This window comes from Rhizobium sp. NZLR1b (genome assembly GCF_019685155.1).
Lineage (GTDB): Bacteria > Pseudomonadota > Alphaproteobacteria > Rhizobiales > Rhizobiaceae > Rhizobium.
Map to the genome: position 1 here is coordinate 1 of NZ_JABDWC010000003.1, position 57,339 is coordinate 57,339.

Sequence of the window (57,339 nt, forward strand, 5' to 3'; positions counted from 1 at the left end):
GAACACAAACCAGCAATCGCCAATCCGCTTGAGTTTCTTTAGAACGAAAGACTTCGTCGCCAGCAGCGCCGCCGCCCTCGTTCAGTGAGTGGGCTTATAGAACTAACCCTCCCAAACAGTCAACAGCCATGCCGAAAGTTTTTTGACAATTTTGTAACAGGCTGAAAATGAAGGGCTTTTAGCGACAGTCGCAAAAATAGACGAAATCCGCCGCCCCAATGGGTGGTTTTTGAGATTCGTTTTCGCCAAATCCTGAAGAACGGCTTCGGCGAGGGAGACAAGGTTGATATGGGAAGCCTGATGTTGAATTCCAGGTGCTTGCCTATAACGCGCCTCAGTCGCTAATTTGGCGGCGATAGACTATCCGGCGGAGTGAAGAATGCTTGTCCTCGATGAAGAACAGACGCGCGCGGCCCTGCCCTGGCCGGAACTGATCGAGGCGATTGCCCGCATGTTCCAGAGCGAATGCGTGATGCCGGTGCGCCACCACCATGAGATGGAGGTGCCGGGTGAAGAGAGCGCTACACTGCTTCTGATGCCGGCCTGGCTTCCCGGACATTATGTCGGGGTGAAGACCGTCTCGGTCTTTCCTGGCAACATGCGGCGCGGCCTGCCGGCGATCTTCGGAACCTATCTTCTTTCCTCCGGCGCTACCGGCGAGATGCTGTCTGCGATCGACGGTGGCGAACTGACTGCGCGGCGGACGGCGGCAGCATCGGCGCTGGCGGCCCGTTATCTCGCCCGTGCCGATGCGGAGGAGATGCTCGTCTGCGGGACCGGTCGACTGTCGCTCAACCTGATACTTGCTCACGGCACGACCCGGCCGATCAAGAAGTACCGCGTCTGGGGTCGCAACCGGCATGCCGCGGAAACGATCGCCGCCGAAGGGCGGGCGCTGGGGCTGGATGTCGAGGCGGTTGCAGATGTTGAAGCCGCGGCGCGAACCGCCGATATCATTTCCTGCGCCACGCTTTCCAGCGAGCCGTTGATATCGGGCGAATGGTTGAAGCCCGGCGCCCATCTCGATCTCGTCGGTGCCTTCAAGCCAAATATGCGCGAAAGCGACGACGAGGCCATCCGCCGTGCTTCGGTCTATGTCGATACCCGCGCCGGCGCCGTCAGCGAGGCAGGCGATATCGTCCAGCCGCTGAAAAGCGGCGTGCTTAGGGAAAGCGACATCAGAGCAGAGCTTGCGGAACTGGTCAGCGGTGCCCATGGCGGGCGAAGCCATGGTGAGGAAATCACGTTGTTCAAATCGGTCGGCGCCGCTTTGGAAGATCTCGCCGGAGCGATTCTTGCCTATGAGACAGTGACGGGCCGAAAGTGACGATCAGTGCATCATTGCCGGAACTTCCGGTTTCACATGTTCTGCCGGCCGTCGGCGCGGCGTTGGCCAATGAGGGACGCGCCGTCCTTTCCGCGCCGCCCGGCGCCGGCAAGACGACGCTGGTGCCGCTTTACCTGCTTGACCAGGCCTGGCGCGGCGACGGCAAGATCATCCTGCTGGAGCCCCGGCGGCTGGCGGCGCGGGCGGCGGCAAGCCGGATGGCGTCATTGCTCGGCGAGCAGGTTGGCAGCACGGTCGGCTACCGCATGCGCCTCGACAACAGGATATCGGCAGCGACACGGATCGAGGTCGTGACCGAGGGGGTTTTTGCCCGGATGATCCTCGACGATCCGGAATTGGCCGGTGTCTCTGTCGTCATCTTCGACGAATTCCACGAGCGTTCGCTGGATGCCGATTTCGGACTGGCGCTGGCGCTCGACGTCCAATCGGCCCTGCGCGAGGATTTGCGTATCTTGGTGATGTCGGCGACCCTTGACGTCGAACGTGTGGCGGCCCTGCTCGACCATCCGCCTGTCATCGAAAGCCTGGGGCGCAGCTTTCCGATCGATATCCGCTACCAGGATCGGCCGGGCGGCGAGCGCATCGAGGATGCGGTCACGCGGGCGATACTCGATGCCCATGCCGATCAGACCGGCTCGATCCTCGCTTTCCTGCCCGGCCAGGCGGAAATCACCCGAACGGTGGAACGGCTGCAGGGACGATTCGGAGCCGAGACACTGATTGCGCCGCTCTATGGCAATCTCAGCCAGAAGGAGCAGGATGCGGCAATCCGACCGGCATCCACGGGAACACGCAAGATCGTGCTTGCGACGTCGATCGCCGAAACCTCCATCACCATCGATGGCGTCAGGATCGTGATCGACAGCGGGCTGCAGCGTCTGCCAGTGTTCGAAGCACCGACCGGGATCACCCGGTTGGAGACGGTGCGCGTGTCGCGGGCTTCCGCCGATCAGCGGGCGGGCCGCGCCGGCCGAACGGAACCGGGTATCGCCGTCAGGCTGTGGCACCAGGGACAGACCGCGGCCCTGCCGGCCTTCACGCCGCCGCAGATCCTTTCCAGCGACCTTTCCGGACTGGTGCTCGATCTCGCCCATTGGGGCGTTCAGGATCCGGCGTCGCTTGCCTTTGTCGACCAGCCGCCGGAGACGACGCTCAGGGAAGCGCGGGTGCTGCTTGGCCAGCTCGGCGCGCTCGACAAGGGTGGGGCGCTGACAGTACGCGGCAAGGTGATGCGTGATCTCGCTTTGCCGCCGCGGCTTGCCGCCATGGTCATTTCTGCAGGCGAATCAGGGCACGCCCGCGATGCGGCAATGATCGCCGTGCTTCTCACCGAACAGGGGCTCGGCGGAACGAACATCGATATCGAGGAGCGGCTGCGACGCTTCAAGGCCGAGCGTGGCGAAAGAGTGGAGGCCTCGCGGCGGCTGGCGGCGCGGCTGGCGAGCGGCCTCGACACCGTTACCGCAACGGCGCCGGCACTTGCGGGCCAGCTCTTGCTGCATGCGTTCCCGGATCGGATCGCGCTTCAGCGCGGCGGGCGCGGCCGATTCGTGATGGCGAACGGGCGCGGCGCGGAGCTGCCGGAAACCGAGAGGCTGGCCGGCAGCCAGATGCTGGTTATCGCCGATCTCGCCGGGCGGGCGGCGCGGGCGCGAGTATTGGCGGCAGCCGAGGTAACGCGCGGCGATATCGACGCCGAGCTGCCCGGCGAAATCAAAACCGGCGATCAGATCTTTTTCGACCGGCAAAGCCGGCAGATACGAGCGCGGCGGGCAACCCGGCTCGGTGCGATCGTCTTCGAAGAGACGCCCTTGCCGCGGCCTTCCGGGGCCGCGGTCACCCAGGCACTGGTGGAGGGCGTGCGCGAGCTGGGGCTCGATCATCTCGCCTTCTCGAAGGAGGCCGTGCAACTTCGCGAGCGGATCGGATTCCTTCACAGGACGATCGGCGAGCCCTGGCCCGACGTCAGCGACGATGCCCTGCTTTCGCGGCTGGATGATTGGTTCGGCCCCTTTCAGACAGAGGCCCGCGGCCTTTCCGAGATTTCCGCCGCCGGGCTGTCGAACGGGCTGCTGTCGTTGGTGCCGCACGAGGTGCAACGCGACCTTAACCGACTTGCGCCGACGCATTTCGAAGCGCCGACCGGCCAAAGACATCCGATCCAATATGAGGGCGAGGAGCCGGTGTTGACGATCCGCGTGCAGGAGCTGTTCGGGCTGAAGCAGCACCCGGCCATTGCCGGCGGCCGTCTGCCGCTGCTGCTAGAACTGACCTCGCCGGCGCATCGGCCGATCCAGACGACCCGCGACCTGCCGGGCTTCTGGGCCGGCACGTGGAGAGACGTGCGTGCCGATATGCGCGGACGTTATCCCCGGCATCCCTGGCCAGAGCGGCCGGAAGACGCGTTGCCGACGACACGGGCAAAACCGCGTGGTACATGAGGGCCATCCAAGGAGCCCCCGGCATGATCGACACGCCTGGCATGATTGACAAGACACAAAGCCTTACACTGGAGGACCGGTACAGCAGCCGCAGGCTGCGCCTGCAGACGCTGGTGCGGCTGCGCTGGCTTGCCGTTTGCGGCCAGGCGCTGACGGTGTTCATCGTGGCCTTCTGGTTGAAATTTTCCTTACCGCTGATTGCCAGCTCTTCGCTGATCGCTGCCCTTGCCTGGGTGAATTTCTACCTGACGATCCGCTATCCGCCGACCCACCGGCTGGGACCGCCGGCCGCCTTTGCGCTGCTCGGCTTCGATCTTCTGCAGCTCTGCGCGCTGCTCTTCATCACCGGCGGCCTTGCCAACCCTTTCGCAGCCCTCGTCTGCGTGCCCGTCATCATTTCGTTTGCCTCGCAGCCGATCCGTTACAGCACGGCGCTGATCGGCTTCGCGATGGTGTGCATCACGATGCTTGCCTTTTCGCCTTTTCCGCTGCCCTGGTTCGACGGTGTCGAGATCAACGTCCATAACGTCATGCAGTTCGGGGTCTGGTGCTCGATCGCCTCGACGATGGCCTTCGCCGCCTTCTATGCCTACCGTGTCTCGCTGGAAGCGAGCCAGCTTGCCGATGCGCTGGCTGCAACCGAACTGGTGCTGCAGCGGGAAAAACACCTTTCACAGCTCGATGGATTGGCGGCCGCCGCTGCCCACGAGCTCGGCACGCCGCTTGCGACGATCAGCGTCGTCGCCAAGGAAATGGAGCGGGAGCTCAAGGACGACGATCGTTTCCGCGAGGACGTGATGCTGCTGCGCAGCCAGAGCGAACGCTGCCGTGACATCCTGCGGCGGCTGACGACGCTTTCCTCCGAAGGCGAAGCGCATATGCGCCGCCTGCCGCTTTCCTCGATGATCGAGGAGGTCGTCGCGCCACACCGGGAATTCGGCATCATCTTGGAGCTGATCGAAAAGAGCCCGCGCAAGGACGAACCGGTGACCGACCGCAATGCCGGCATCATGTACGGGCTCGGCAACCTGATCGAAAACGCCGTCGATTATGCGCGGGAGAAAGTGATCGTCACCGTCGAGCATGATCACGACAAAGTGCTGATCGTCATCGAGGATGACGGCAACGGCTACGCTCCCGATATTCTGACGCGGATCGGCGAGCCTTACATGACCAAGCGGCAGAAAGAGGATACGGCGGGCGGGCTCGGCCTTGGGCTTTTCATCGCCAAGACGCTGCTGGAGCGCTCGGGGGCATCGCTGATTTTCGAGAATCGCGACCCGGAAAGTGCGGGCGCGCGTATCCGAATCGAATGGCCGCGCATGCTGATCGACGCAAATTCGACAAAATGACTTTGTCGGCATAAGTAGGATATAAACGGTTGACGCAGATCGGGCGTTCAAGCGCCAGGACCAAGACGATGACAGAACAAAATCACGAAAATTTCGCCGCGGCAGATGAAGACCATATCGGTCCTGACGCTAGCCTGCTGATCGTCGACGACGACGGGCCGTTCCTGCGCCGGCTGGCCCGGGCGATGGAGACGCGCGGTTTTCAGGTGGAGACGGCCGAATCAGTGGCGGAGGGCGTTGCGAAATCGAGAGGCAGGCCGCCGAAATATGCGGTGGTCGACCTTCGGCTCGGCGACGGCAATGGGCTCGACGTCATCGAAGCTATCCGCCAGCGGCGCGACGACACCAGGATCATCGTGCTGACCGGCTATGGCAATATCGCAACCGCGGTCACCGCCGTAAAACTCGGCGCCGTCGATTACCTGGCAAAGCCAGCGGATGCCGACGACGTCTTTTCAGCGTTGACGCAGCGGCCGGGCGAAAAGGCCGACCTTCCCGAGAACCCGATGTCGGCCGACCGGGTGCGCTGGGAGCACATCCAGCGGGTCTATGAAATGTGCGAGCGCAACGTGTCGGAAACCGCGCGCCGACTCAACATGCACCGGCGCACACTGCAGCGTATCCTTGCCAAACGGGCGCCGAAATAGACGAGACATCCGTCAAACATCATCGACGGTATACGGCTTTCCGTTGGCCCATTCGGCCATCATCAGCCTCTGCGCGGCGGCACGTGAGAAATTGAGCGTGACGGATTTTCGCGTGGCCGGGGCCAAACGATGTTCCGGCGCCTCGCGAATCATATGAGCGCCATAACCGTCCGACAGGAAAAGCCCGCACTCCTCGGGAAAGATGTCGAGCGGCACACCTTCGTGAGTCGCGAAGAACAACCGGTCGCAATGCAGCCTGTATTCCGGCCATTTGCGATCCACCCTGAAATCCTCGATCGACGTCTTGATTTCTATAATCCAGACCTCGCCCTTTTCCGAAACAGTGATCAAATCGGCACGGCGGCCGCTGGCGAGCGGCAGTTCGGGCAGCACGGCATGGCGCATTTCATGCAGCAAAATCTGCGTTCCGCGCCGCACCATCATGGCTCTGTCCGATTGCCGGCCATCGATTAACGGATTGTTATTGTAAACGCTCAAAATCGTCATGGATAACCCTAGCAGGGGCTGGCGTGTTGTTGCAAAAAAACCATGCGCTTCTAATTTGCGCCGCAGATGGATTTGTCGCGCAGCAGTAGCCTTGCAAAGCGCAAGTTAATCGAAAATAAACCATAATCAACGATGGTCGAAAGACTGTTCTCCTTGCCCCAAAACTTCAAGAGTCATCTATGCGCATCCGCAATGCATTCCCGGTATTTGGCCTGCTGACGACGCTGGCACTGGCCGGTTGCTCCTCGACATCAGACAGCGCATCCGTCGACGACAAGGGCGCAGGCCCGACGGTACAGACAGCCCAGATCTTCAATGACGCCTATGGCGTGACGAAGGATTCCGGATACTCTCTGCCGGCGATCCCGATCGACCGGGTCAAGCCGCAGTTCCGCCGCCAGGTCGTCAGCTACCAGACCACCGAGCGCCCCGGTACGATCATCGTCAACACTCGCGAGCGCTTCCTCTATTACATCCTGGCCAACGGCAAGGCGATGCGCTACGGCATCGGCGTCGGCAAGCAGGGCTTCGCATGGGCCGGCACCGCCTACGTCGCCTGGAAGCAGGAATGGCCGACCTGGCACCCGCCGAAGGAAATGGCCGTTCGCCGTCCTGACGTCGCCAAGTATGTCGAAGACGGCATGGGCCCGGGTCTCAGCAATCCGCTCGGCGCACGCGCCATGTATCTCTTCAACGATGACGGCAAGGACACGCTGTTCCGCCTGCACGGCACACCGGAATGGGCTTCGATCGGCACTGCCGCTTCCTCGGGCTGCATTCGCCTGATGAACCAGGACGTCATTGACCTCTATAGCCGCGTCCGTCCCGGCAAGGGCACGTCCAAGGTCGTCGTTATCCAGTAAGCTAGATACTGAATTCGGTATAAAAAAGGCCGCCGGGCTGTCGTTCCGGCGGCCTTTTCATATTCTCACCTATGCTCTCACCCTTCTTGCTTCGCCTTGAGTTCAAGGCGGCGGCGGTGAAGCACCGGCTCGGTATAGCCGTTCGGCTGCTCCCTGCCCTTCAGGACGAGATCGAGGGCGGCCTGAAAGGCGATCGAGCCGTCGAAATTGCCGGCCATCGGCCGATAAGCGGGGTCTTGCTCGTTCTGCCGGTCGACGACAGCGGCCATGCGCTGCATCGTTTCGGCGATCTGAGCCTCGGTGACGACCTTGTGGTGCAGCCAGTTCGCCATGTGCTGGGCCGAGATGCGCAATGTCGCACGATCCTCCATCAGGCCGACATTGTTGATGTCTGGCACCTTCGAGCAACCAACGCCCTGATCGACCCAGCGCACGACGTAGCCGAGGATGCCCTGGGCATTGTTGTCGAGTTCGCGCTGGATTTCCTCCGGCGTCCAGTTCGGCCGCACCGCAACCGGCACGGAGAGAATGTCGGAGAGCTTGGCGCGCGCACGGTCCTTCAGCCCCTGCTGAACCCTGGCGACATTCACCCGGTGATAATGGGTGGCATGCAGGGTGGCGGCCGTCGGCGACGGGACCCAGGCGGTGTTGGCGCCGGCCTTCGGATGGGCGATCTTCTGCTCCAGCATCGCCGCCATCAGATCCGGCATCGCCCACATGCCCTTGCCGATCTGCGCATGGCCGGCAAGACCGCATTCGAGCCCGATGTCGACGTTCCAGTTTTCATAGGCGGCGATCCAGGCCGCCTGGCGCATGTCGCCCTTGCGAATCATCGGGCCGGCTTCCATCGAGGTGTGGATCTCGTCGCCGGTGCGATCGAGGAAGCCGGTATTGATGAAGACGACGCGCTCGCGGGCAGCACGGATGCATTCCTTGAGATTGATCGTCGTGCGGCGCTCCTCATCCATGATGCCCATCTTGATGGTGTAGCGCGGCAGGCCAAGCGCGTCTTCGACCCGCGAGAAGATCTCGTCGGCGAAGGCCACCTCTTCCGGCCCATGCATTTTCGGCTTGACCACATACATCGAGCCGGTGCGGGAATTCTTCCTGCGGCCGGCCGGGCCGATGTCGTAAAGCGAGATCAGCCCGGTGATGACGGCATCCATGATGCCTTCCGGTACTTCGAGGCCGTCGCGGTCGAGGATCGCCGGATTGGTCATCAGGTGGCCGACATTGCGCACCAGCATCAGCGAGCGGCGATGCACCTCGAACGAAGCGCCGTCCGGGCCGGTATATTGCACATCCGGATTGAGCTTGCGGATGAAGCTCGTTCCGCCCTTTACCACCTCTTCCTGGAGATCGCCCCTCATCAGGCCGAGCCAGTTGCTGTAGACGACGACCTTGTCCTCGGCGTCGACGGCAGCGATCGAATCCTCGCAGTCCATAATTGTCGTAATCGCCGATTCCAGCCAGACATCGGAGATATGAGCCGGATCGGTCTTGCCGATCGCCGTCGTCACATCGATGACGATCTCGATATGGATGCCGTTGTTCTTCAGGAGAATATGCGTCGGTGCGGCGGCATCGCCGCGATAGCCGGCAAAATGCCCGTCATCCCTCAGCATTGCCTGCTCGCCATCGATCGATCTGATCGCGAGCGCTCCGTCCTTGACGGCGAAACTGCCGACATCCTTCCAGCTGCTATCCTGCAGCGGCACAGACATATCGAGAAAATCTCGCACCCAGGCGATGACCTTCTCGCCGCGCTTCGGATTGTAATCCTTGCCCTTTTCAGCGCCGTCGGTCTCGGGAATGGCGTCCGTGCCATAGAGCGCATCATAGAGCGAGCCCCAGCGGGCATTGGCGGCGTTGAGCGCATAACGGGCGTTCATGACGGGAACGACCAGCTGCGGGCCTGCAATCGAGGCGATCTCAGGATCGACGTTATCGGTCGACACGTGGAAGTCCGATCCCTCAGGCAAGAGATAGCCGATTTCGCGGAGGAAGGACTGGTATTCGTCCATATCCGCAGGCGAGCCATGCCGGCGATACCAGTCGTCGATCTTAACCTGCAGGTCGTCGCGTTTTGCCAGCAGCGCACGATTCCTAGGGGCGAGATCATGGACGATCGCCGAAAAATCGGCAAAGAACTTCTCCGCGTCGACCGCTAGCCCTGGCAGCACCTCCTTGACGAGGAAATCATGAAGGACGGCTTCGACGGCAAGACCGTTCTTATCAATGCGGTTCATGCGGCATTCTCCTTGGCACGACTTTGAATGCTGCCACTTTGCCCGGCTTTCATTCACAGTCAATTCGGCAATAATTCGAAAGATTTATGCTTTTGTGGAAATTATGCGCGGCGTTACGCACATCGGAAGCCCATTCTGCGGCTGCGTCGTTAATTTCTGCACCGGCCAGGGATTGGTCTGAGCGGTGGAATCGAAGCGATAGCGATGCATCAGAACAGCAAGGGCAATCACCGCCTCCTGAAGCGCAAAGGTTGCGCCGATACAGACACGCGGACCGGCGCCGAAAGGCAGGAACTGGAAGCGGCCGATGGAGCCGCGATTTTCCGGCAGGAAGCGTTCCGGCATATAGGCGCGCGGCCTGTCCCAATAGAGTTCGTGGCGGTGCAACGTCCAGGGCATGATCAGCAACGTGACATCGGCATCGATCTCGACCCGCTCGCCCTTAGGGCTTGTCCAGGAATCAGCCGCTATGGCGGCGCGATTGATGGATGGTGCCGGCGGATAGAGGCGTAAAGCCTCCTCGAAGGCGGCGCGCGTCAGCGGCATTAGATCCAGCCATTCCACCGGTTCGGCGCCAGTGGCGAGCACTGCGTCGATTTCTACTTCCATCGCCTCACGGATGTGCGGGCTGTTCGATACGCAATACAGCGTCCAGGCCAATGCCCGCGCTGTGGTCTCATGCCCCGCGCCGATAAACGTCAGAATATTGTCTTCGATTTCTTCTTTCGTCAGCCCGTCAGGGCCGGCCTGCTCCAAGAGCAGGGTCAGGAAATCTTCGGGCGCGGTGGCGCGATTGGCCTTCATCTTTGCCAGTCGCGTATCCATCGTGTTGCGCACAATGGCGCGGAATTTCTCCAGCACTTTCTGACCGCCGATGCGTGTCACACGTGGAACCCAGGACGGGGCGCGCATCAGATCCATCGGATCGACGCGGCCCATGCGATTCAGGAGATCATTGACATCATCGGCGAAATTGCCGCTTGAGGTGACGATTTCACCGGAGAATAACGTGTCAGCGAGAATCGCGAAGGTCAGCTCGGTCATGTCGGTGCTGATATCGAAAATCGCTCCCGCCTCGCCTGCGCTCTCATATTTGCCGGCATAGTCTTCAGACTGGCGCAACATCTGCCCGGCGAAGCCTTGGGCATGGCGGGGCGTGAAAACCGGCGCCACCGCCTTGCGTGATCTTTTCCAGACGGGACCTTCGGCGGTCAGAAGACCGTCGCGTAGGATCGGACGCAGGACGAGCTGGCGCACATCCGACATGCGGTAATTATTGGCATTGTCGACCAGCACATGCTTGATCAGGCCGGGATCATTGACGATCAGCGTCCTCTGGCCAAAGAAATTGGTGTGGATCCAGGGCAGCGTGTAAGACGGCTCGCCCCAGAGTTCGAGCGGGTTGCGCAGGATGACGCGGATGATTTCCAGCCGGCTCGGCGGTACGGTGCGCGGCAGCGGTGCCGGCGGAACGAAGGGGTCCGGACGCATGTCCATCGGAAAAGCCTTTCGGGGAAAATCTACGCTTCCCGTCAGGCGTGAAGCTAGAGCAGGCCCTTGAGTTCGTCCAGCTTGTCGTTGATCAGCCAGCCGTAATAATTCTCCTCCGGCCAGACGGTCGCGCCGGCGGAGCGGTTTTTCGCGGCAAGGGCTGCGGCGCGCTGGCGCGAGTTGCCGACATTATAAAGCGTCGCGGTCAGGCCGGGATTGCCCGAGATGTCCATGCCGGCGATCTCCTTGTAATCGTCGATCGACCGGCGGATCGAGGCGGCGACAAAGGCGAGCGAGATATCGGGATCCATGATGGACTTGTAGACGGCGCCGGCATTCTTCTCGTTCAGCTTCGGATAACCGGAGACACGGGCCACGAGATCGGAGAGCATCAGCGCCGTCAACGGATTGACCTGGCCGAGGCCGAAGGTCTGACCGGCGTAGAAGGGCTGGAAGAAGACCGCGCTGAAGCGGTTGTCGGGAAAGCTCTTGCCACCCACGGTCTTGCCGCGAAAATCACTTTCCCAGACATCTTCGCGGCAGGACCACAGCGTGTAGGAATCGCTCTTGCCTTTGCACTCGGCAAATTGCGGCCGCACCACGAAGTCGTCGATGTTTTCGCCGTCATAAGCGAAGCGGAAGCTTTCTCCAGCGTAAGAAGCAGCCTTGACATAATAGGACTGCAGCCGGTCGTAGGCGTCGACATTATAAGTGTGTTCGCCAACGATCGCGCCGACGACATGGATGGGATTGATGCCGTAAGCGCTGGAGACCTTGCGGATCTTGCCCATCAGCTCGCGATCGGTGGCCAGGAGCTCGTGGACCTTTTCATACTTCAGATCGAAGCTGCTCTTGGTTCCCTTGGTGCGCCTGACGGACGCGCCCGGAATATCCGGCTGCTCGGCATGGCGGTTGCCGGCCGGCACCGTCTGCATTGCGAAGGCGGGCGCCGAATTCACCAGGGCAACGGCAATCAAAAGGCTTGTCAAAAGGCGTCGCACGATCCGCTATCCCGTCCGGTTCCATCGTCCTGTTTGCGATGCGGCTGACTGGACCAGAATCTTGGCCGAATAAAGCCGCAGCGGAAAACAAACGGGCCTTCACTAAAAAGTAAAAGGCCCGCTGTCGAGAGTGGAGTTCGTCACAATCCGGCATTCACATCGGGAAAGACATGGACCGGTGCGCCGATATCACAGAATGAAGCGCGAGAGATCGGTATTCTGCGCGAGATCGCCGACATGTTCGCGCACATAGGCGGCATCGATCGTCACGGCCGTTCCGCCCCGGTCCGGCGCGTTGTAGGAGATCTCGTCCAGCACCCGCTCCATCACCGTCTGCAGACGGCGGGCGCCGATGTTTTCGACGGAGGAGTTCAGATGCACGGCGACATCGGCAAGCGCATCGATCGCGTCATCAGTGAATTCGAGGCTCAGGCTTTCGGTTTCCATCAGCGCACGATACTGGCGGATGAGGCTTGCTTCCGTCTCGGTCAAGATTCGGCGGAAATCCTCCTTGTTCAAAGGACGCAATTCGACACGGATCGGCAAGCGACCCTGCAGTTCCGGCAAAAGATCCGAGGGTTTGGAGACATGGAAGGCGCCGGAGGCGATGAAGAGGATATGATCCGTCTTCACCGGCCCATATTTGGTCGAGACCGTCGTGCCTTCGACGAGCGGCAAGAGGTCGCGCTGAACGCCTTCGCGCGAAACGCCGGCGCCCATGCCGCCGTCACGGGCGGCGATCTTGTCGATTTCGTCGAGGAAGACGATACCGTCATTCTCGGTGGAGCGAACGGCCTCGCGCTGGATCACCTCATTGTCGATCAGCTTGTCGGATTCGTCGCGGATCAGGTCGCTGTAGGAGGCCTTGACCGTGGTGCGGACCTTCTTGGTGCGTCCGCCCATGGCTTTGCCGAACATTTCCGACAGGTTGAGCACGCCGATATTGGCGCCCGGCATGCCGGGTATTTCGAAGCCACCCATGCCGGAACCGGCATCGGCCACCTCGATATCGATTTCCTTGTCGTCGAGTTCGCCATCCCTCAGCTTCTTGCGGAAGTTTTCGCGGGTGGCGGGCGAGGCGGTGGTGCCGACCAGCGCATCGAGAACACGCTCCTCGGCGCTGACGTGGGCCTTGGCCTGGACCTCGGTCCGCTTCTTCTCGCGCACCAGGCCGATACCGACCTCGACAAGATCGCGGATGATCTGCTCGACATCGCGGCCGACATAACCGACTTCGGTGAATTTGGTGGCTTCCACCTTGATGAAGGGCGCGCCGGCGAGTTTTGCCAGGCGGCGGGAGATCTCGGTCTTGCCGACACCGGTCGGGCCGATCATCAGGATGTTCTTCGGCATGACTTCGTCGCGAAGGCTGGGGTCCAACTGCTGGCGACGCCAGCGGTTGCGAAGCGCAATCGCGACGGCGCGTTTGGCGTCATGCTGGCCGATAATGTAGCGGTCGAGTTCGGAAACGATCTCGCGGGGGGAAAAAGTCGTCATTGCGTGTCATTCTCCTGGCGGTCCGGGGCCATCAGCACCCGGCCGTAATTCGTCTTTGCTCGCCGCCGCAGCGGCCGCAAGGCCCGAGGTTCAGCCTTCGACATCCAGCGATTCGACCACGATGTTGTGGTTGGTGTAGACGCAGATGTCGGCGGCGATTTCGAGAGCGCGGCGCGCGATCTCTTCGGCCGATTTGTCGGTATCCATCAGCGCGCGGGCGGCGGCTAAGGCAAAATTGCCGCCCGAGCCGATCGCCATCGTGCCATGCTCGGGCTCGAGCACGTCGCCATTGCCGGTGATCGCCAGCGTGATCGACTTGTCGGCGACGAGCATCATGGCTTCGAGATTACGCAGGTATTTGTCGGTGCGCCAGTCTTTGGCAAGCTCGACGGCGGCACGCATCAGCTGACCGGGATATTGCTCCAGCTTCTTTTCAAGCCTTTCGAGCAGGGTAAAGGCATCGGCAGTGGCGCCGGCGAAACCGGCGACGACTTCACCCTTGCCGATGCGGCGCACCTTGCGGGCATTGCCCTTCATGACGGTCTGGCCGAGGCTCACCTGGCCGTCGCCGGCCATCACCACCTTGCCGCCTTTTCGAACTGTAATGATCGTTGTCATCAAACACCTGTCTGCCCACGACGCGGGCGTTTACGCGAGACCACACATTGGCCCTGTTGAGCCCTATGTAAGAGGGCCGGCGCCGTTTGCAAATGGGCCGGCTTTTCTCTTGCCCGGCTTCTGGATATTTGCCGATGCGCCTGATAAGGAACGGCCTTATTCCGATGGAGGGCCATATGGCCGAGACCGCAGCAAGCCGTACGGGCAGCGTTTCCCGCAAGACCAACGAAACCTCGATTTCCGTCTCCGTCAATCTCGACGGCACCGGCAAATCGAAGATTTCGACCGGCGTCGGCTTCTTCGACCATATGCTCGACCAGCTGTCGCGGCATTCCCTCATCGATATGGAGATCGAGGCCAAGGGCGACCTGCATATCGACGACCACCACACGGTCGAGGATACCGGCATCGCCATCGGCCAGGCGATCTCCAAGGCGCTCGGCGACAGGCGCGGCATCACGCGCTACGCTTCGATCGATCTCGCCATGGACGAGACGATGACCAAGGCCGCGGTCGATCTTTCCGGCCGGCCGTTCCTCGTCTGGAACGTTGCGTTCAGCGCGCCGAAGATCGGCACGTTCGACACCGAACTCGTTCGCGAATTCTTCCAGGCGCTTGCCCAGAATGCCGGCATCACCTTGCATATTCTCAATCATTATGGCGCCAACAACCACCATATTGCCGAGACATGCTTCAAGGCCGTTGCCCGCGCATTGCGCACGGCGACAGAGATCGATCCGAGACAGGCGGGCCGTGTTCCCTCGACCAAGGGCACGCTCGTCTGAGCCCTTCAAGGGAGCGGCGACAATGACATCAAGCTATATTTTCCTGACACCACCCGGCAGCACGAGCGCCGCGGTCAACGAGACGCGAACCATCCGCGACGGCTTCACGCTGCTCGGCTTTCTCTTTCCCTGGCTGTGGCTGCTGGCCCATCGGCTTTGGCTGCCTGCGGCCGCGGCCTTTCTGCTGCAGGGCCTCGGTGGTGCGCTGATGGAAGAGCCGGGTCTCGGGCTGGCGGGAGCGGCCATCATGCTAGGTGTGAATGTGCTGGTCGGGCTCGAGGGCCAGAATTTGCGTATCCGCACCCTCGCCGCCAAAGGCTGGAACGAAGACGCACTCATAGCAGCCGATACGATCGGCATTGCCGAGCAGGTCTATTTTTCGGACAGGGAGGCCACCGCGAATAGCGATGACGCAGTGACACCGGACTGGGACAACAAGACCCGGCCAAACCGCCCGCCCGGTCATGCCACATCGCTTGGTCTTTTTGGTTTTGATGGAGGACGCTGACGATGCGCGTCGCGATTATCGACTACGGCTCCGGTAACCTTCGCTCGGCGACCAAGGCTTTCGAGCGGGCCGCCCGCGAGGCAGGCATCGATGCGCATATCGATCTCACCGACAGGGCAGAGGATGTTGCCGCGGCCGATCGTATCGTGCTTCCCGGTGTCGGCGCTTATGCCGATTGCCGGCGCGGCCTCGATGCGGTGCCTGGAATGGCCGAGGTGTTGATCGAGGCTGTCGAGAAGAGGGCACGGCCGTTCCTCGGCATCTGCGTCGGCATGCAGCTGATGTCCTCGCGCGGCCTCGAGAAGACCGTGACGGATGGTTTTAACTGGATTGCCGGCGACGTCGTCGGGATGACGCCTGATGATCCTCAACTGAAGATCCCGCAGATCGGCTGGAACACGCTCGACCTGAAGCGCGACCATCCCCTCTTTGATGGTATCGCGACCGGCCCGGAGGGGCTGCATGCCTATTTCGTGCACTCCTACCAGCTTGCCGCCGAAAACGACGACGACGTCATCGCGACCGTTGACTATGGTGGTGCAATGACCGCCGTCGTCGGGCGCGACAACATGGTGGGCGCCCAGTTTCACCCTGAAAAGAGCCAGAAGCTCGGGCTGGCGCTGATCACGAATTTCCTGCGCTGGAATCCGTGATACCTCCGCCTTATTTCCCCTTTAAGGAAACGGCGGGACAGGAGTGCGCTCGATGCCGGTGTCGCGGAAATCAGGCAAGGTAATCTACACGTTGCGGCCTTCCAGAGAGGGCCTGCCTGCCTTTTCTGATATCAAGCTTCCGGGCGGCACGATCATTCGCCGTGTCGATGAGGCCCTCCACAGGAAGGCGCTTTCCAATGCGACCAAGGCGCTGAAAGAAAGGCTGGACCAATGACCCACGAATTCCTTGCCGGCAACGAAAATTCGCAGCTGCGCGCCAATGGGATCAACGCCGGCGACATCGCAGAAGCCGTGCTGGAATTCTATATCGAAGGCGAGGACGATCTGATTGGCCTGCTAGCCTACGCCCTCTACGAGCGACAGAAGCGTGATTTCGTTGTCAGCCATCGCAAGCGCAACGCCGGCCGTTCGCCCAATGAAGCCGAGCTTGCCGCCGTCACCAGCAATTATCTCTCGACCGACTTGCGCAATACGCTGCGCGACCGGGCCTCGCAGATCCTTTCGAGCTATGCCGAAACCTATGTGGAGGCGATGGAACCGGAGATCCGGCTGGCCGCCGTCAACAATGATGCGCTGCGAAAGATGCGTGACATCGAAAAATCGATGAAGCGGCGCCTCGGCTTCTGGCGCCAGGTCCGTGCCGGCTTTGTCGTCGCCCTGCTGCTGCTTCTGCTTTTCGGCGCGGCCACCTTTGCCGCTGTCTTTTTCCACTCGGATATCGTAGATGCGTGGAATGCGCTGATGATACCGACCACTCTACGGACGTAAGACGACATGATCCTTTTTCCCGCGATCGACCTGAAGGGCGGCCAATGCGTCCGCCTGAAGCTCGGCGACATGCAGCAGGCGACGGTCTACAACACCGATCCGGCCGCCCAGGCGAGATCCTTCGAAGACCAGGGGTTCGAATGGTTGCACGTGGTCGATCTCGACGGCGCCTTTGCGGGGCATTCGGCCAATGGCGACGCCGTGGAGGCGATCCTGAAGGCGACGAAAAATCCGGTGCAGCTCGGCGGCGGCATCCGCACCCTCGATCATATCGAAGCGTGGCTGTCGCGCGGGCTGCGGCGCGTCATTCTCGGCACCGTCGCGGTCAGAAATCCTGATCTGGTCATCGAGGCCTGCCGGAAATTCCCGGGCCATGTCGCCGTCGGCATCGATGCCAAGGGCGGCAAGGTCGCCGTCGAGGGCTGGGCGGAGGCTTCCGAACTCGGGATCATCGAGCTCGCGAGGAAATTCGAGGGCGCCGGCGTCGCCGCGATCATCTACACAGATATCGACCGAGACGGCATCCTTGCCGGCATCAACTGGACCTCGACGCTGGAACTTGCCGACGCCGTCTCCATTCCCGTCATCGCCTCCGGCGGCCTTGCCTCTCTCGATGATGTCAGACGCATGTTGCAGCCCGATGCGCACAAGCTCGAGGGGGCGATTTCCGGCCGGGCGCTTTATGACGGCCGTATCGATCCCAAGGAAGCCCTGGCGCTGATCCGGGTGAACAGGGCAAAGGAGACCGCGTAAATGACCCTTAAAGCCCGTGTCATTCCCTGCCTCGACGTCAAGGACGGCCGCGTCGTCAAGGGCGTCAACTTTCTCAATCTCGTTGATGCCGGCGATCCGGTCGAAGCGGCGAAGGCCTATGATGCGGCCGGCGCCGATGAACTTTGCTTTCTCGACATCACTGCGTCCTCGGACAATCGCGAGACGATCTTCGATGTCGTGTCGCGCACAGCCGACCAATGCTTCATGCCGCTGACAGTCGGCGGCGGGGTGCGCACCATCGCTGATATCCGCAAGCTCTTGCTGTGCGGCGCCGACAAGGTCTCGATCAATTCGGCAGCGGTCAGCAATCCCGACTTCGTCGCTGAAGCGGCCGACAAGTTCGGCGACCAATGCATCGTCGTTTCGATCGACGCCAAGCGCAGGCGCACACGGGCGGTCGGCGGCGACAATCTCAGCGCCTGGGAGATCTATACGCATGGCGGCCGCAACGCGACCGGCCTCGACGCCGTCGAATTCGCCCAGAAGATGGTAGAGCGCGGCGCCGGCGAGTTGTTGGTCACCTCGATGGACCGCGACGGCACCAAGGTCGGCTACGATCTGGAACTGACGCGGGCGATCGCCGATGCGGTGCGTGTGCCGGTCATCGCGTCGGGCGGCGTCGGCGACCTCGACGATCTCGTCGCCGGGGTGAAGGAAGGCCATGCCAACGCGGTGCTCGCCGCCTCGATCTTCCACTTCGGTACCTATACCGTCGGCGAGGCGAAACACTATATGTCGAAGTGCGGCATCGACATGCGTCTGGACTGAACCTTGAAAGCGGACCTATGAGCGGATTTTCTCTTTCCGATCTCGAAAGCATCGTCGCAGAACGGTCGAAAGCCTCGCCAGAGCAATCCTGGACAGCGAAGCTCGTGGCCGCCGGTCAGCCGAAAGCGGCAAAGAAGCTCGGCGAGGAGGCGATCGAAGCCGTGATGGCGGCGGTGACCGGCGACCGCGATAATCTGACCTATGAAGCCGCCGATGTGCTCTATCACCTATTGGTCGTATTGAAGATTGCTGAAATACCGTTAGAGAATGTCATGGCCGAACTCGAGCGCCGAACCGCGCAGTCCGGCCTCAAGGAAAAGGCCGGCCGGCAGAGTTCATGAGTATCGCGACTGAGATCATCGGGGTGCCGGAAACGTTGGATCATTTCCAGTCGGACTCCTATTCGCCCTACCACTTCTTCTCTTCCGAACAATGGGCGAAATTCCGCGCCGATACGCCGCTGACGCTGACCAGCGACGAGGTCAAACGGCTGCGTTCGATGGGCGATCCGATCGATCTCGACGAGGTCCGGCGGATCTATCTGTCGCTGTCGCGACTGCTGTCGGCGCATGTCGAATCTTCGCAGATGCTGTTCGAACAGCGCAACCGCTTCCTCAGCCTGTCCGATGTGACAAAGACGCCCTTTGTCATCGGCATCGCCGGCTCGGTCGCCGTGGGAAAATCGACCACGGCCCGTATCCTCAAGGAGCTCCTGGGGCGCTGGCCTTCCAGCCCCAAAGTCGATCTCGTTACTACCGACGGCTTCCTCCATCCGAACGCCGTGCTGCAGCGGAAAAAGCTGATGCAGCGCAAGGGTTTTCCGGAGAGTTACGACACGGCGGCGATCCTGCGCTTTCTCTCGGCGATCAAGGCCGGACAGCCGGATGTGAAGGCGCCTAGCTATTCGCACCTTGTCTACGACGTGCTGCCGGACGAATACAAAATTGTCGACCGGCCCGACATCCTGATCTTCGAGGGCATCAACGTGTTGCAATCGCGCGACCTGCCGGCCGGTGGCAAGATCGTGCCGATGGTCTCCGACTTCTTCGACTTCTCGATCTATATCGATGCCGCGGAAGACCAGATCCACAACTGGTACGTCGCACGTTTCATGCGGCTGCGCGAGACCGCCTTCCGCGATCCGAACTCCTATTTCCATCGCTACGCCTCGATCAGCGACGCGGAAGCGCTCGAAATCGCCGGGGATCTGTGGGCGAATATCAACCTGAAAAACCTGCGGCAGAACATCCTGCCGACGCGGCCGCGTGCCGATCTCATCCTGAAAAAGGGCAAGGATCATCTGATCGAGCAGGTCGCGCTGCGGAAACTATAGCAGGCGATCCTATGCTGATTGTCAGTTCGGGGGATTGACGCGGCGTAACGTCAGATTGATGCGCCCGCCATTCTTCAAGAGCGTCGAGGTCGCCAGATGAATGCGGTCGACGCCGTGGAAACAAAGTCTCCCCTCGCCGCCCAGAACGACCAGATCGCCGCTCGAAAGCTTGAAGGATAGCGTAGGATCATTGCGGTTGAGGCCGCCGACGCGGAAGAGGCAGCTGTTGCCGAGCGAGATCGAGACAACCGGCGCCTGCAGATCCCTCTCGTCCTTATCCTGATGCAGGCCCATGCGCGCGTCGTCGGCGTAAAAATTCACCAGACAGGCTTCGGGCGGTTTGTCGTAGCCGGCAACATCATTCCAGATATCAAGCAATTCCCGCGGCATGTCAGGCCAGCGCCTGCCGGTTGCCGGATGCGTCGGCTGATAGCGATAGCCGCGCTCCTTGTCGGTCACCCAGCCGAGCGGCCCGCAATTGGTCATGCGCACCGACATCGGCTTGCCGGTGCCGGGCATGACGGGCACATAAAGCGGCGCCTCAGTGACAATAGTGCGGATTACCTCGACCAATGCCTCCTGACGCGCCCGGTCGAGGTAGCCGGGGAGATGGCGAATGCCGCTCAAGAGCTCCGGCATGTCATTCGCCTCCGCTGCCGCCAGGGCGGCCACGCATTTTCTTGACTTCAGAACGGCCGGATTTTTCCTTCAGGCGGCGCTCGACCGAACCCTTGGTCGGCCTGGTCTTCTTGCGTGGCGGCGGCGGCGGCTTGGCGGCCTCCAGTAACAATTCCTTCAGCCGATCGCGCGCATCCTCGCGGTTGCGGTCCTGGCTGCGAAACCGGCTCGCCTCGATCATCAGCACGCCTTCCTTCGAAAGGCGGCGGCCGGCAAGCTTGACCGCATTGGTTTTGACACGATCATTGAGGGACGGCGAATTCGGGATATTGAAAAACAGCTGGACCGCGGTCGAGACCTTGTTGACATTTTGCCCGCCGGGACCGCCCGCCAGAACGAACTGTTCCGTCAGCTCCCATCCGGCGATGGTGATTCTGTCGTCGATATAAAGTGCGTCGCTGGCCATGCGGCGTTCTATCTCACATCGGCGGCGAATTGAAAATATCGGCTGCAATCAAAGAAAACCCGGCGATCCTGCGATACCGGGTTTCACGTGAGTCAGAGAATTTTGTTGTTCTTATTCGGCGGCGACCTTTACGCCGGGGGCCGCATCGCGGACGCCGCCGTCGACGTGACCCTCGAACTTGGCGAAGTTGGCGATGAACATCGAGACCAGCTTTTCGGCCTGCACGTCATAGGCCGATTTGTCGGTCCAGGTCGAGCGCGGATCGAGAATGCTGCCGTCGACGCCGTTGACGGAGACCGGCACAGCGAAGCCGAAGTTGGTATCCGCACGGAACTCCACCCGGCCGAGTTCGCCGGTGAGAGCCGCAGCGAGAAGGGCACGCGTCGCCTTGATCGGCATGCGCTTGCCAGTGCCGTAAGCGCCGCCGGTCCAGCCGGTATTGACCAGCCAGCACTGGACGCCATGGCGGCCGATCAGATCCTTGAGCAGATTGCCATATTCGGCCGGATGCCGCGGCATGAACGGGGCGCCAAAGCAGGTGGAGAAGGTCGCTTCCGGCTCAACCACACCCTTTTCGGTGCCAGCCACCTTGGCGGTATAGCCGGAGAGGAAGTGATACATCGCCTGATCAGGCGTCAAGCGAGCGATCGGCGGCATGACGCCGAAGGCATCGGCGGTCAGCATGATGATCGTCTTCGGATGCCCGGCCCGGCCGGTTTCCGAAGCGTTCGGGATGAAATCCATCGGATAGGCGCAACGGGTGTTCTCGGTCAGCGAGCCGTCATTGAAATCCGGCTCGCGGCCTTCGTTCAGAACGACGTTTTCGAGCACGGTGCCGAAGCGCTGCGTCGTCGCATAGATTTCCGGCTCGGCCTCGGCCGACAGACGGATGGTTTTGGCGTAGCAGCCGCCTTCGAAGTTGAAGATGCCGTTTTCACTCCAGCCGTGTTCGTCATCGCCGATCAATGTGCGGGCCGGATCGGCCGAAAGCGTCGTCTTGCCAGTGCCGGAAAGGCCGAAGAACACCGCGGCGTCACCGTTCGGACCGACATTGGCCGAGCAGTGCATCGGCATCACGCCCTTGGCCGGCAGCAGGTAGTTGAGCACGGTGAAGACCGATTTCTTCATTTCGCCGGCATAGGAGGTACCGCCGATCAGAACGAGACCGTTGGTCAGGTCGCAGGCAATCACCGTTTCCGAACGGCAGCCGTGGCGGGCCGGATCGGCCTTGAAGCTCGGCAGATCGATGATCGTCAGTTTCGGCGCGAAGCTGGGCAGCGCTGCGGCATCGGGGCGGATCAGCAGATTGCGGATGAACAGCGAATGCCAGGCAAACTCGGTGACGACCCTTGTCGGCAGAGCATGGCCTTCCTCGGCGCCGCCGACGAGATCCTGGACGAACAGGTCCCTACCCGCGGCGTGCGCCAGCATATCCTCGCGCAGCAGGGCGAAATGTTCCGGCGAGATCGGCTTATTGTTGTCCCACCAGATTTCGCTGTCGGTATTGCTGTCGCGAACGACGAACTTGTCGCGCGGCGAACGGCCGGTGTGCTGGCCGGTGATAGCCCGCAGCGCACCCTGAGCAGTCAGTTCGGCTTCGCCCCGGCGGATCGCTTCTTCATAGAGCGCGGCGGCAGAAAAGTTGTAGCGAACGCTGGCTGCGCCGCCCAATCCAACCGTTGCCAGCTCTGTTGCCGGGTTATGAACTCCGAACATTTCCATGGCTAATTCCCTTCGCTCAGGCTCGGTGCCGTTTAACTAAGCGCGAAAATACGGGCAGGATTTTTAAAACACAAGACGCTAAATTTGATAAAATGTAGTAATATCAGATATTTAATCGATTTAAATTTATTGCTTCTATTTTAAATCGTTTTAAAGACCGCGTTGAAACATTTTGCCGCACTACTCCAGATTGCTGGAGAATTTCACGACAATCTTTCCCTTTATCTTTGCCACAATTTGTTCCACCTTTATCCTCCATAAGCGCATCCGGTCACTGAGACCGCCTGGGGAGAGCAAATCCGGGAGATTGCGCACTGATGACGGAGACCAACACCATGCCGACAATCGCGCTCGTTGATGACGACCGCAACATCCTCACCTCGGTGTCGATCGCGCTGGAGGCCGAAGGATACAAGGTCGAGACTTATACGGATGGAGCTTCGGCGCTCGACGGCCTTCTGGCGCGGCCACCGCAGCTGGCGATCTTCGACATCAAGATGCCGCGCATGGACGGCATGGAATTGCTGCGCCGTCTGCGGCAGAAGTCGGATATTCCCGTCATCTTCCTCACCTCCAAGGATGAGGAGATCGATGAACTCTTCGGCCTGAAGATGGGCGCCGACGATTTCATCACCAAGCCTTTTTCGCAGCGCCTGCTGGTCGAGCGCGTCCGCGCCGTGTTGCGCCGCGCCTCAAGCCGTGAAGCCGCAGCCGCCGGCACCAGCCCCGCCGGCGCGCCGAAGAACGGCGCTGTGCAGCAGGCCCGATCGCTGGAGCGCGGGCAACTGGTCATGGACCAGGAACGCCATACCTGCACCTGGAAGGGTGAGGCCGTGACCCTGACGGTGACCGAATTTCTGATCCTGCATTCGCTGGCGCAGCGCCCCGGCGTCGTCAAAAGCCGCGACGCGCTGATGGACGCCGCCTATGACGAACAGGTCTATGTCGACGACCGGACCATCGACAGCCACATCAAGCGGCTGCGCAAGAAATTCAAGATGGTCGACAACGACTTTGATATGATTGAAACGCTCTACGGAGTGGGATACCGCTTCCGCGAAGCGGCCTGAGCCCACGCGGCGCAGGGCGACTGCATAATTCCCTAGACAGAGTTATGCAGCAGTTCAAAGTGTTACAGCCTCCTTTGCGCGTCTGAAAAGACGCGCGGCGCTGTCGGAATTGTTGAGGGCTGCGGGCCGATTTATCCGGCCCCGCCCTTCGAAAGGGCCTGTCGTTGGCACAGTTGGTGCAGGAAAGGGATCTCGACGATGCGGAGGGCGTGAGCGCCCCTCGCGTCAAGGGCCGCCGTTGGTCGCATCCCTTCACGCTGATACGCCGTATCTTCGGCAATGCCGTGTTTTCGAGCCTGACGCGGCGCATCCTGTTCTTCAATCTCGTCGCGCTGGTAGTGCTTGTCTGCGGTATCCTCTACCTCAACCAATTTCGCGAGGGACTGATCGATGCCCGCGCCGAGAGCCTGTTGACGCAGGGCGAAATCATCGCCGGCGCTATTTCGGCTTCCGCATCGGTCGATACCAACTCGATCACCATCGATCCGCAAAAGCTGCTGGAGCTGCAGGCCGGACAGAGCATCACCCCGGTGCCGAACGACGAGGACCTCGAATTCCCGATCGATCCCGAGAAGGTCGCGCCGGTTCTGCGCCGGCTGATCTCTCCGACGCGCACACGCGCCCGCATCTTCGATGCCGATGCCAATCTGCTGCTCGATTCGCGCCATCTTTATTCGCGCGGCCAGGTGCTGCGTTTTGACCTGCCGCCGGTCGAAGAGGAGAAGCAGACCTGGAGCGAGTGGTTCGCGACCCTGTTCAACAAGGCGCTGCAGCCCGGCAACCTGCCGCTCTACAAGGAAGCGCCGGGCGGTGACGGCTCGATCTATCCAGAGGTGATGAATGCACTCACCGGCGTGCGCGGCGCCGTCGTGCGCACGACCGAAAAAGGCGAGCTCATCGTTTCCGTCGCCGTGCCGATCCAGCGTTTCCGCGCCGTGCTCGGGGTGCTGTTGCTGTCGACACAGGCTGGCGATATCGACAATATCGTGCATGCCGAGCGGCTTGCCATCATGCGCGTCTTCGGTGTCGCGACGCTCGTCAACGTTCTGCTTTCGCTGGTGCTCTCGTCGACGATCGCCAATCCGCTGCGCCGCCTTTCGGCCGCCGCCATCCGGGTGCGGCGCGGCGCCAAGGCGCGCGAGGAAATTCCTGACTTTTCTGCCCGTCAGGATGAAATCGGCAATCTTTCCATTGCATTGCGCCAGATGACGACAGCGCTCTACGACCGCATCGATGCGATCGAGAGTTTCGCGGCCGATGTCAGCCACGAGCTCAAGAATCCGCTGACTTCGCTACGCAGCGCCGTCGAAACGCTGCCGCTTGCCAAATCCGACGATTCCAAGAAGCGGTTGATGGACGTCATCCAGCACGATGTCCGCCGCCTCGACCGGCTGATCAGCGATATCTCCGACGCCTCCCGCCTCGATGCCGAACTCGCTCGTGTCGATGCCGGTTCCGTCGACATGGAAATGCTGTTGCGCGACCTCATCGAGGTTTCGCGCCAGGTCAGGAGCACCAAGAAGCAGGTGGAGATCGAATATGCGATCGAACGCAAGCCGAACGTCAAGACGCGCTTCGTCGTCAACGGCCACGATCTGCGCATCGGCCAGATCATCGCCAACCTGATCGAGAACGCCCGCTCCTTCGTACCGGAAAAGGGTGGAAAGATTACCGTGCGGCTGGTGCGGACACGGTCGCGCTGCGTCACCACGATCGAAGACAACGGACCCGGCATCCAGGCCGAAAATATCGACCGCATCTTCGAGCGCTTCTATACGGATCGACCGGAATCGGAAGGTTTCGGCCAGAATTCGGGGCTCGGCCTGTCGATCAGCCGCCAGATCGCCGAAGCCCATGGCGGCTCGCTGAGAGCAGAGAACATCACCGATGCCGAAGGCGGACAGGTGCTCGGGGCCCGCTTTATCCTCGCTCTGCCTGTCGGCGCCGCCGCATGACGACGGCTCCGAACATCCATGCGACGGCGATCATCGTCGGCAGAACGGGGCTGCTGTTCAGCGGACCTTCCGGCTGGGGAAAATCAATGCTGGCCTTCACCTGCATGACCGAGGCACGCCGGCTCGGGCTGTTCACGGCGCTGGTCGCCGACGACCAGGTTCTTTTGTCTGAAGAGGCCGGCACGGTGATCGCGGCATGTCCGCCGTCGATCGCCGGGCTGATCGAACTTCGCGGCACCGGCATCGTCCGGCAAGATCATATTCCACGGGCGCCGATGCACTACGCCGTGCTTCCGGGCAGCGCCACTGGTGAGGAGCGCGTGCCCCCCGAAGGCGAAATCGTCAGCCTCGCAGCCGGTCTTTCGCTTCCCGCATTGCGGTTGCTCACTGGCGTTTCGTCACCCCTTGCAATCCTGATGGCGAAAGCACCCGATATCGGGCATTGAAGCCTTCCGGATTGATCAATCTGCCTTATATATTCGCATTTTTATCTTGCACTTCGGCTTTTCATGGCCAAGATGTGCCCCCACCGGTGGACGTAATTGCTGCATTGCGATATTGGGGCCACCGTTGGCGTTTATGGGAGCAGTAATATCATGATCGGACTTGTGCTTGTCACTCATGGCAAGCTGGCTGAAGAGTTTCGTCATGCTGTCGAGCACGTCGTCGGTCCTCAGAAATTCATCGAGACGGTCTGTATTGGCCCCGAAGACGACATGGATCAAAGACGGCAGGACATTCTCGAAGCTGTTTCCGGTGCCGATGATGGCCATGGCGTCGTCATTCTGACCGACATGTTCGGCGGCACGCCGTCCAATCTTGCCATATCCGTCATGAGCAGCGGCCATACCGAGGTCATTGCCGGCGTCAACCTGCCGATGCTGATAAAGCTCGCCGGCGTGCGTGGCGAGAACAACATGGAGAAGGCGCTGGTGGAGGCTTCCGAAGCCGGGCGGAAATATATCAATGTCGCGAGCCGCGTGCTTAGCGGAAAATAACGGCCCTCCATGACATCGCTATCCCGAGAACTCCTGATTATCAACAAGCGCGGTCTCCACGCCCGCGCCTCGGCCAAATTCGTGCAAATGGTCGAGACCTTCGATGCCGCCATCACCGTTTCCAAGGACGGAATGACGGTCGGCGGCACCTCTATCATGGGCCTGATGATGCTTGCGGCCAGCCCCGGCTCGAGCGTCGTCGTCTCGGCAAGCGGCAGCCAGGCCGAGCAAGCGCTGGAGGCCCTGGACCAACTGATCCAGAACCGGTTCGGCGAAGAGATGTGATCGCCAACAGCGATCATATAAACATATAAAGACTTCTTTATATCCTTATTGCCTTCCCATTCGAAGCCTGCTAAACGGCGGATATGCCGTGCGCTAAAGTGCGATGCATCGAACTTGCTTCATGCGGACGCGCTTAGCTCTCTGTCCTTGTGCATGTCGTTATCCCGGAGCCACTGCACACGTCCGGGCGATATACATGAACACGCGGCCCATCCGTCGCGCGGCCATCTTCGCGCCTGCGCCAATTTTTGAGACGTTTTTCAGCCTGGAGACCCCTATGAGCACTGAAAAAGATTATGTCGTCGCCGATCTCGGGCTTGCGGATTTCGGCCGCAAGGAAATTACGATCGCCGAAACCGAAATGCCGGGGCTGATGTCCTGCCGCACCGAATTCGGCCAGGCAAAGCCGCTGAAGGGCGCGCGCATCACCGGCTCGCTGCACATGACCATCCAGACGGCCGTGCTCATCGAGACGCTGGTGGCGCTCGGTGCCGAAGTCCGCTGGGCCTCGTGCAACATCTTCTCGACGCAGGATCATGCCGCTGCCGCGATCGCCGCCGCCGGCGTGCCTGTCTTCGCCATCAAGGGCGAGTCACTTGAGGATTACTGGGTCTATACCGACAAGATCTTCCAGTGGGCCGATGGCGGCCTTTCCAACATGATCCTCGATGACGGCGGCGATGCAACCATGTACATCCTGCTCGGCGCCCGCGCCGAAGCCGGTGAAGATGTGCTGTCGCATCCGCATTCCGAGGAAGAGGAAATCCTCTTCGCACAGATCAAGAAGCGCCTTGCCGCCTCTCCGGGTTGGTTCACCAAGCAGCGCGACGCGATCAAGGGCGTCACCGAGGAAACGACGACAGGCGTCAACCGCCTCTATCAGCTCAGCCAGAAGGGCCTGCTGCCCTTCCCGGCGATCAACGTCAACGACTCGGTCACCAAGTCGAAGTTCGACAACAAGTACGGCTGCAAGGAATCGCTGGTCGACGGCATCCGCCGCGGCACCGACGTGATGATGGCCGGCAAGGTTGCCGTCGTCTGCGGCTACGGCGACGTCGGCAAGGGTTCTGCCGCTTCGCTTTCCGGCGCCGGCGCCCGCGTCAAGGTGACCGAAGCCGATCCGATCTGCGCATTGCAGGCTGCGATGGACGGTTATGAAGTCGTGCTGCTCGAGGACGTCGTTTCCTCTGCCGATCTCTTCATCACCACCACGGGCAACAAGGACGTCATCCGCATCGACCACATGCGTCAGATGAAGGACATGGCGATCGTCGGCAATATCGGCCACTTCGACAACGAAATCGAAGTCGCCGCGCTGCGCAATCTCAAGTGGACCAACGTCAAGCCGCAGGTCGACCTGATCGAATTCCCCAAGGGCAACCGCATCATCCTTCTTTCCGAAGGCCGTCTGCTCAACCTTGGCAACGCCACCGGCCACCCGTCCTTCGTGATGTCGGCTTCCTTCACCAACCAGACACTGGCGCAGATCGAGCTCTTCACCAAGCCCGACCAGTATTCCAACCAGGTCTATATCCTGCCGAAGCATCTCGATGAGAAGGTCGCACGCCTGCATCTCGACAAGCTCGGCGTGAAGCTGACTGAGCTTTCCGAGGAGCAAGCTGCCTATATCGGCGTCTCGCCCAAGGGTCCGTTCAAGGCCGACCACTACAGATATTGATCTTATCGTTAATATCCACAAGATGTAGAAGCCGCGGCATTGACAACTGCCGCGGCTTATTTTTTGGGCGCTCCCTTCCCGCCGATTCCCATCCGAAGTATTGTTTTAAGACTTGATTCGTGGCGCCGGACCCTGTCCGACCGCTCCGAAAATGGGATGTCTTGTCGTAATGCGGCACATTGAAGGACGGAGACATACCGCGGATGTCGGAAATGAAAAGCAGCCTGCCCGGTCAGGCGGATGACGGCGTTCGCGCCGGCCGCCGCCCGCTGATGGCGGGCCAAGAGCACAAATCTGCAACGGCACACGAGGCCGCCAAGCAAGAGCATGGATCATTGGCGCGCTTTCTGAAAGCTTGCGCGGCCGGCACGGCGCTTGCGGCGCTGGCGCGGCCGGTTCTGGCACAGACAGAGCAACAGGCGGCAGCCTCGGCTCACCTCTTCACATCCTCGCAGGTCGTCGGCGTTTCCGTGGTCATCGGCGTCATATCGGCAGCACTGCTTTCGACGCTGTGGCTGGTGCGCCAGCGCGGCAATCTGGAAAGTGAGAGCCGGGAAATCCGCTCGGCGCTTTCCGATGCCCAGCAGCGCATTTCGCAATACCAGGCTTTGATCGCCGACAAGAACCGGCGGATCGTCATCTGGGACGGCAATGCGCGCCCCGAACTGCTCGGCCAGCTTCCGCCCGAAACCGGCGCACCGCAGGACGGCGAGTTCCTGGCCTTCGGCCTCTGGCTGAAGTCCCGCTCGGCCTCCGAGCTGGAAAAGGCGATCGACCGGCTGCGCGACGGAGCACAGAGTTTCGACATGGTGGTCGAAACCATCCGCGACGAAATCCTCGAGGCGCAGGGCCGGGTTTCCGGCGGGCGCGCCTTCGTCCGTTTCGTGGCGCTTAACAATCTGCGCGCCGAGCTGGCAGAGCTCAGGATCGAGCGCGACCGGCTGATGACGTCGATCTCGGCCTTCCAGACCATGCTTGACGCGATCGACATGCCGGCCTGGCAACGCGACCCGGCGGGTCTGCTGACCTGGGTCAACCAGGCTTATGGCGAGGCGGTCGAAGCGCGATCGCCGCAGCAGGCGATCAATGAAGGCCGCGAAATGCTGACGACCGTGGCGCGCGAACGTATTCGCGCGGCGACGACGCCGGAATCACCCTTCCACGACACGATCTCGACGGTCGTGCGCGGCAACCGCACATTCTTCGACGTCGTCGACGTCAGGCTGCCCAGCGGCTCGGCCGGTATTGCGATCGACGTGTCCGACATAGAGGCGGTGCGTGCCGAGCTGGAACGGACGCTCAAGAGCCACGCCGAAACCCTCGACCATCTCGCCACGCCCGTTGCCATCTTCGACGGCGACCGCCGCCTGCAATTCTATAACCAAGCTTTCGTCGCGCTCTGGGAGCTGGATATCGCCTTCCTCGAAGGCCGGCCGGACAATAGCGAGCTGCTCGAGCGGCTGCGGGCTGCCAAGAAGCTGCCGGACCAGCTCAACTGGAAAAGCTGGAAGGAAGCAGCCCTTTCCGTCTATCGCGCGCTCGACACGCAATCCGATCTCTGGCACCTGCCGAACGGGCAGACATTGCGCGTCTTCGCAACCGCCCATCCGCAGGGTGGGGCCACCTGGGTGTTCGAAAACCTGACCGAGCAGGTCGATCTCGAAACGCGCTACAACACACTGGTCAAGGTGCAGGGCGAAACGATCGACCATCTTTCCGAAGGTGTGGCGGTGTTCGGCCCGGATGGACGCATCCGCCTGTCGAACCCGGCCTTCCGCGCACTCTGGGGAATCACCGAAACCGAAGCCAAGCCCGGCACGCATATCCGCGGACTGGGCGAGGCCTGCGCGCCGTCCTATGACCGGCCGGACGGCTGGAAGGCGTTCGCGGAACTGATCACCAGCTTCGACGACGAACGCCGCTCGGGCCAGGGGACGCTGGAACTCTTCTCCGGCCTCGTGCTCGACTTTGCCGTCATCCCGCTGCCGAACGCGCAGACCATGCTGACCTTCGTCAATATGACGGACAGCGTGCGTGCCGAGCGGGCGCTAACCGAGAAGAACGAAGCGCTGCGCAAGGCCGACGAGCTGAAGAACGACTTCGTCCAGCATGTGTCTTACGAGCTGCGCTCGCCGCTGACCAATATCATCGGCTTCACCGATCTACTGCGGACGCAGGGCGTCGGGCCGCTGAACGAACGGCAGGCCGAATATATCGACCACATCTCGACCTCGTCCTCCGTTCTGCTGACGCTCGTCAACGATATCCTCGACCTTACGACCGTCGATGCCGGCATCATGCGCCTCAACTATGCGGATATCGATCTCAACGATCTGCTCGACGACGTCTCGATGCAGATCGCCGATCGCCTGCACGAAAGCGGCGTCGCGCTCGAAATCACCGCGCCGGCCTATCTCGGCTCGATCGTCGCCGATCCGCAGCGGCTGAAGCAGATCCTTCTGAAGCTGCTTTCCAACGCAGCGAATTTTTCGCCGGAAGGCACCTCGATCGCGCTGGAGTGCCATCGCGAAGGCACGGATTTCGTCTTCTCCGTCAGCGATCGCGGCCCCGGCATCTCGCCTGACATGATCGCTACCGTCTTCGACCGGTTTGCGACCGGTGCGAAAAGCGGCAAACGCGGCGGCGCCGGCCTCGGCCTTTCGATCGTCGACAGCTTCGTCACTCTGCATCATGGCGACGTGACGATCGACAGCGAGCCGGGCAAGGGCACCACCGTCGTCTGCCGTATCCCCTCGATCAATGTCCCGCATACCGCGGCTGCCGAATGACGACCAGCGATACGATCTCGCTTTTTCTGAAAGACGAGGCGGCTACATCTCGACTGGGTGAAGACCTGGCGTTGGCCTTGAAAGCCGGCGATTGCCTCGCCCTTTCCGGCGATCTCGGCGCGGGGAAATCCTCGCTGGCACGGGCGATCCTGCGCGCCATGGCCGATGACGAGGGGCTCGAGGTCCCGAGCCCGACCTTCACCCTGGTGCAATCCTACGATCTGCGCCTCCCGGTTTCGCACTTCGATCTCTACCGGCTCGGCAATCCCGCCGAATTGACCGAACTCGGCTTCGATGAAGCCCTGGAGAACGGGATCTGCCTCGTCGAATGGCCTGAGATGGCTGAGGGCGAACTACCGGCCGAGCACATCACGCTGAGGCTCGCACATGAAGGCAGCGGCCGCCGAGCAACAATCAAAGCCGCCGGCGCACACGCCTTCCGCATCCATCGTGTCCTGGCGATCCGCGATTTCCTCGACAAAGCCGGCTATCCCGAAGTCAAACGCCGCTTCCTGACCGGCGATGCGTCGTTGCGCGCCTATGAAGCGATCTATCCGAACGCTGCTCAACGAAAAATACTGATGGATTGGCGCCCGCATCCCGAGGGACCGCCCGTCTATGACGGCAAGCCGTATCCCAAGGTCGCGCATCTCGCACAGAATGCCTATCCTTTCGTCGCGATCGCCAATGTGTTGCGCGAGCGGGGATTTGCGACGCCGGAGATCTATCAGGTCGACTATGAACAGGGCATCCTGCTGATCGAGGATCTCGGCACCGAGGGCGTGCTCGATGACGACGGACGGCCGGTCACCGAACGTTACCGGCAAAGCGTCGCCTGCCTTGCCCATCTTCATTCCATGCAGATTCCGCAGGATATCCCGGTTTCCGCGATACATACGCATCACATTCCGGACTTCGATCGCACGGCAATGAAGATGGAAGTGCAGCTTGTGCTCGATTGGCATATTGCCTGGAAGCGCGGTACAGCACCCACGGATGCCGAACGTGCGGACTATCTGGCGATCTGGGACTCGCTGATCGACGAGCTCGCGGCGGCCGAGAAGAACCTGTTGCTGCGCGACTTCCATTCGCCTAATATCATCTGGCGCGAAGAGGAAAGCGGTATTGGCAAGGTGGGCCTTATCGATTTCCAGGACGCGATGATCGGCCCCACCGCCTATGATCTCGCCTCGATCGTTCAGGATGCGCGAGTGACAATCGAACCGGATCTCTTCCGGCAGCTGATGGACGATTATCTCGCCCTTCGCCGAGGCCAGGGCGGCTTCGACGAAGCCGGATTCATGAAGGCCTGGTCCATCATGTCGGCGCAACGTAATTGCAAGCTTGCCGGTCTCTGGGTGCGGCTGCTGCAGCGTGACGGCAAGCCCGGCTATCTCAAACATATGCCGCGAACGCTCACCTATCTGCAGGTCGCACTCGAGCATGAAGCGCTTGCCCCCTTGCGCGATTGGTGCGCAAGGGCTGGAATAGGCCAACGCGAATCATAAGTTCCGGATCAGCATGAGCATCAGACAAGCTATGGTACTGGCCGCGGGTCTCGGGACCCGCATGCGCCCGATCACCGAGACGATCCCGAAGCCGCTGGTGAAAATCGACGGCAAGCCGATGATCGACTACGCGCTGGATTCGCTGGTGGCGGCCGGCATCGAACGAGCCGCCGTCAACGTTCATCACCACGCCGACCAGATGCTCGATCATCTGAAGAATTATCCTGGCCTCGACATCGTGATTTCCGACGAGCGGGACGCGCTGATGAACTCCGGCGGCGGACTGGTGAAGGGGCTGAGGCTGCTGACCCGCGACGATATCTTCGTCATGAATGCCGACCTGTTCTGGATCGGCGAACAGCCGGGGCGGCCAACGAACCTGCAACGCTTAGCCGGATTCTTCGATGCCAAGCGCATGGACATGGCGCTGCTTTGTGTGATGATAGAGGATACGACGGGCCACAACGGCAAGAACGATTTCAGCCTCGCAGCCGATGGCCGGCTGACGCGTTATCGCGACGATCCGTCCAATCCCGTCGTTTACGCCGGAGCGATCGCCATGAACCCATCGCTGTTCGACAACGCGCCGCAGGATGCCTTCAACCTCAATATCTATTTCGACAAGGCAATCGCACGCGGCCGCCTTTTCGGCATGGTGCTCGACGGCCATTGGCTGACAGTGGGAACGCCGGAGGCGATCGGCGAGGCGGAGGAAACGATCCATCGGTTGCGGGCGTTTGCGTGAGCCATGGCGGAGCGGCATCAGCCACGCATTCTGACGATCCCGGCGGGCCTCTCCTTTCTGAAAACGCTGGCGACGACGCTTTGCGACGGCCGCCTGACGCCGCTCTTCCGGCATCAGGCCGATGATCCGCTGTCGCTCGCCAGGGTAACGATCTATCTGCCGACCCGGCGTGCCGTGCGTGTGCTGCGCTCGGAATTCGTCGACCTGCTCGGCGGCCGCTCGGCGATCCTGCCGGTCATCCGTCCTCTCGGCGAAACCGATGACGACAGCGGCTATTTCGACGAGGCGCTGCCGGCGACGATCGACCTCGCCCAACCGCTGTCGAATACCGCCCGTCTGTTGGAGCTTGCGCGGCTCATCCTCGCCTGGCGAAACAAACTGCCCGAAATCGTTCGCCACATTCATTCGGACTCACCGCTCGTTGCGCCGGCAAGCCCGGCAGATGCGATCTGGCTCGCCCGCAACCTTGCGGAACTGATCGATTCCATCGAAACCGAGGATCTCGACTGGTCTGAACTGTCGAAACTCGACACCGGCGACTATGCCGCCTGGTGGCAGCTGACGGCGGAGTTTCTGCAGATCGCCAGCGCCTTCTGGCCGGAGAGGCTTTCCGAACTCGGCAAATCCTCGCCGGCGCGGCACCGAAACGCCATCCTGCGGGCCGAAGCATCAAGGCTTTCCACGACGAAACCGACTGGGCCGATCATCATTGCCGGTTCGACGGGCTCGGTTCCCGCCACCGCCGATCTCATCGCCGCCGTCGCCAATCTGCCTGAGGGTGTGATCGTGCTTCCGGGGCTCGATCTCTCTATGCCCGAAAGGCACTGGCAGATGGTGGCGCCAGAACCGGCACCCGGCCAACATGCCAATCCTGCAAGCCGGAGCCATCCGCAATACGGCCTGTCGTTGCTGCTCAAGCGGCTGAAGCTCACGCGTGCCGACGTGACCCTTCTTAAACGGCCCGAGGCCGATCTTGAGCGGCGCGCCGAAATCCTGTCTCGGACGCTCGTCCCGGCGGAGGCGACCAGCGATTGGGGCGCTTGGAAGAGCGACCTGCCCGATGGCAGCCTGTCTTCCGCCTTTGCCGATGTTTCGCTGATCGAAGCCGCCAACGAACGCGAGGAAGCGACCGCGATTGCGATTGGGCTGCGGCTGGCGTTGGAAAAGCCGGGGCAGGACGGCGAAAGCCGGGCTGCCCTCATTACCCCGGACCGCAATCTCGCCCGACGGGTTATGGCGGAGCTTTCCCGCTTCGACATCCTCGCCGACGATTCGGCCGGCACACCGCTTGCAGCCATGCCGCAGGGCACGCTGCTGCAATTGCTGCTGGAAGCAGCGCTGCGCCCGGGCGATCCGGTGGCGATTATTTCGCTGCTCAAACATCCGCTGGCCCGTTTCGGCCTGGAACGCGACGCATTGATTTCCGCTACCGAGGCGCTCGAGCTGCTGGCCCTGCGCGGCGGCGTGGCGGAGGTGGATATCAGCAGGCTCGAGCCGCTGCTGACCCATCAGCTTGCCGAACAGGCCCAGGACAGGCACGCACCGCAATGGCGAAAGGCGCTTTCGGCTGACGCTGCCGATGCCGCGTACGATCTTGCCCGGCGGGTCACACAAGCGACCGAGCCGCTGGCTTCGACGCTGATCCGGCACCGGCCGGAAGATCGCGCAAGGACGGTAAGCTTGTCTTTGTCGGAATGGGCGGAGCGTAGCGGTCGTTCGCTCGAAGCAGTCGCGGCCGATCCGCACGGCAATCTCGCCGATCTCTGGTCTGGTGAAGCGGGAGATGCGCTCGCCGCCCTGCTCGGCGAGGTCATCGGCACGGACGGCCAGATGGAAGCCGACGGGCCGCAATGGATCGACATTATGGCAGCACTTGCTGCCGGCCATGTGGTGAAGCCACGGGCACTCAGTCATCCCCGCCTCTTCATTTTCGGCACGCTGGAAGCCCGCCTGCAGAGCGTCGATACGCTGATCCTCGGCGGCCTGAACGAGGGCACCTGGCCAGGGCAGACCGCCAACAATCCCTTCATTCCGCGCATGATGAAGACGGAGATCGGCCTCGAGCCGCCGGAACGGCGTATCGGCCAGCTGGCGCATGACTTCGAGATGGCGAATGGCACGCGCCATCTGATCTATTCGCGCGCGCTGCGCCAGGGCTCGACACCGACGGTCGCCTCCCGTTGGCTGCAGCGGCTGCTAGCGCTCGCCGGAGAGGCGTTCGAAGCGGAGTTGAAGGGACGCGGCAACCGGTTCCTCCAATGGGCCGGCCTGATCGACCGTGGAGAAGCCCAGGCACCGACGCAACGCCCCTCGCCTAAACCACCGTTGGCACTGCAGCCGAAATCCTACTCCTTCAGCGAAGTCGGCTGGCTGCGCCGGGACCCCTATGCCATCTATGCGCGCCGCATCCTGCGCCTCGATCCCGTCGATACATTCAACCGCGATCCAGGAGCGGCCGAACGCGGAACGCTCTATCATAAGATCATCGACCGGTTCATTCGCGAAGCCCATGTCGCCGGCACGCCGGATGCGGCAGCGGCGATGGAGCGCATCCTTTCCGAGCTTTTCGACATGGAGCAGCTGCCGGCGCATATCGATGCCGTGTGGCGGCCGCGCTTCCGCGCGGTTGCCCGCGCGTTTCTCGAATGGGAAACCGGACGGCGACCCGGCATCCGCAAAACACTGACGGAGGTGCGTGGCGGCTTCGAATTGGAGCCGATCAATATCCGGCTTAACGGAGTTGCGGACCGGATCGACATCACCGGACCGAACGCCGCCGATATCATCGATTACAAGACCGGCTACAATCCGTCGCCAGCGCAGGCCCGCGTGCTTCTCGATCCGCAGCTTGCGCTCGAAGCGGCGGCCTTGAGCGCCGGCGCCTTCCGTGATGCCGGTCGTCTTGTGCCGCAGGACCTGCTCTATGTGCGCCTGCGGCCGGGACGTCGTTTTCAGGTCGACACCGTCAACAACGAAAGCTCGGCACGCAGCGACAAGGCGAAATCGGCGATGGATCTCGCCGAGGAATCGATCGACCAGTTGGTCAAGTTCGTCGGATTGCTGCAGTCCGGCGAGAAGGGCTTCACCTCGCGGCTCATTCCGGCGCAGCAATTCGATTTCGGCGGCGACTATGATCACCTCGCCCGCGTCTCCGAATGGTCGACAGCCGAAACCGACGAAGGCGGCAGCGATGAGTGATGTAACGCCTCTTCCCAACGACGATGATCCTGGCGCCTGGATCGGCTGGACGACGATCCAGCAGGCGATTGCCTCCGATCCCTTGCGTTCGGCATGGGTCTCGGCCAATGCCGGCTCCGGCAAGACGCATGTGCTGACACAGCGCGTCATCCGTCTTCTGCTGGCCGGGGCGCGGCCTTCTGCCATTTTATGCCTCACCTATACCAAGGCTGCGGCCTCCGAAATGTCGAACCGCGTCTTCGAGCGGCTGGCGGACTGGGTGGTGCTTGACGATGAAGACCTGAGCCGGCGGATCACCCAGATCGAGGGGACGGCTCCCGATGGACTGAAGCTTGCCGAGGCCCGCCGGCTGTTCGCGAAGGCGCTGGAGACACCCGGCGGGCTGAAGATCCAGACGATCCATGCCTTTTGCGAGGCGCTGCTGCACCAGTTTCCACTGGAGGCCAACGTCGCCGGGCATTTCTCAGTTCTCGACGACCGCGCGGCGGTGGTGCTGCTTTCCGATGCGCGCCGGGCGCTGCTGACGGCAACCGCGCCGGAGGGAGACAGCGCGCTTGCCGAGGCGTTCGCCTATGTGCTCGATCTCGGCGACGAATCCGGACTGGAGAACCTGCTCGGCGACATCGTCGCCAATCGCAACGCAATCCGTCGTTTCACGGCAATCGCCGAACGGCAGGGCGGCGTGGAAAAGGTCCTGCGAGAAAGGCTTGGCCTTGCCGCCGGCGACACGGAAAGCCGGATCGCCGCGCAATATTGGCCTTTGCCGGAGCTTTCGGGCGGCATGCTGGAGCTTTATCTGTCGCTTGCCGACCAGAAGGGCGGCACGAAAGCGCAGGAGGTTGCCTACGGCCTCAGGCTTGCCGGGCGGGAACGCGATGACGCAAGGCGCGCTGAGTTTCTCGAGAAAATCTTTTTGACAGCCAAGGGCGAGCCGAAGGCGGACTCGCAATTCTCAGTCAAGGCGATGCTTGCCGACGCACCGCAGCTGGCGGGCGCCATTGCCGCTGCCCGCGCCCATGTCGCCGCAAGCCGCGACCGGCTGAAACTGATGCGGATGTACGGCGCCACACATGCAGCGCTCGTGCTCGCCGACCGGCTGAACCACGACTACGAAGAACTGAAGAAACAGCGCAGCCAGCTCGATTTCGAGGATCTGATCACCCGCACCGCCGACCTGCTGACGAAAAGCGGCGTCGGCCCCTGGATCCACTACAAGCTCGATCGCGGCATCGACCATATCCTCGTCGATGAAGCGCAGGATACCAGCCCGATCCAGTGGAGCGTCATCCAGTCGCTCGCCGAGGATTTCTTCTCCGGCGAAAGCGCCCGGCCGATCGTGCGCACGCTGTTTGCCGTCGGCGACGAGAAACAGTCGATCTATTCCTTTCAAGGAGCGCGGCCTGAGCGTTTTTCCGAGGAAAGCGACCGAACGCGGCGGCGGGTGTCCGACAGCGGGCAGAGCTTTTCCTCGGTCCGGCTGCCGCTTTCCTTCCGCTCGACCGCGGATGTGCTCGAGGCCGTCGACCATATTTTCAGGGAACCAAACAATGCGCGCGGCCTCAGCGCGCTCGGCGAACCGGTGGTGCATCGCTCCAGCCGCATCGGACATCCCGGCGCCGTCGATCTCTGGGAGATGGTCGCGCCGGAAGCGGTGATGAAGGAGGAGGATTGGACGGCGCCCTTCGACGCAACGCCGGAAAGCGCGCCAGCCGCAATCCTGGCGCGGCGGATCGCCCATTCGATCGGCACGCTGGTCGGGCGCGAGACGATCGTCGACAAGGGCAAGGAGCGTCTGATCGAAGCCGGCGACATCCTTGTGCTGGTGCGCAAACGCGACGCCTTCGTCAATGCGTTGACGCGCGCGTTGAAGCGCCGCGGCGACATTCCGGTCGCCGGCGCCGACAGACTGGTGCTGACCAGCCATATCGCCGTGCAGGATCTGCTGGCGCTCGGCCGTTTCCTGCTTCTGCCGGAAGACGACCTTTCGCTCGCCGCCGTGCTCAAGAGTCCGCTGTTTGATCTTTCCGAGGACGACATCTTTGCGATCGCCGCGCTACGCGGCGATAATGAGAGCGTCTGGCACCATCTCAAAAGTTTCGCCGCCGATGGCACCGAGCGTTTCCGCGCAGCCGTCGAGAGGCTTGAATTGTTCCTTCGCCAATCCAGGAGCCTGTCGGTCCACGATTTCTATGCGCGTGTGCTCGGCAGCCATGGCGGGCGGCGGAAATTCCTTGCCCGGCTCGGCACCGAGGTCAGCGATATCCTCGACGAATTCCTGACCTTCACGCTCGACCACGAGAGCTCCGGCCTCCCCGGGCTGCAGTCCTTCATCTCGACGCTGGAGCTCGAAGCGCCCGTGGTCAAGCGCGAGCAGGACAAGGGGCGCAATGAAGTGCGGATCATGACGGTGCATGCCTCCAAGGGTCTTGAGGCACCGATCGTTTTCCTCGTCGACGGCGGTTCGAAGGCTTTTACCCATACCCATCTGCCGAAGCTTCGCCTGATCGAGACCGACGCCGACGAGCCGCCGATGCCCGTCTGGGTTCCTGTCTCCGATCTCGCCAATTCGCTGACCCAGGACGATGCTGCGCGTATCCAGATGCTGGCGGAGGAAGAATATCGCCGATTGCTCTATGTCGCCATGACGCGAGCCGCCGACCGGCTGGTCGTCTGCGGCCATCGCGGCGTGCGTGTGAACAACGACACCTGGCATCTGATGATTTCGACGGCACTGCGCGACAATCATCCGCTGGTGGAGACGACCACATTCTCGAGTCCCGATGGGGAATGGCCGGGTATCAAATGGCGCGTGCCGCGGGTGGAACGACGCTTCGAACGCACCGACCGCAGCCAGGAGCGCGACAGCATGGACACCCTGCCGGACGGTCTGTTGCGGCCGTTGCCGCCGCAGGCCGGGCTGCCCCGGCCGCTCAGCCCCTCCGGCGCCGGGACGATCATCGATGAAGACGCGGGTGGCTTGCTCGTCGTTTCGCCGCTGTTTGGCGAGAAGCAGCGCAGCGATCGTTCGCTGGAGAAGGGCAGGCTGATCCACCGCATGCTGCAGGCGCTTCCCGAAATTCCGCTTGCCGAACGGCCTGATGCCGCAGGCCGCTATGCCGAACGAGCGGCTCGGTTCTGGCCGGAAGCCGAACGGCGCAAACTTGTTGATTCGGTTCTGAAACTATTGGACGAAGAGGGTCTGCAGTCCGTCCTCGGTGCGCAGGCCCAGCCCGAGGTCTCGATCATGGGAACGTTGACGCTCGAAGACAGGCGCTATGCCGTCTCCGGCCGCATCGACCGGCTTGCCGTCCTTGCCGATCGCGTCGTCATTCTCGACTACAAGACCAATCGGGTGCCGCCGGCGACAGAGGAGGCTATCCCCTTCGCGCACCGGGCGCAGCTGGCGATCTATCGCGAGATCCTGGCGCCGCTCTATCCTGATAAGCGTATCGATTGCATGCTTGTCTATACCGAGAACGCCTCGCTCTACACGCTGAGCGAAAAGGCGCTCGGTTTGGCGCTTGCAGCAGTCAAGACAAAGTGAAATACCGGACATTGAAAATTCGGCACCGCAGCATCACATGTGGTTCAACACCGAGACAAAGGAGCAGCCCATGGCTACCGTGAAAGTCGATATCAACAACTTCCAGTCGGAAGTTCTGGAATCCGCAGAACCCGTCGTCGTCGATTTCTGGGCTGAATGGTGCGGCCCGTGCAAGATGATTGCGCCGAGCCTCGAAGAAATCGCCGTTGAGATGGAAGGCAAGGTCAAGGTGGCCAAGCTGAATATCGATGAGAACCCGGAACTCGCCGCACAGTTTGGTGTGCGCTCTATTCCGACCCTGGCGATTTTCAAGGGCGGCGAAGTCGCCGATATCTCCGTGGGCGCCAAGCCGAAGACCGCGCTTTCGAACTGGATTTCGAGCGCCGCCTGACTGATATCGCTTAAATTAAATCGCATTGGCGAAAAAGCCCGGCATCGACCGGGCTTTTTCAATTTGCCTTCATTTCGGCGGCGTGCCGTTGTCGGAAAGCACATCGCCGACGAGATAGAGAGAGCCGCCGATGAGGATGCGCGGGGGTAAACCCTCCGGATCGACGACGGCTTTTATGGCTTCCAGCGCATCGCCGACCGTCGACATCGGTTCGGCAACCAAGCCGGCATCATAAGCGGCATTCGACAATATCACCGGGTCGATTATCGCGTCGCTGCCACGGATCGGCACACAGAAAACCTTCTCGACCAAGCCGGCGAAGGCCTTGAAATAGCCGATTGGATCCTTGGTATTAATCATGCCGGTAATGAGGAAAAGCGGCCGAGACTGGCGTTCCTCGAAATTGGCCATGGCTTCGGCGATCACTTCGCCTGCCCCGGGATTATGCCCGCCGTCGATCCAGATCTCGGCGCCGGCGGGTGCATGCGGCAGCAACCGGCCTTCGTTCAGACGCTGCAGCCGGCCCGGCCATTCCACAGAACTCATCGCCTTTTCCATCATCGCCTCGGTGACGGTGAAACCCGCCGCCTTGACGGCGCGAATGGCGGCGGCGGCATTGGCATATTGGTGGCGGCCGGGAAGCCGCGGCAGCGGCAGGTCGGCAAGACCGAATTCATCCTGATAGACGAGCCGGCCATATTCCTCATGCGCCATGAAATCCTGGCCGAAGACGGCGCTGGGACAATGCAGCCGTTCGGCCGTCGCCATCAGCACGTGGAGCGCCGCGTCATATTCCTGATGACCGATGACAACCGGAAATCCCGGCTTCATGATGCCGGCCTTTTCGGCGGCGATCAGCTCGACCCTGTCCCCGAGATAGGGCTGGTGATCGAGTGAGATCGGCATGATCACCGAGACGGCCGGATCGGAAATGACATTGGTGGCGTCGAAGCGGCCGCCGAGACCGACTTCGATGATCGCGGCATCGGCCGGCTGTTCGGAAAACAGGATGAAGGTGACCGCCGTCAGGATTTCGAAGACGGTGATGTGCTGTCCGGCATTGGCATCGGCCACACGACGCAGGGCCTTGGCAAAGACGGCGTCATCGACAAGCTGCCCGCGCCCGCCCTTGACGCCGATGCGGTAACGCTCGTGCCAATTGACGAGATGCGGCGAGGTGTGAACATGAGCGCTGTAGCCGCCTGCTTCGAGCAGAGCGCGGCAGAAGGCGGTGACCGACCCCTTGCCGTTGGTGCCGGCGACATGGATCACCGGCGGCAGATTCCGGTGCGGATTGCCGAGCACATCGAGAAGACGGGTGATGCGATCGAGAGACAGATCAAAACCCTTGGGATGTAACCCCATGAGCTTGTCGATCTCCTGTGCTGCCTCGCTCACCGCGGTTTGGCCTCTGGGTATCAATTCGGCACCCCGCTTGCTTGTCGGTTTTCAGGCGCTCGCCGCCAGAGCGATCGCACCGCTATTCATGTCGTTCGCCGCCGAAACCGGCTTCTTCGTCAGGATCTTCAGGACGCGCGCCAGCGTTTCCGGGATATCGTGACGTTTGACGACCATATCGACCATACCATGCTCCAGCAGGTATTCGGAGGTCTGGAAGCCTTCGGGCAGTTTTTCGCGCAGCGTCTGCTCGATGACGCGCTTGCCGGCAAAGCCGATTTCGGCGCCGGGCTCGGCCAGATGAATATCGCCCAGCATGGCATAGGAGGCCGTGACGCCGCCGGTGGTCGGGTTGGTCAGCACGACGATATAGGGTTGGCCGGATTCCTTGAGCAGGTCGAGGGCAACGGTCGTGCGCGGCAGCTGCATCAGCGACAGGATGCCTTCCTGCATGCGCGCGCCGCCGGAAGCGGGGAACATCACCAGCGGGCACTTTTCAGACGTCGCACGTTCGAAAGCCTTAACGATCGCCTCGCCGGCAGCCATGCCGAGCGAACCGCCGATGAAGTTGAATTCGTGCACCACCGCCACGAGTTTCAATCCCTGCACCTTTCCGACGCCGGCGAGGATGGTATCCTCCTGCTCAGTCTTCAGGCGGCTGTCGCGCAGGCGATCGCTATATTTCTTAGAATCGCGGAACTTCAGAGGGTCCTGGGCGACCTTCGGCTGCGGCAGCGATTCGAACTCGCCGTTGTCGAACAGATCGATCAGGCGGGCCTTGGCCGGCATCTTCATGTGATAGCCGGAGGCTGGAATGACCCATTTGTTGCCTTCCAGATCCTTGTGGAAGACCATCTCGCCGGTTTCCGGGCACTTGATCCAGAGGTTCTCCGGCACTTCGCGACGGCCCAGCATGGAATTGATCCGCGGGCGAACGTAGTTGGTGATCCAGTTCAACTCGAATACTCCTGATTTACGAAAGCGCGTCGCGATCTTTCAGATCGTTTGCCACACTTTGAGGTCTTCGGTTTCCCGCATGTCGTTGCCGCAAGACCGCTGCACATTTTGCGCGACATTGCTTTGCTCCAATGTGGGCAAACTATTCGGCAGCAACAAGGCGCGCCGAACGTGTTCCCGTGGAAAGTCCGCGGACCAGTGTGGCAACGGCCTGAACGGTATCGGCCGTTGCCTTGCCGTCGCCCGTCAGACTGGTCGCGACCTGATTGACGATGGCGGTGCCGACCACGACGCCGTCGGCCGAACCGCCGATGACCTTTGCATGTTCCGCCGTCTTGACGCCGAAGCCGACGCAGACGGGTAGCTTGGTGTGCTGCTTGATGCGTTCGACCGCGCCCGACACCAGCGACGGATCCGGCAGCGCCGAACCGGTGATGCCGTTCATCGAGACGTAATAGACGAAGCCGGAGGTGTTCTTCAAAACCTTCGGCAGGCGCTTCTCATCCGTCGTCGGCGTCGCCAGGCGGATGAAATTGATGCCTTTGCGGATCGCCGGAATGCAGAGTTCGTCATCCATCTCAGGCGGCAGATCGACAACGATCAGACCGTCGATGCCGGCAGCAATCGCGTCGTCGAGGAATTTTTCGACGCCATAAATATAGATCGGGTTGTAGTAGCCCATCATCACGATCGGCGTCGCATCATCGGTTTTGCGGAAATCGGCCGCCAGCTGCAACGTCTTCTTCAGCGTCTGGCCGCCTTTCAGCGCACGCTGACCGGCGAGCTGGATTGCCGGGCCATCGGCCATCGGATCGGAAAAGGGCATGCCGAGCTCGATGATGTCGGAGCCCGCCTCCGGCAGCGCCTTCATGATGCCGAGCGAGGTATCGTAATCAGGATCGCCGCCCATGAAATAGGTCACAAGCGCCGGACGGCCCTCGGCCTTCAGCTCGGCAAAGCGTTTGTCCATGCGTGCGGTCATGTCTTACAGTCCCATTCCCAGAATCTTGCCGACGGTGAAGATATCTTTGTCGCCTCGACCGGAGAGGTTCATCAGGATGATCTCGTCCTTGCCCATCTTCGGTGCGCGCTTGATCACCTCGGCAATCGCATGCGACGGCTCGAGCGCCGGGATGATGCCTTCGAGGCGGGTCAGGGTCTGGAAGGCCTCGAGCGCTTCGTGATCCATGATCGGCACATAGTCGACGCGGCCGGTATCGTTCAGCCAGGAATGTTCGGGGCCGATGCCGGGATAATCGAGACCGGCTGAAATCGAATGGCCTTCCTTGATCTGGCCGTCGCCATCCTGCAGCAGATAGGTGCGGTTGCCATGCAGCACGCCCGGCGAACCGGCGGTGATCGACGCGCAATGGTCATCGCCCTGCAGGCCCTTGCCGCCCGCTTCGACGCCGACCATCTTGACGGTGGGATCATCGAGGAAAGGATGGAAAATGCCGATCGCGTTCGAACCGCCGCCGACGGCAGCGACGACGAGATCCGGCAGGCGGCCTTCGGCTGCCAGCATCTGCTCTTTCGCTTCGGTGCCAATCACCGACTGGAAATCGCGGACCATCTCCGGATAGGGATGCGGACCGGCCGCCGTTCCGATCAGGTAATAGGTATCCTCGACATTGGTGACCCAGTCGCGAAGCGCCTCGTTCATGGCGTCCTTCAGTGTGCCGCTGCCTGCCGTGACCGGTTTGACCTCGGCGCCGAGCAGTTTCATGCGGAAAACGTTCGGTGCCTGACGCTCGACGTCGGTGGCGCCCATATAGACGACGCAAGGAAGGCCAAAGCGGGCGGCAACGGTGGCGGAGGCAACGCCGTGCTGGCCGGCGCCGGTTTCGGCGATAATGCGGGTCTTGCCCATGCGCTTGGCGAGCAGGATCTGGCCGATGCAGTTGTTGATCTTGTGCGAACCGGTGTGGTTCAGCTCCTCACGTTTGAAATAGATCTTCGCGCCGCCGAGTTCGGCCGTTAGCCGCTCGGCGAAATAGAGCGGGCTCGGGCGACCGATATAATGGGCGCCGAGATGCTTCAATTCGGCCTGGAATGCCGGATCGTTCTTCGCCCTGTCCCACTCATCCTGCAGATCGAGGATCAGCGGCATCAACGTTTCGGCAACGAAACGACCGCCATAAATGCCGAAACGGCCATCTTCATCGGGGCCAGAGCGGAAGGAATTCGGTTTAGGCGTCTCGTTCACTCTCAACTCCCTGAGGCCATGACAGGCGCATCCGCCTCTTCGACCGCATCGAAAAATTCATCGATCATTGCGACGCTCTTCACGCCAGGTGCGGTTTCGACACCCGAGGAGACGTCGATACCACGTGCCTTGGTGTTCGCCAGCGCATCCGCGACATTGTTCTTGTTCAGCCCGCCGGACAGCATGTAGTCGATGCTGCCGTCGAGCCAGCTAAGAAGGCTCCAGTCGAAGGAAACGCCATTACCACCCGGCAATTCGGAACCCTTCGGCGCTTTTGCATCGAAGAGGAAACGATCGGCGATGCCGATATAGGCCTCGACGCGCTTCAGATCATCGGCCGTGCGCACCGAAAATACCTTCATGACAGGCAGACCATAGAGCGCCTTTATGGTCAGCACATGTTCGGGGCTCTCGTTGCCATGCAGCTGCAGAATATCCGGCTTCAACAGCGAGACAATCTCGTCCAGATCGTCATTGGTGGGATCGACGACGACGGCGACGATCTTCGCCTTGCCGCGCGCGGGTTCGGCAAGCTTTGCCGCCAGGTCCGGCTCGATATAACGTGGGCTCTTTTCGAAGAAAATAAAACCGATATGGGTCGCGCCGCGCTTCAGTGCGCGATCAACAGCATCAGGCGTCGTCAAGCCGCAAATTTTGATATCCGGTTTCATGGCAGCGAAGTGACACGAAATGCGTCAGGAGTCGAGCCAATTTGCATGGAAAGCTGCATTTAGAGCGGCTTTCGGCTAAAGCGCGTCGCGTTCTTTCAGATTCGCTCCTCGCGCTTTAGCCCTTTATTTTACGCATGTCGTTAGCGCCAAACCGCTGCACACTTTTGCGCGACATGCTCTAGTCGAAATCGATGGCATGCAACTGGCTGCCGTGCCGTTTCAGCCAGGATTTTGCCTCCTCCATGCCCGGGCAAAGCTTACGGCAGAGCGCCCAGAAGTGCGGGCCATGATTCATTTCCTTGAGGTGGGCGACCTCATGGGCGGCGAGATAATCGATCACCGAAGGCGGCGCCATGACGACGCGCCAGGAAAAGCTCAGATTTCCCTCCGACGAGCACGAGCCCCAGCGGCTGCGGGTATCCTTCATCGAGATTGAGCGGATCGGCGCCCGGATCGTTCCGGCATGCATCGTCGCCAGTCTTACGAGGTCGGCGCGCGCCTCTTTCTTGAGAAAGGCCGCGATGCGCCGTCCAACATGTTCCGCCATTCCGCTGACGCGCAACACCGGTCTGCCATCTATCAAAACCGCTTCCGTCAGGCCGCGCAAGCTGCCGGTATGCTGGATGCGATGGGACACGCCGCGAAAGAGAATTTCGCCGCCGTCGCGCAGGCCGGCATCGGTCGAAAACTTGGCAAGTTTGGTGAGCAGCCACCCCTGGTGCCGATCGAGAAATGCATTGACCTCGCGCGCCGCAAGGCCTTTCGGCACCGTCATCTTCAAGGCCCGGCCGCCCGGCTCTATGCGCAAGGTGATGCGCGTCGCACGGTCGTGCTGCTTGATGGTCAGCGGCATGAGCCGGCCGGCCACATCAAGCGTCCGCGTTTCGGGCGGAGCCGGTTTCCGGACTTTCGGCCTTGTCTTCAGAAGCGAGAACATGGTTGTTTTCTATCCGATTCGCCGGGGGAGCGGACATAGAAAAACCGGCATCGCAAGATGCCGGTCATCAATTCAGCGTTCAGGCCTTCATGGCGTCTGGTATTCGGCAACCGGGCCGTTGTCGTCACGCTTGGCGTTCCTGCGGTCACGCATGAAGCGATCGAACTCTTCCTGGTCCTTGGCGCGGCGAAGTTCGCGCATGTAGGCGTCGAATTCCTCGCGCATTTCGTCGAGCTTGCGGCGCTCTTCTTCGATCCGGTCGATCTCGGCCTTGCGCCAGTCGTCGAAGGCGACATTGCCGGTCGAGAAGTGCGGGCGGTGACGGCCGTTCGGACGGCGGCAGGAGGCAAAAAAGCCATCGGTCGCTTGGTTGACGTCACGCTTGAAGCCGCGCAGACGGTCGCCGAAGATGATGTAGGCAAGCATGGCAAGACCCAGAGGCCAGAAAACCATGAAGCCGAGAATCATCAGGGCAATGGTAGCCGGAGTCCAATCCGGTCGAAGCAATGCTGACTGGTTCATCGTGCGGGTATCCCTCGCTTTCCGCGCCCGGCAGGATGCCGAGTGCTGAAATCGATGTGGTTACCGCAACAATGGCCTTCAAGACGATTGCCCGCGAAATCGGACAAAGCCTTGAATCCATTTTACTAATTCAGCTGTCGCTGATTCAGGCGATGCGGCCGCCCTTGATCACCCGCGGGACCCGAGGCTTGACGACGGAACGGGAATGCTCTCGGACAAAATTGATGATGCGCGGCGCGATCTCGCGGCGGAACCGCGAGCCGTTGAAAACACCATAGTGGCCGACATCCGGCTGCAGATAATGCATGCGCATCTCTTCAGGAATGTTCACGCAGATCGTCTGCGCCGCCTTTGTCTGGCCGACCCCTGAGATATCGTCGTTCTCACCTTCGACGGTCAAAAGCGCAACGTTGCGAATTGCCGCCGGATCGACGCGTTTGCCGCGATGCATCAGTTCGCCCTTCGGCAGGGAATGCTTGATGAAGACCTGCTCGACCGTCTGCAGGTAGAATTCGGCGGTCAGATCCATGACGGCGAGATATTCGTCGTAGAATTCCCTATGTCTTTCCGGTTCGCCGTCGTTCTTCACGAGATGCATGAAGAATTCCTTGTGGGCGACGAGATGACGGTCGAGGTTCATCGACATAAAGCCCGAAAGCTGCAGAAATCCTGGATAGACCGGGCGCATGAAGCCTGGCTGCGGCCAGGGCACGTTCATGATGACATTGTCGGAGAACCACTGCAGCGACCGCTCCTGGGCGAGCTTGTTGACCGCCGTCGGGTTGATGCGCGTGTCGATCGGGCCGCCCATCAGCGTCATCGACGCTGGTGAAAGCGGATCGTTGGCTTCCTCCATCACCGCAGCGGCGGCCAGCACCGGAACTGAAGGCTGACAGACGGCGATGACATGCGTGTCGTCACCGAGGAAATGCAGCATCTCGATGACATAGTCGACATAATCGTCGAAATCGAACGTGCCTTCGGTCATCGGCACCATGCGAGCGTCGATCCAGTCGGTGATGTAGACATCGGCGCTCGGCAGCAGTGCCTCCACCGTGCCGCGCAGCAGCGTGGCATAGTGGCCGGACATCGGCGCGACGATCAGGATGCGCGGATCATTGCCGCGAGCACGCGGATCGTTGCGGGCGAAATGCAGGAGATTGCAGAAGGGCCGCGACCAGACGATCTCTTCGCGGACGGAAACCGTTCGTTCACCAATCGTCGTCTGCTTCAGTCCGAATTCCGGTTTGCCATAGCGGCGCGTCGTGCGTTCGAACATTTCGAGACTTGCCGCCATCGTGCGGCCAAACGGCGTGTGGGAAAACGGATTCAACGGATTGGCATAGGCAAACCGCATGATATCGGCCGCGGCGCGAAACGGCGCCATGGCGGCATGGTTCAATTCATAAAGCTGATAAAACATTGGAAGGCGCCACCTTTCTCTATCGAAAAGATGACGCCGATTGAGGGGCATCGGATCTTTCCGTTACGCGGGCACGTAACGCAGACTAACAGTTTTTTGTTGCACAGCAACATGGACGAACCAGACCCGCACAAGAAATGCCGGAGAATTGATCCCCGGCATGATAATCGACCTGAAAACTTAAGTTTCTCAACACGAAGCGTCGTTAACGATCCGCTATAAAGGTCTGCTTCTGCGTGCCGAGACCTTCGATGCCGAGTTCGACCACGTCGCCCGCCTTGAGATAACGCGGCGGCTTGAGGCCCATGCCGACGCCGGGAGGCGTGCCGGTCGAGATCACGTCACCGGGATGCAACGACATGAACTGGCTGAGGTAGGAGACGAGGAAAGCAACGCCGTACACCATCGTCTTCGATGAGCCGTTCTGCATCTTCTGGCCGTTGACCGTCAGCCACATGCCGAGGTTCTGCGGCTGCGGAATTTCGTCCTTGGTGACGAGCCATGGGCCGATTGGGCCAAACGTGTCGCAGGATTTGCCCTTCGTCCATTGTCCGGATCGCTCGGTCTGGAAAGCGCGCTCGGACACGTCATTGGAGACGCAATAACCGGCGACGTAATCCAGCGCTTCGGCTTCCGTTACATATTTGGCAGTCTTGCCGATGACGACGCCCAGCTCGACTTCCCAATCGGTCTTTTCCGAACCGCGGGGAATGATGACATCCTCGTTCGGTCCGACGATTGCCGAGGTTGCTTTCATGAAGATGATCGGCTCGGGCGGAACGGTGGCGCCGGTTTCGGCAGCATGATCCGAATAATTCAAGCCGATGCAGATGAATTTGCCGGTGCCGGCGACGCAGGCGCCGATGCGGCCGGGGGCAAGTTCCGGAAGGCTCTTCGGATCGATCGCCGCTATCCTTGCCAGGCCTGCCGGCGTGATCACCTCGCCGCCGATATCGGCGACGTGACCGGACAGATCGCGGATCTTGCCATCGGCATCGAGAAGCGCGGGTTTTTCATTGCCAGCTTCGCCAACACGCATCAGCTTCATGGGAATTCCTCCTCATCGAAAAACGAATTGCAGCCACCTATGAACGAATTATTCACCGGTGTCATTACGGCTTTGCCGCGAAGCGGTACGGCTTTCCTTGAATTCGGATCGATTTCGGCCCAAACCGCATGAATCGCGGCCTTATGCTTTGAAAATTTCTGCAAGGTCGGGACCGACGGGAACGATCTTTGTCGGGTTAAGATTTTCGATCGAGTAGTAGCCGCGCTTGATGTGGTCGAGGTTGACTGTTTCCGCGATGCCCGGCCAATCCAGCATGCGGCGGCAAAAAACGCGCAGGTTGGCATAGTCGGAAAGCCGGCGCAGATTGCATTTGAAGATACCGTGATAAGCGACGTCGAAGCGCACAAGGGTGACGAAGAGCCGGATATCGCTTTCGGTCGGATGCCCGGCGAAAAGAAAAGACCGATCCTGGAACTGCGGCTCGACCCAGTCGAGGCAGGCAAAGACCTCGGCGAAGGCTTCTTCATAGGCAGGCTGCGTGGTGGCGAAACCAGCGCGATAGACGCCGTTGTTCAGGGCCGGATAGATGCGGTCGTTGAAAGCATCGATCGCGCTGCGTCTTTCGGCTGGATACAGATCGATCGGATTTTTCGCTAGGTCGCCGAAGCCGCTGTTCAGCATCCGCAGGATATCGGCGGATTCATTGTTGACGATGGTCTTTCTCTGCTTGTCCCAGAGAACCGGCACGGTGGCCCGCCCGGTGAAATCCGGCGCCGTCCGCGTATAGATTTCGTGCATATAGGTCGCGCCGTTGACATGATCCTCCGTCGCACCGGGATAATCGCCGAAGCGCCAGCCCTGTTTTGTCAGCATCGGCTCGACGACGGAAACGGAAATGGCGTCTTCCAGCCCCTTGAGCGTACGGCCGATCAGGGTGCGCGAGGCCCAGGGACAGATATAGGCGACATAGAGATGGTAACGGCCGGCACCTGCTTTGAAGCCGCTCTTGCCCGTCGGCCCGGCGGCGCCATCCGGCGTCACCCAGTTGCGGAAACTCGAGGTCTGCCTGACGAAACCGCCCTTCTCGTCCTTTGCCTGAACGGGCTGCCAGTCCTCCGTCCATTTTCCCTTTACCAGCATGCGCAACTCTCCGATCGATTGACTGAAGGGTTCCTTATCCTGCTTCGCCGACGGCGTGAGGCCGCTTTTATGAAGACAGTCTGTACACCCCGACTGCGACGACGATGCGCTTGCCAAGCCTGTGATGCAGGAAATATGACTGGCTGCAGTCCAAGATGAGATGGAGTTCGACATGCACCTCTCCCAGGCCGTCGTGCGCACCGAACATGCAAGCCGCTATCTGCAGCAGCTCTGCAAACACTGGAGCCATAAATTCAGCGTCGATTTCGACCCGCACAGGGGCCGGGTGCCGTTCAGCGAGACGGCCGAGGTAACGTTCACCGCCGACGATGCGGCGCTGACCATAATACTTTCCGTCGCCGATCCCGCACAGCAGGCAAGGATGCAGGGCGTCATCGACGATCATCTGAAGCGCTTCGCCTTCCGAGAGGAACTCGACATCGTCTGGACGGACTGATCCAAGCCCCGATCCGAATTCTGCCTGCAACTCCCGGAACCAGCATGACAAAAAGCAACAGCCGCGAATCCCAATATCCAATCGATCCGATGTTTCTCGACCGCTGGTCGCCCCGCGCCTTCACCGGCGAAATCATCGAGGAGGCGCAGCTGCTGAACCTGCTCGACGCCGCCCATTGGGCGCCCTCCTCGTCCAATCACCAACCCTGGCGCTTCATCTATGCGCTTAAGGGTTCTGAGCATTGGGAGAAATTCGTGGCATTGCTCGTCGATGCCAATCAGGAATGGGCGAAGAATGCGTCGGTGCTGATCTTCGTCGTGTCGCGCAGCTTCACCGGCGCGGCCGGCTCTGCTGAGGAAAAGCCGAGCTATACCCATTCCTTCGACGCCGGTACTGCCTGGGGATATTTGGCGCTTCAGGCCCGTCTCTCCGGATTCTATGCCCATGGCATGGGCGGCATCAAACACGAGGAAATCAGCAAGACGTTTGGCATTCCCGAGGGCTACCGGGTCGAGGCCGGCGTTGCCGTCGGCCGCCTGGCCGACAAGAGCGTTCTTTCTGAGCGCAATCAAGCGCGCGAATTCCCCAGCCAGCGTAAACCGCTGTCCGAAGTTGCCTTCAACGGCCATTTCATCGCAAGCTGAGCTAAGCACCAACAAGCAAAAACCCCGCCATCTCGGGACGGCGGGGTTTTTGCTTGTAAAAAATAACAATCAGATATCGAGGTTTGCGACGCTTAGCGCGTTTTCCTGGATGAATTCGCGCCGCGGCTCGACTTCGTCACCCATCAAACGGGCGAAGAGGCCGTCGGCATCAGTTGCGTCGGGGACCTTGACCTGCAGAAGGGAACGGACGTTCGGGTCGAGCGTCGTTTCCCAGAGCTGTTCGGCATTCATCTCGCCCAGACCCTTGTATCGCTGCATGGTGAGGCCCTTGCGGCCGGTGGCGAAGATTGCGTCGAGCAGGGCCCGCGGGCCCGAGATCTCAATGTCGCCTTCGCGGCGGTGCAGCGACGGCGGCGTCTGATAGATTTCCTTGAGACGTGACGTCAACTGGTCGATGTGTCGGGCATCCGAGGAACCGATCAGCGCCATATCGAGCACGACGATTTCCCTGACGCCGCGGACCATGCGTTCGAGCCGCAGACCGCCATCGCTGGCCAGATCGCCATGCCAGCCGCGTTCGGTTTCCTCGGCGATAATGTCGAGACGGCTTGCGACCTCGCTCGTCAATGCCTGTGCTCTTGCGCGGTCGCTGACGAGTTCCGCATTGAGGGCACCGGCGATTGCCGCCTGTTCGACGACGGCGCGATTGTAACGCGAGTGGAGATTGTCGAGCAAAGCGCGCATGCGTAACGCGTCGAGGATGACCTCGCGCAGGTCCTGGCCGGTGCGGACCTCACCGCTGCCAAGTTTCAGCGCGGCGTCTTCCAGGCCCTGGCTGATGAGATATTCCTCCAGCGCCTTTTCGTCCTTCAGATACTGCACCGACTTGCCGCGCGAGACCTTATAGAGCGGCGGCTGGGCAATATAGAGATGGCCGCGCTCGATCAGTTCCGGCATCTGGCGGAAAAAGAAGGTCAGCAGCAGGGTGCGGATGTGGGCGCCGTCGACGTCAGCATCCGTCATGATGATGATCTTGTGATAGCGCAGCTTTTCGACGTTGAATTCGTCCTTGCCGATGCCGGTGCCGAGCGCGGTGATCAGCGTGCCGATTTCCTGGCTCGACAGCATCTTGTCGAAACGCGCACGCTCGACATTCAGGATCTTGCCGCGAAGCGGCAGGATCGCCTGGTTTTCACGCGAGCGGCCCTGCTTGGCTGAGCCGCCAGCGGAATCGCCCTCGACGAGGAAGACTTCGGATTTTGTCGGATCACGCTCTGAGCAGTCGGCGAGCTTGCCGGGCAGCGAAGCGATGTCGAGGGCGCCCTTTCGGCGGGTCAATTCGCGGGCCTTGCGGGCCGCTTCGCGTGCGGCGGCCGCCTCGACGACCTTGCCGACGAGAATCTTGGCTTCGCTCGGATGCTCCTCGAACCAGGTGTTCAGCGCTTCGTTGACGAGACTTTCGACAACAGGGCGGACTTCCGAGGAAACCAGCTTATCCTTGGTCTGCGACGAGAATTTCGGATCAGGCACCTTGACCGACAGGACCGCCGTCAGCCCTTCGCGGCAATCCTCGCCCTGCAGCGTCACCTTTTCCCTTTTGGTGATGCCGGAACTGTCGGCATAGGATACGACTTGGCGCGTCAACGCCGCGCGGAAACCGGCCATATGCGTGCCGCCGTCGCGCTGCGGAATGTTGTTGGTGAAGCAGAGCACGTTCTCGTGATAGCTGTCGTTCCACCACATCGCCACTTCAACGGTGATGCCGTCCTTTTCGCCATGGATGGCAACCGGTTTATCGACCAGCGACTTCTTGGCGCGGTCGAGATAGGCAACAAAAGCCTCGAGGCCGCCGTCATAACGCAGTTCTTCCTGCTTGATATCGGAATGGCGCTTGTCGGTCAGCAGGATACGCACGCCTGAGTTCAGGAAGGCGAGCTCGCGAAGACGATGTTCCAGCGTGCCGTAGTCGAACTCCGTCATCGTGAAGGTGCCGGTGCTCGGCATGAAGCTCACTTCCGTGCCGGTCTCATTGGGGGCTTCGCCCGTGACCTTCAGCGGAGCATCGGCCACGCCGTGGGTGAAGCTCATTTCATGGATCTTGTCGTGGCGGCGGATCTTCAGCTTCAGCCAGACGGACAGCGCGTTGACGACCGAGACGCCGACGCCGTGCAGGCCGCCGGAGACCTTGTAGGAATTCTGGTCGAACTTGCCGCCGGCATGGAGCTGCGTCATGATGACTTCGGCCGCCGACACGCCTTCGCCGGTATGAATGTCCGTCGGGATGCCGCGTCCGTTATCGGTGACCGTCACTGAACCATCCGGATTGAGGGTGACGGTGACAATGTCGGCATGACCGGCAAGCGCTTCGTCGATCGCGTTGTCGACGACTTCATAGACCATGTGATGAAGGCCCGAGCCATCGTCGGTGTCGCCGATATACATGCCGGGACGTTTGCGCACGGCATCGAGGCCCTTCAGAACCTTGATGGAATCTGCGCCATATTCGGTGCTTACGCCGTTTTCCGTCGCGGATGTATCGCTCATTCTGTCGAGATTTTCCCTGTTGTCGTAAAGCTGCGGCGCGCCTTGCGAATCACCGGCTTTCTTCACTCTCGTATATAGGTTTTTTGAACCAACTTCCCAATGGCAGGCCCCCGAAACATGGCATAAAGCAGGGGATTATGACGCTTTTCCGTCGCCTTTGCCGTCATTTTCGAGAAGAGCCGATAACCGGCCTATCTTTGCACTGTCAAGGTTGCGAATCCGCCGCGCCAGCCGGTTGGCAAATTCGGTATATTCCGGAGGCAGGCCGGAGGTGTCGATCACGACGCGCGGGTCGGACGAGCGGGCGAGCAGAAACAGTTCCTCGGCTTCATCCCAGATGATGTTGAAATAGCCGGCGATGCGCTGCAGCAGATCGAATGTCGGCAAACCGCGCTTTCCATGTTCGAGCGCCGAGAGATAGGCGGGAGAGACATTCAACGCTTCCGCCATTTCCTTCTGCGAGACACCCTTGCGCGCTCTCAGCCGGCGAACCGCCTCTCCAAAGGGAGTCATGGTCTTTCCCCGTGCCGCCGCGACAGGCGAATGTAGAGCGCGCCCTCCCCGCCATGATGCTGTGCGGCCGACTCATAGGACGAGATCAGGTAGCGGAATTCCGGCTTCGAGAACCAGAGGGGAACGGCCCGCTTGAGCGCGCCGGCGCTGCCCATGGAGCTGCCTTTACCGGTGATGACCAAGACATGACGCATGCCGCGCTCGTGGGCGCGGATCAGGAAATCGAGAAGGATGACATGAGCTTCGCTCTGCACCAGCCCATGCAGGTCAATCCGCGCTTCGAGCGCCAGCCGGCCCTTGGCGATCTTGCGCTTGACCGGCTTTTCCAGCGGATGATGTACCCCGGCCGGCGGTTTCGATGTCGATGGTACGGTCGGCTGCGGCGGCATGGCCGGGGTGAGTGTCTGTTTTTGCTGTTCCCGTTCGGACGCCGCTTCGGCTTCGGCAAGAAACGCATCGAGCTCGGTCAAATCACCCGCCTTGCCGGGCATCGGTCGCGTGCTGCGGGCAACCTTGCCCCAGAGGATCCTCTCATCCGCACTGAGTTTGCGATCCTTGGCCATCAGTCGAATCTTCCGGCGGCGGCCTTGGGAATAAGGATGGTGAAATCAGCGTCGTTGCGGACGGTGCCGGCCCTTTCTCCTGCCATATCCCCCGAGCCGGTGAAGATATCGCCGCGTGCCGGCCCGACGATTGCCGAGCCGGTATCGAGCGCCAGCATCAGCCGGCGGAAGGGCCGACCCTGGTCGAGATGGGTCAGGCTTTCGGCGCGGATGAAAAAGGGAAAGCCGAACGTATGGATCATCCGGTCGACGGCGAGCGACCGCCCGGCGAGAAGCGGCACCTTGGCGGCTGCGATCGGACCTGCCTGAGGATCGGCGGTTCGCAGGCTGATGGCCCGCGAGGGCGTCTCGCGGAAGAAGATATAAGAGCGATTATGCCACAGCACCTCGTCGACCTGCTCGGGATTGCGCGCCAGCCAGGCACGGATCGTCTGCATCGAGATGTCGGCGCGATCAATCTCGCCTCGGTCGATCAGCAGCTTGCCCGCCGCCGAGAACGGATGGCCGGCCTTCGCCGCGTAAGTGATGCGGCCGATACGGCCATCGCTGTAACGCAAACGCGCCGCACCCTGCACATGCACGAAGAAGAGATCGACCTTCGACTTCGCCCAGGCGATTTCGAGACCGTGGCCTTCGAGGAAACCCTGATCGATAGCGCAGCGGTCCGGATAGGCGGTGATGCGGCCGTCATGCAGACGGCCGAAAGCATAGGACCTGTCGAGCCCGGCGGGGCGATTGGTGTCGTCGAGATCGACCAGATCGTCCGGGCGCCTGTAGAAAGGGAAACGGAAAACCTCGTCCGGCCGCTCAGACACCTCGATATCAGGTTCGTAGAACGCGGTGACGACGCCGGAATTGCCATCGCTGCGGCGGATCAGGAAGGGCCGACAGTGGGTCTCGAAAAAGGCGCGCGCCGATGATGGCGACGACGGCGTGAAATCTTCGGCGGCCACCAGCAGCGGAAGCAGGTCTTCCGAGCTCAGGCCAAGAGAACCGGTGCGGTAGGGTTTGACATCGGTGATCTGCCGACGGCAGCTTCGCATGCCTTCAAAAAGGCCGGAGGGATCATCATCCTTCCAGCCTTCCAAAGTGTCGAAGCTTATGGCCTGCAGGACGAAGTCCGATGCGTGGTCACTCATGTTCCGATTCGGTCGCCACGAGTTTCCAGTTCGGATCGCGCGAGCGGGTGTCGCGGGCGAAGGTCCAGAGGTCGTTGACCTCGGCGACGTTTTCGGCGTCGCCTTCGATCAGCACATCCGCCTTGTCGTAGGTGGCCGATATCAGCTGGCTGATGATACGAACGGTGATCTGTGCTTCGCTGCCCTTCGTCTCCGCATGGGTGATTTCGGCCTTGTCGATGCCGACGAAGGTGGACTTGACCTTCTCGCCCCGCGCTTCACGCTCGCCGATCGCAGCATCGAACCCGTCATAGACTTCGCGGGACAATAAATTCTTCAGCGTTTTCCGGTCGCCATCCGCATAGGCCATGACGATCATCTCGTAAGCCATGCGGGCGCCGTTGAGAAACTCCTTCGGGCTGAAGGCGGAATCGGCCTTGTTCAGCGCGCGCAGCGATTCGTTGAGTGGCGTTCCGGGTGCGGCGAAGGCATCGATGGCGGCGAAGCGATCCTCATCCTCCGTCGTCGTGTCGCGGCGCGGCAGCGTCACGACCTTGCCGGCATCGGCGGCTTCTGCCGGAGCCGCATCCCGCGGCGTATAGAGATCGCGCGGCGGCTTCTCATTTCCTGTGCGGCGCCCGAGCACGGCGCGGAGCTGAAAGAAAATCAGCACCGCCGCCACCAG

53 protein-coding genes (1 of these 53 only partly in view) are annotated in these 57,339 nt (G+C 61.2%); 28 read left to right on the forward strand and 25 right to left on the reverse strand.

Annotation, left to right across the window (positions count from 1 at the left end; translation table 11 throughout):
* Window positions 1-379: 379 nt before the first annotated feature.
* The 4 genes from HJB84_RS04535 to HJB84_RS04550 all read left to right on the forward strand — a co-directional run bounded on the left by HJB84_RS04535 (window position 380) and on the right by HJB84_RS04550 (window position 5,788).
* The gene (locus tag HJB84_RS04535) at window positions 380-1,327 is read left to right on the forward strand and encodes an ornithine cyclodeaminase family protein (protein ID WP_221115369.1); all 948 of its coding nucleotides are present in this window, start codon (window positions 380-382) and stop codon (window positions 1,325-1,327) included.
* Window positions 1,324-3,789: an ATP-dependent helicase HrpB gene (gene hrpB / locus HJB84_RS04540; RefSeq protein WP_221115370.1), complete on the forward strand. Its 2,466-nt coding sequence runs from the start codon at window positions 1,324-1,326 to the stop codon at window positions 3,787-3,789. Before HJB84_RS04535 ends, hrpB begins: the two co-directional genes overlap by 4 nt.
* Window positions 3,790-3,812: 23 nt before the next feature.
* Window positions 3,813-5,141 (forward strand): ActS/PrrB/RegB family redox-sensitive histidine kinase, encoded by a 1,329-nt coding sequence (locus HJB84_RS04545; RefSeq protein WP_221115371.1) that lies wholly within the window; start codon window positions 3,813-3,815, stop codon window positions 5,139-5,141.
* A 68-nt stretch (window positions 5,142-5,209) separates the two neighbouring features.
* Window positions 5,210-5,788: an ActR/PrrA/RegA family redox response regulator transcription factor gene (locus HJB84_RS04550; protein WP_207582360.1), complete on the forward strand. Its 579-nt coding sequence runs from the start codon at window positions 5,210-5,212 to the stop codon at window positions 5,786-5,788.
* 12 nt (window positions 5,789-5,800) lie between these two features.
* Here HJB84_RS04550 and HJB84_RS04555 read toward each other — a convergent pair whose 3' ends face one another.
* On the reverse strand, window positions 5,801-6,295 hold the full coding sequence (locus HJB84_RS04555; RefSeq protein ID WP_207582359.1) for an MmcB family DNA repair protein: 495 nt from the start codon (window positions 6,293-6,295) through the stop codon (window positions 5,801-5,803).
* Between the two features lie 179 nt (window positions 6,296-6,474).
* On the opposite strand from HJB84_RS04555, the gene HJB84_RS04560 reads away from it, so the two are divergent.
* Window positions 6,475-7,158, forward strand: coding sequence for a L,D-transpeptidase (locus tag HJB84_RS04560; protein WP_207582358.1), 684 nt, complete (start codon window positions 6,475-6,477; stop codon window positions 7,156-7,158).
* Window positions 7,159-7,235: 77 nt separating this feature from the next.
* Here HJB84_RS04560 and HJB84_RS04565 read toward each other — a convergent pair whose 3' ends face one another.
* From HJB84_RS04565 to hslV, 5 genes are all read right to left on the reverse strand, one after another.
* Window positions 7,236-9,407 carry a malate synthase G gene (locus HJB84_RS04565; RefSeq protein WP_221115372.1) on the reverse strand — a complete coding sequence of 724 codons (2,172 nt, stop codon included), beginning with the start codon at window positions 9,405-9,407 and terminating at the stop codon, window positions 7,236-7,238.
* An 84-nt stretch (window positions 9,408-9,491) separates the two neighbouring features.
* Window positions 9,492-10,904 carry a cytochrome P450 gene (locus tag HJB84_RS04570; RefSeq protein ID WP_221115373.1) on the reverse strand — a complete coding sequence of 471 codons (1,413 nt, stop codon included), beginning with the start codon at window positions 10,902-10,904 and terminating at the stop codon, window positions 9,492-9,494.
* A 47-nt stretch (window positions 10,905-10,951) separates the two neighbouring features.
* Entirely contained in the window at window positions 10,952-11,899 is a 948-nt protein-coding gene (locus tag HJB84_RS04575; protein ID WP_207582356.1) for a DUF1402 family protein, read from the reverse strand.
* 189 nt (window positions 11,900-12,088) lie between these two features.
* The gene (gene hslU / locus HJB84_RS04580) at window positions 12,089-13,396 is read right to left on the reverse strand and encodes an ATP-dependent protease ATPase subunit HslU (RefSeq protein ID WP_007632042.1); all 1,308 of its coding nucleotides are present in this window, start codon (window positions 13,394-13,396) and stop codon (window positions 12,089-12,091) included.
* Window positions 13,397-13,486: 90 nt separating this feature from the next.
* Window positions 13,487-14,014 carry an ATP-dependent protease subunit HslV gene (gene hslV / locus HJB84_RS04585; RefSeq protein ID WP_221115374.1) on the reverse strand — a complete coding sequence of 176 codons (528 nt, stop codon included), beginning with the start codon at window positions 14,012-14,014 and terminating at the stop codon, window positions 13,487-13,489.
* A gap of 176 nt (window positions 14,015-14,190) precedes the next feature.
* Between hslV and hisB the strand changes: the two genes are divergently transcribed.
* Genes hisB through coaA form a run of 9 tightly spaced genes read left to right on the forward strand, consistent with a single transcriptional unit; the run spans window position 14,191 to window position 19,624 of the window.
* Window positions 14,191-14,799, forward strand: a complete 609-nt coding sequence (gene hisB, locus HJB84_RS04590) for an imidazoleglycerol-phosphate dehydratase HisB (protein ID WP_003583306.1) — start codon at window positions 14,191-14,193, stop codon at window positions 14,797-14,799.
* A 22-nt stretch (window positions 14,800-14,821) separates the two neighbouring features.
* Window positions 14,822-15,307: a DUF2628 domain-containing protein gene (locus HJB84_RS04595; protein ID WP_221115375.1), complete on the forward strand. Its 486-nt coding sequence runs from the start codon at window positions 14,822-14,824 to the stop codon at window positions 15,305-15,307.
* Window positions 15,308-15,309: 2 nt separating this feature from the next.
* A complete protein-coding gene (gene hisH / locus HJB84_RS04600; protein ID WP_207582354.1) occupies window positions 15,310-15,960 on the forward strand; it encodes an imidazole glycerol phosphate synthase subunit HisH in 651 nt (216 codons plus the stop codon).
* A gap of 52 nt (window positions 15,961-16,012) precedes the next feature.
* Entirely contained in the window at window positions 16,013-16,195 is a 183-nt protein-coding gene (locus HJB84_RS04605) for a hypothetical protein (RefSeq protein ID WP_207582353.1), read from the forward strand.
* A complete protein-coding gene (locus HJB84_RS04610) occupies window positions 16,192-16,749 on the forward strand; it encodes a hypothetical protein (RefSeq protein WP_207582352.1) in 558 nt (185 codons plus the stop codon). Before HJB84_RS04605 ends, HJB84_RS04610 begins: the two co-directional genes overlap by 4 nt.
* Before the next feature lie 6 nt (window positions 16,750-16,755).
* Window positions 16,756-17,502 (forward strand): 1-(5-phosphoribosyl)-5-[(5-phosphoribosylamino)methylideneamino]imidazole-4-carboxamide isomerase, encoded by a 747-nt coding sequence (hisA, locus tag HJB84_RS04615; RefSeq protein ID WP_207582351.1) that lies wholly within the window; start codon window positions 16,756-16,758, stop codon window positions 17,500-17,502.
* The gene (hisF, locus tag HJB84_RS04620; RefSeq protein ID WP_207582350.1) at window positions 17,503-18,291 is read left to right on the forward strand and encodes an imidazole glycerol phosphate synthase subunit HisF; all 789 of its coding nucleotides are present in this window, start codon (window positions 17,503-17,505) and stop codon (window positions 18,289-18,291) included.
* A 17-nt stretch (window positions 18,292-18,308) separates the two neighbouring features.
* The gene (locus HJB84_RS04625) at window positions 18,309-18,632 is read left to right on the forward strand and encodes a phosphoribosyl-ATP diphosphatase (RefSeq protein WP_003571373.1); all 324 of its coding nucleotides are present in this window, start codon (window positions 18,309-18,311) and stop codon (window positions 18,630-18,632) included.
* Complete coding sequence (coaA, locus tag HJB84_RS04630) at window positions 18,629-19,624, forward strand: type I pantothenate kinase (RefSeq protein ID WP_207582349.1); 996 nt, start codon at window positions 18,629-18,631, stop codon at window positions 19,622-19,624. Before HJB84_RS04625 ends, coaA begins: the two co-directional genes overlap by 4 nt.
* A gap of 21 nt (window positions 19,625-19,645) precedes the next feature.
* Here coaA and HJB84_RS04635 read toward each other — a convergent pair whose 3' ends face one another.
* From HJB84_RS04635 to HJB84_RS04650, 4 genes are all read right to left on the reverse strand, one after another.
* Window positions 19,646-20,263 (reverse strand): alpha-ketoglutarate-dependent dioxygenase AlkB, encoded by a 618-nt coding sequence (locus tag HJB84_RS04635; RefSeq protein WP_207582348.1) that lies wholly within the window; start codon window positions 20,261-20,263, stop codon window positions 19,646-19,648.
* A 1-nt stretch (window position 20,264) separates the two neighbouring features.
* Window positions 20,265-20,708, reverse strand: coding sequence for an alternative ribosome rescue aminoacyl-tRNA hydrolase ArfB (arfB, locus tag HJB84_RS04640; RefSeq protein ID WP_207582347.1), 444 nt, complete (start codon window positions 20,706-20,708; stop codon window positions 20,265-20,267).
* 111 nt (window positions 20,709-20,819) lie between these two features.
* Window positions 20,820-22,430 carry a phosphoenolpyruvate carboxykinase gene (locus HJB84_RS04645; RefSeq protein WP_207582346.1) on the reverse strand — a complete coding sequence of 537 codons (1,611 nt, stop codon included), beginning with the start codon at window positions 22,428-22,430 and terminating at the stop codon, window positions 20,820-20,822.
* Between the two features lie 103 nt (window positions 22,431-22,533).
* Window positions 22,534-22,689 carry a hypothetical protein gene (locus HJB84_RS04650; RefSeq protein ID WP_207582345.1) on the reverse strand — a complete coding sequence of 52 codons (156 nt, stop codon included), beginning with the start codon at window positions 22,687-22,689 and terminating at the stop codon, window positions 22,534-22,536.
* Between the two features lie 76 nt (window positions 22,690-22,765).
* Here HJB84_RS04650 and HJB84_RS04655 point away from each other — a divergent pair, with 76 nt between their 5' ends.
* The 12 genes from HJB84_RS04655 to trxA all read left to right on the forward strand — a co-directional run bounded on the left by HJB84_RS04655 (window position 22,766) and on the right by trxA (window position 40,591).
* Window positions 22,766-23,500, forward strand: coding sequence for a response regulator transcription factor (locus HJB84_RS04655; protein ID WP_007632058.1), 735 nt, complete (start codon window positions 22,766-22,768; stop codon window positions 23,498-23,500).
* Window positions 23,501-23,664: 164 nt separating this feature from the next.
* Complete coding sequence (locus HJB84_RS04660; protein ID WP_207582344.1) at window positions 23,665-25,455, forward strand: sensor histidine kinase; 1,791 nt, start codon at window positions 23,665-23,667, stop codon at window positions 25,453-25,455.
* Window positions 25,452-25,901, forward strand: a complete 450-nt coding sequence (locus tag HJB84_RS04665; protein ID WP_207582343.1) for an HPr kinase/phosphorylase — start codon at window positions 25,452-25,454, stop codon at window positions 25,899-25,901. Before HJB84_RS04660 ends, HJB84_RS04665 begins: the two co-directional genes overlap by 4 nt.
* Before the next feature lie 150 nt (window positions 25,902-26,051).
* Window positions 26,052-26,453 (forward strand): PTS sugar transporter subunit IIA, encoded by a 402-nt coding sequence (locus HJB84_RS04670; protein ID WP_003544139.1) that lies wholly within the window; start codon window positions 26,052-26,054, stop codon window positions 26,451-26,453.
* A 9-nt stretch (window positions 26,454-26,462) separates the two neighbouring features.
* Entirely contained in the window at window positions 26,463-26,738 is a 276-nt protein-coding gene (locus tag HJB84_RS04675) for an HPr family phosphocarrier protein (RefSeq protein WP_164015495.1), read from the forward strand.
* 277 nt (window positions 26,739-27,015) lie between these two features.
* Window positions 27,016-28,416: an adenosylhomocysteinase gene (ahcY, locus tag HJB84_RS04680; protein WP_207582342.1), complete on the forward strand. Its 1,401-nt coding sequence runs from the start codon at window positions 27,016-27,018 to the stop codon at window positions 28,414-28,416.
* A gap of 203 nt (window positions 28,417-28,619) precedes the next feature.
* Window positions 28,620-31,205, forward strand: a complete 2,586-nt coding sequence (locus tag HJB84_RS04685) for a PAS domain-containing sensor histidine kinase (RefSeq protein WP_207582341.1) — start codon at window positions 28,620-28,622, stop codon at window positions 31,203-31,205.
* Window positions 31,202-32,713 carry a tRNA (adenosine(37)-N6)-threonylcarbamoyltransferase complex ATPase subunit type 1 TsaE gene (gene tsaE / locus HJB84_RS04690; protein WP_221115376.1) on the forward strand — a complete coding sequence of 504 codons (1,512 nt, stop codon included), beginning with the start codon at window positions 31,202-31,204 and terminating at the stop codon, window positions 32,711-32,713. The genes HJB84_RS04685 and tsaE overlap by 4 nt, the downstream gene beginning before the upstream one ends.
* A 13-nt stretch (window positions 32,714-32,726) precedes the next feature.
* Window positions 32,727-33,458, forward strand: coding sequence for a nucleotidyltransferase family protein (locus tag HJB84_RS04695; RefSeq protein ID WP_221115378.1), 732 nt, complete (start codon window positions 32,727-32,729; stop codon window positions 33,456-33,458).
* A gap of 3 nt (window positions 33,459-33,461) precedes the next feature.
* Window positions 33,462-36,656, forward strand: coding sequence for a double-strand break repair protein AddB (gene addB / locus HJB84_RS04700; protein WP_221115379.1), 3,195 nt, complete (start codon window positions 33,462-33,464; stop codon window positions 36,654-36,656).
* Window positions 36,649-40,200: a double-strand break repair helicase AddA gene (gene addA / locus HJB84_RS04705; protein ID WP_221115380.1), complete on the forward strand. Its 3,552-nt coding sequence runs from the start codon at window positions 36,649-36,651 to the stop codon at window positions 40,198-40,200. Before addB ends, addA begins: the two co-directional genes overlap by 8 nt.
* A 70-nt stretch (window positions 40,201-40,270) precedes the next feature.
* Entirely contained in the window at window positions 40,271-40,591 is a 321-nt protein-coding gene (gene trxA, locus HJB84_RS04710) for a thioredoxin (protein ID WP_003544118.1), read from the forward strand.
* A gap of 69 nt (window positions 40,592-40,660) precedes the next feature.
* Here trxA and HJB84_RS04715 read toward each other — a convergent pair whose 3' ends face one another.
* The 10 genes from HJB84_RS04715 to HJB84_RS04760 all read right to left on the reverse strand — a co-directional run bounded on the left by HJB84_RS04715 (window position 40,661) and on the right by HJB84_RS04760 (window position 50,854).
* Window positions 40,661-42,013, reverse strand: a complete 1,353-nt coding sequence (locus HJB84_RS04715; protein ID WP_221115381.1) for a folylpolyglutamate synthase/dihydrofolate synthase family protein — start codon at window positions 42,011-42,013, stop codon at window positions 40,661-40,663.
* A gap of 27 nt (window positions 42,014-42,040) precedes the next feature.
* On the reverse strand, window positions 42,041-42,946 hold the full coding sequence (gene accD, locus HJB84_RS04720; protein WP_164015509.1) for an acetyl-CoA carboxylase, carboxyltransferase subunit beta: 906 nt from the start codon (window positions 42,944-42,946) through the stop codon (window positions 42,041-42,043).
* Between the two features lie 142 nt (window positions 42,947-43,088).
* Window positions 43,089-43,928: a tryptophan synthase subunit alpha gene (trpA, locus tag HJB84_RS04725; protein ID WP_207582335.1), complete on the reverse strand. Its 840-nt coding sequence runs from the start codon at window positions 43,926-43,928 to the stop codon at window positions 43,089-43,091.
* A gap of 3 nt (window positions 43,929-43,931) precedes the next feature.
* Window positions 43,932-45,152, reverse strand: a complete 1,221-nt coding sequence (trpB, locus tag HJB84_RS04730; protein WP_207582334.1) for a tryptophan synthase subunit beta — start codon at window positions 45,150-45,152, stop codon at window positions 43,932-43,934.
* 2 nt (window positions 45,153-45,154) lie between these two features.
* The gene (locus HJB84_RS04735) at window positions 45,155-45,823 is read right to left on the reverse strand and encodes a phosphoribosylanthranilate isomerase (protein ID WP_207582333.1); all 669 of its coding nucleotides are present in this window, start codon (window positions 45,821-45,823) and stop codon (window positions 45,155-45,157) included.
* A gap of 178 nt (window positions 45,824-46,001) precedes the next feature.
* Window positions 46,002-46,760: a M48 family metallopeptidase gene (locus HJB84_RS04740; RefSeq protein WP_207582332.1), complete on the reverse strand. Its 759-nt coding sequence runs from the start codon at window positions 46,758-46,760 to the stop codon at window positions 46,002-46,004.
* Window positions 46,761-46,847: 87 nt separating this feature from the next.
* A complete protein-coding gene (locus tag HJB84_RS04745) occupies window positions 46,848-47,282 on the reverse strand; it encodes a DUF2852 domain-containing protein (RefSeq protein ID WP_207582331.1) in 435 nt (144 codons plus the stop codon).
* A gap of 145 nt (window positions 47,283-47,427) precedes the next feature.
* A complete protein-coding gene (locus tag HJB84_RS04750) occupies window positions 47,428-48,705 on the reverse strand; it encodes a polyhydroxyalkanoate depolymerase (protein WP_207582330.1) in 1,278 nt (425 codons plus the stop codon).
* Window positions 48,706-48,910: 205 nt separating this feature from the next.
* Window positions 48,911-49,753, reverse strand: a complete 843-nt coding sequence (locus tag HJB84_RS04755; RefSeq protein ID WP_207582329.1) for a fumarylacetoacetate hydrolase family protein — start codon at window positions 49,751-49,753, stop codon at window positions 48,911-48,913.
* A 141-nt stretch (window positions 49,754-49,894) separates the two neighbouring features.
* A complete protein-coding gene (locus HJB84_RS04760) occupies window positions 49,895-50,854 on the reverse strand; it encodes a glutathione S-transferase family protein (RefSeq protein ID WP_207584233.1) in 960 nt (319 codons plus the stop codon).
* A 172-nt stretch (window positions 50,855-51,026) separates the two neighbouring features.
* On the opposite strand from HJB84_RS04760, the gene HJB84_RS04765 reads away from it, so the two are divergent.
* Together HJB84_RS04765 and HJB84_RS04770 are read left to right on the forward strand one after the other, a co-directional pair.
* The gene (locus tag HJB84_RS04765; RefSeq protein ID WP_207582328.1) at window positions 51,027-51,311 is read left to right on the forward strand and encodes a DUF2218 domain-containing protein; all 285 of its coding nucleotides are present in this window, start codon (window positions 51,027-51,029) and stop codon (window positions 51,309-51,311) included.
* A gap of 44 nt (window positions 51,312-51,355) precedes the next feature.
* Window positions 51,356-51,955, forward strand: a complete 600-nt coding sequence (locus HJB84_RS04770) for a nitroreductase family protein (RefSeq protein WP_221115382.1) — start codon at window positions 51,356-51,358, stop codon at window positions 51,953-51,955.
* A gap of 69 nt (window positions 51,956-52,024) precedes the next feature.
* Here HJB84_RS04770 and gyrB read toward each other — a convergent pair whose 3' ends face one another.
* The 5 genes from gyrB to HJB84_RS04795 all read right to left on the reverse strand — a co-directional run.
* The gene (gene gyrB / locus HJB84_RS04775; RefSeq protein WP_207582326.1) at window positions 52,025-54,460 is read right to left on the reverse strand and encodes a DNA topoisomerase (ATP-hydrolyzing) subunit B; all 2,436 of its coding nucleotides are present in this window, start codon (window positions 54,458-54,460) and stop codon (window positions 52,025-52,027) included.
* Window positions 54,461-54,595: 135 nt separating this feature from the next.
* Window positions 54,596-54,973, reverse strand: a complete 378-nt coding sequence (locus HJB84_RS04780) for a helix-turn-helix domain-containing protein (protein WP_207582325.1) — start codon at window positions 54,971-54,973, stop codon at window positions 54,596-54,598.
* Window positions 54,970-55,536, reverse strand: a complete 567-nt coding sequence (locus tag HJB84_RS04785) for a Smr/MutS family protein (protein WP_207582324.1) — start codon at window positions 55,534-55,536, stop codon at window positions 54,970-54,972. The genes HJB84_RS04780 and HJB84_RS04785 overlap by 4 nt, the downstream gene beginning before the upstream one ends.
* Window positions 55,536-56,675, reverse strand: a complete 1,140-nt coding sequence (locus tag HJB84_RS04790) for a murein transglycosylase A (RefSeq protein ID WP_221115383.1) — start codon at window positions 56,673-56,675, stop codon at window positions 55,536-55,538. The genes HJB84_RS04785 and HJB84_RS04790 overlap by 1 nt, the downstream gene beginning before the upstream one ends.
* On the reverse strand, window positions 56,668-57,339 hold the 3' portion of the coding sequence (locus HJB84_RS04795; RefSeq protein ID WP_207582322.1) for a Tim44/TimA family putative adaptor protein. 33 nt of this gene lie beyond the right edge of the window; the window shows 672 of its 705 coding nt (coding positions 34-705); its start codon lies off the right edge, out of view — the gene reads right to left on this strand; it ends in the stop codon at window positions 56,668-56,670. The genes HJB84_RS04790 and HJB84_RS04795 overlap by 8 nt, the downstream gene beginning before the upstream one ends.

Bases quoted from the DNA above. Each gene is read 5' to 3' on its own strand.
- HJB84_RS04535 (WP_221115369.1), top strand. From the start codon at position 380: ATGCTTGTCCTCGATGAAGAACAGACGCGCGCGGCCCTGCCCTGGCCG.
- HJB84_RS04545 (WP_221115371.1), top strand. From the start codon at position 3,813: ATGATCGACACGCCTGGCATGATTGACAAGACACAAAGCCTTACACTG.
- HJB84_RS04550 (WP_207582360.1), top strand. From the start codon at position 5,210: ATGACAGAACAAAATCACGAAAATTTCGCCGCGGCAGATGAAGACCAT.
- HJB84_RS04555 (WP_207582359.1), bottom strand. From the start codon at position 6,295: ATGACGATTTTGAGCGTTTACAATAACAATCCGTTAATCGATGGCCGG.
- HJB84_RS04560 (WP_207582358.1), top strand. From the start codon at position 6,475: ATGCGCATCCGCAATGCATTCCCGGTATTTGGCCTGCTGACGACGCTG.
- HJB84_RS04565 (WP_221115372.1), bottom strand. From the start codon at position 9,407: ATGAACCGCATTGATAAGAACGGTCTTGCCGTCGAAGCCGTCCTTCAT.
- HJB84_RS04570 (WP_221115373.1), bottom strand. From the start codon at position 10,904: ATGGACATGCGTCCGGACCCCTTCGTTCCGCCGGCACCGCTGCCGCGC.
- hslU (WP_007632042.1), bottom strand. From the start codon at position 13,396: ATGACGACTTTTTCCCCCCGCGAGATCGTTTCCGAACTCGACCGCTAC.
- hslV (WP_221115374.1), bottom strand. From the start codon at position 14,014: ATGACAACGATCATTACAGTTCGAAAAGGCGGCAAGGTGGTGATGGCC.
- hisB (WP_003583306.1), top strand. From the start codon at position 14,191: ATGGCCGAGACCGCAGCAAGCCGTACGGGCAGCGTTTCCCGCAAGACC.
- HJB84_RS04595 (WP_221115375.1), top strand. From the start codon at position 14,822: ATGACATCAAGCTATATTTTCCTGACACCACCCGGCAGCACGAGCGCC.
- hisH (WP_207582354.1), top strand. From the start codon at position 15,310: ATGCGCGTCGCGATTATCGACTACGGCTCCGGTAACCTTCGCTCGGCG.
- HJB84_RS04605 (WP_207582353.1), top strand. From the start codon at position 16,013: ATGCCGGTGTCGCGGAAATCAGGCAAGGTAATCTACACGTTGCGGCCT.
- HJB84_RS04610 (WP_207582352.1), top strand. From the start codon at position 16,192: ATGACCCACGAATTCCTTGCCGGCAACGAAAATTCGCAGCTGCGCGCC.
- hisA (WP_207582351.1), top strand. From the start codon at position 16,756: ATGATCCTTTTTCCCGCGATCGACCTGAAGGGCGGCCAATGCGTCCGC.
- hisF (WP_207582350.1), top strand. From the start codon at position 17,503: ATGACCCTTAAAGCCCGTGTCATTCCCTGCCTCGACGTCAAGGACGGC.
- HJB84_RS04625 (WP_003571373.1), top strand. From the start codon at position 18,309: ATGAGCGGATTTTCTCTTTCCGATCTCGAAAGCATCGTCGCAGAACGG.
- coaA (WP_207582349.1), top strand. From the start codon at position 18,629: ATGAGTATCGCGACTGAGATCATCGGGGTGCCGGAAACGTTGGATCAT.
- HJB84_RS04635 (WP_207582348.1), bottom strand. From the start codon at position 20,263: ATGCCGGAGCTCTTGAGCGGCATTCGCCATCTCCCCGGCTACCTCGAC.
- arfB (WP_207582347.1), bottom strand. From the start codon at position 20,708: ATGGCCAGCGACGCACTTTATATCGACGACAGAATCACCATCGCCGGA.
- HJB84_RS04645 (WP_207582346.1), bottom strand. From the start codon at position 22,430: ATGGAAATGTTCGGAGTTCATAACCCGGCAACAGAGCTGGCAACGGTT.
- HJB84_RS04650 (WP_207582345.1), bottom strand. From the start codon at position 22,689: ATGGAGGATAAAGGTGGAACAAATTGTGGCAAAGATAAAGGGAAAGAT.
- HJB84_RS04655 (WP_007632058.1), top strand. From the start codon at position 22,766: ATGCCGACAATCGCGCTCGTTGATGACGACCGCAACATCCTCACCTCG.
- HJB84_RS04665 (WP_207582343.1), top strand. From the start codon at position 25,452: ATGACGACGGCTCCGAACATCCATGCGACGGCGATCATCGTCGGCAGA.
- HJB84_RS04670 (WP_003544139.1), top strand. From the start codon at position 26,052: ATGATCGGACTTGTGCTTGTCACTCATGGCAAGCTGGCTGAAGAGTTT.
- HJB84_RS04675 (WP_164015495.1), top strand. From the start codon at position 26,463: ATGACATCGCTATCCCGAGAACTCCTGATTATCAACAAGCGCGGTCTC.
- ahcY (WP_207582342.1), top strand. From the start codon at position 27,016: ATGAGCACTGAAAAAGATTATGTCGTCGCCGATCTCGGGCTTGCGGAT.
- HJB84_RS04685 (WP_207582341.1), top strand. From the start codon at position 28,620: ATGTCGGAAATGAAAAGCAGCCTGCCCGGTCAGGCGGATGACGGCGTT.
- tsaE (WP_221115376.1), top strand. From the start codon at position 31,202: ATGACGACCAGCGATACGATCTCGCTTTTTCTGAAAGACGAGGCGGCT.
- HJB84_RS04695 (WP_221115378.1), top strand. From the start codon at position 32,727: ATGAGCATCAGACAAGCTATGGTACTGGCCGCGGGTCTCGGGACCCGC.
- addB (WP_221115379.1), top strand. From the start codon at position 33,462: ATGGCGGAGCGGCATCAGCCACGCATTCTGACGATCCCGGCGGGCCTC.
- addA (WP_221115380.1), top strand. From the start codon at position 36,649: ATGAGTGATGTAACGCCTCTTCCCAACGACGATGATCCTGGCGCCTGG.
- trxA (WP_003544118.1), top strand. From the start codon at position 40,271: ATGGCTACCGTGAAAGTCGATATCAACAACTTCCAGTCGGAAGTTCTG.
- trpA (WP_207582335.1), bottom strand. From the start codon at position 43,928: ATGACCGCACGCATGGACAAACGCTTTGCCGAGCTGAAGGCCGAGGGC.
- HJB84_RS04735 (WP_207582333.1), bottom strand. From the start codon at position 45,823: ATGAAACCGGATATCAAAATTTGCGGCTTGACGACGCCTGATGCTGTT.
- HJB84_RS04740 (WP_207582332.1), bottom strand. From the start codon at position 46,760: ATGTTCTCGCTTCTGAAGACAAGGCCGAAAGTCCGGAAACCGGCTCCG.
- HJB84_RS04745 (WP_207582331.1), bottom strand. From the start codon at position 47,282: ATGAACCAGTCAGCATTGCTTCGACCGGATTGGACTCCGGCTACCATT.
- HJB84_RS04750 (WP_207582330.1), bottom strand. From the start codon at position 48,705: ATGTTTTATCAGCTTTATGAATTGAACCATGCCGCCATGGCGCCGTTT.
- HJB84_RS04755 (WP_207582329.1), bottom strand. From the start codon at position 49,753: ATGAAGCTGATGCGTGTTGGCGAAGCTGGCAATGAAAAACCCGCGCTT.
- HJB84_RS04760 (WP_207584233.1), bottom strand. From the start codon at position 50,854: ATGCTGGTAAAGGGAAAATGGACGGAGGACTGGCAGCCCGTTCAGGCA.
- HJB84_RS04765 (WP_207582328.1), top strand. From the start codon at position 51,027: ATGCACCTCTCCCAGGCCGTCGTGCGCACCGAACATGCAAGCCGCTAT.
- HJB84_RS04770 (WP_221115382.1), top strand. From the start codon at position 51,356: ATGACAAAAAGCAACAGCCGCGAATCCCAATATCCAATCGATCCGATG.
- gyrB (WP_207582326.1), bottom strand. From the start codon at position 54,460: ATGAGCGATACATCCGCGACGGAAAACGGCGTAAGCACCGAATATGGC.
- HJB84_RS04780 (WP_207582325.1), bottom strand. From the start codon at position 54,973: ATGACTCCCTTTGGAGAGGCGGTTCGCCGGCTGAGAGCGCGCAAGGGT.
- HJB84_RS04785 (WP_207582324.1), bottom strand. From the start codon at position 55,536: ATGGCCAAGGATCGCAAACTCAGTGCGGATGAGAGGATCCTCTGGGGC.
- HJB84_RS04790 (WP_221115383.1), bottom strand. From the start codon at position 56,675: ATGAGTGACCACGCATCGGACTTCGTCCTGCAGGCCATAAGCTTCGAC.